The 57,236-nt window shown below is 60.9% G+C and carries 50 protein-coding genes and 1 pseudogene (1 of these 51 cut by a window edge); 26 read left to right on the top strand and 25 right to left on the bottom strand.

Annotated elements, in window-relative coordinates; all coding sequences use genetic code 11:
• A protein-coding gene (gene cobM / locus ACZ445_RS12870; protein WP_310864105.1) for a precorrin-4 C(11)-methyltransferase crosses the window boundary here: on the top strand, positions 1-553 show its 3' portion. Its footprint begins 194 nt before the window's first position; the window shows 553 of its 747 coding nt (coding positions 195-747); its start codon lies beyond the left edge, outside the window; the stop codon is at positions 551-553.
• 187 nt (positions 554-740) lie between these two features.
• On the opposite strand, the gene nfuA is transcribed toward cobM, so the two are convergent.
• Positions 741-1,325, bottom strand: coding sequence for a Fe-S biogenesis protein NfuA (nfuA, locus tag ACZ445_RS12865; protein ID WP_003173594.1), 585 nt, complete (start codon positions 1,323-1,325; stop codon positions 741-743).
• 181 nt (positions 1,326-1,506) lie between these two features.
• Positions 1,507-3,798 (bottom strand): fatty acid cis/trans isomerase, encoded by a 2,292-nt coding sequence (locus ACZ445_RS12860; RefSeq protein ID WP_310864106.1) that lies wholly within the window; start codon positions 3,796-3,798, stop codon positions 1,507-1,509.
• 166 nt (positions 3,799-3,964) lie between these two features.
• Here ACZ445_RS12860 and metH point away from each other — a divergent pair, with 166 nt between their 5' ends.
• Together metH and ACZ445_RS12850 are read left to right on the top strand one after the other, a co-directional pair.
• Positions 3,965-7,675: a methionine synthase gene (gene metH / locus ACZ445_RS12855; protein ID WP_310864107.1), complete on the top strand. Its 3,711-nt coding sequence runs from the start codon at positions 3,965-3,967 to the stop codon at positions 7,673-7,675.
• A gap of 52 nt (positions 7,676-7,727) precedes the next feature.
• On the top strand, positions 7,728-7,946 hold the full coding sequence (locus ACZ445_RS12850; RefSeq protein WP_058426282.1) for a DUF2970 domain-containing protein: 219 nt from the start codon (positions 7,728-7,730) through the stop codon (positions 7,944-7,946).
• Here ACZ445_RS12850 and ACZ445_RS12845 read toward each other — a convergent pair.
• The gene (locus tag ACZ445_RS12845) at positions 7,943-9,004 is read right to left on the bottom strand and encodes an ABC transporter substrate-binding protein (protein WP_058426283.1); all 1,062 of its coding nucleotides are present in this window, start codon (positions 9,002-9,004) and stop codon (positions 7,943-7,945) included. The two genes, ACZ445_RS12850 and ACZ445_RS12845, sit on opposite strands and share 4 nt — an antisense overlap.
• A 411-nt stretch (positions 9,005-9,415) precedes the next feature.
• Here ACZ445_RS12845 and ACZ445_RS12840 point away from each other — a divergent pair, with 411 nt between their 5' ends.
• Together ACZ445_RS12840 and ACZ445_RS12835 are read left to right on the top strand one after the other, a co-directional pair.
• On the top strand, positions 9,416-11,074 hold the full coding sequence (locus ACZ445_RS12840) for a nitrite/sulfite reductase (RefSeq protein ID WP_058426284.1): 1,659 nt from the start codon (positions 9,416-9,418) through the stop codon (positions 11,072-11,074).
• Positions 11,058-11,552 carry a DUF934 domain-containing protein gene (locus ACZ445_RS12835; RefSeq protein ID WP_058426285.1) on the top strand — a complete coding sequence of 165 codons (495 nt, stop codon included), beginning with the start codon at positions 11,058-11,060 and terminating at the stop codon, positions 11,550-11,552. The genes ACZ445_RS12840 and ACZ445_RS12835 overlap by 17 nt, the downstream gene beginning before the upstream one ends.
• 105 nt (positions 11,553-11,657) lie before the next feature.
• Here the strand turns inward: ACZ445_RS12835 and ACZ445_RS12830 are convergent, their stop codons facing one another.
• Entirely contained in the window at positions 11,658-12,071 is a 414-nt protein-coding gene (locus ACZ445_RS12830; protein ID WP_058426286.1) for a MerR family transcriptional regulator, read from the bottom strand.
• A 70-nt stretch (positions 12,072-12,141) separates the two neighbouring features.
• Here ACZ445_RS12830 and ACZ445_RS12825 point away from each other — a divergent pair, with 70 nt between their 5' ends.
• Positions 12,142-13,374 (top strand): NADH:flavin oxidoreductase/NADH oxidase family protein, encoded by a 1,233-nt coding sequence (locus ACZ445_RS12825; protein WP_058426287.1) that lies wholly within the window; start codon positions 12,142-12,144, stop codon positions 13,372-13,374.
• Between the two features lie 77 nt (positions 13,375-13,451).
• On the top strand, positions 13,452-15,176 hold the full coding sequence (gene poxB, locus ACZ445_RS12820) for a ubiquinone-dependent pyruvate dehydrogenase (protein WP_464705306.1): 1,725 nt from the start codon (positions 13,452-13,454) through the stop codon (positions 15,174-15,176).
• A 45-nt stretch (positions 15,177-15,221) separates the two neighbouring features.
• Here poxB and ACZ445_RS12815 read toward each other — a convergent pair whose 3' ends face one another.
• The gene (locus ACZ445_RS12815) at positions 15,222-15,779 is read right to left on the bottom strand and encodes an NADPH-dependent FMN reductase (protein WP_179029997.1); all 558 of its coding nucleotides are present in this window, start codon (positions 15,777-15,779) and stop codon (positions 15,222-15,224) included.
• 228 nt (positions 15,780-16,007) lie between these two features.
• Between ACZ445_RS12815 and ACZ445_RS12810 the strand changes: the two genes are divergently transcribed.
• Complete coding sequence (locus ACZ445_RS12810) at positions 16,008-16,244, top strand: hypothetical protein (RefSeq protein ID WP_058426290.1); 237 nt, start codon at positions 16,008-16,010, stop codon at positions 16,242-16,244.
• 61 nt (positions 16,245-16,305) lie between these two features.
• Here ACZ445_RS12810 and ACZ445_RS12805 read toward each other — a convergent pair whose 3' ends face one another.
• On the bottom strand, positions 16,306-16,650 hold the full coding sequence (locus ACZ445_RS12805; RefSeq protein WP_058426291.1) for a hypothetical protein: 345 nt from the start codon (positions 16,648-16,650) through the stop codon (positions 16,306-16,308).
• Positions 16,651-16,759: 109 nt separating this feature from the next.
• Between ACZ445_RS12805 and ACZ445_RS12800 the strand changes: the two genes are divergently transcribed.
• Positions 16,760-17,653 (top strand): LysR substrate-binding domain-containing protein, encoded by an 894-nt coding sequence (locus ACZ445_RS12800; RefSeq protein ID WP_058426292.1) that lies wholly within the window; start codon positions 16,760-16,762, stop codon positions 17,651-17,653.
• Here the strand turns inward: ACZ445_RS12800 and ACZ445_RS12795 are convergent.
• The 5 genes from ACZ445_RS12795 to ACZ445_RS12775 form a co-directional block, all read right to left on the bottom strand.
• The gene (locus ACZ445_RS12795; RefSeq protein ID WP_081049316.1) at positions 17,650-18,231 is read right to left on the bottom strand and encodes a GNAT family N-acetyltransferase; all 582 of its coding nucleotides are present in this window, start codon (positions 18,229-18,231) and stop codon (positions 17,650-17,652) included. The two genes, ACZ445_RS12800 and ACZ445_RS12795, sit on opposite strands and share 4 nt — an antisense overlap.
• A gap of 8 nt (positions 18,232-18,239) precedes the next feature.
• Entirely contained in the window at positions 18,240-20,495 is a 2,256-nt protein-coding gene (locus tag ACZ445_RS12790; RefSeq protein ID WP_058426294.1) for an Orn/Lys/Arg family decarboxylase, read from the bottom strand.
• Positions 20,496-20,699: 204 nt separating this feature from the next.
• Entirely contained in the window at positions 20,700-21,440 is a 741-nt protein-coding gene (gene dnaQ / locus ACZ445_RS12785; protein WP_176156633.1) for a DNA polymerase III subunit epsilon, read from the bottom strand.
• 70 nt (positions 21,441-21,510) lie between these two features.
• The gene (rnhA, locus tag ACZ445_RS12780) at positions 21,511-21,963 is read right to left on the bottom strand and encodes a ribonuclease HI (protein WP_003173571.1); all 453 of its coding nucleotides are present in this window, start codon (positions 21,961-21,963) and stop codon (positions 21,511-21,513) included.
• 30 nt (positions 21,964-21,993) lie between these two features.
• Positions 21,994-22,752, bottom strand: a complete 759-nt coding sequence (locus ACZ445_RS12775; protein ID WP_058426296.1) for a class I SAM-dependent methyltransferase — start codon at positions 22,750-22,752, stop codon at positions 21,994-21,996.
• A gap of 65 nt (positions 22,753-22,817) precedes the next feature.
• On the opposite strand from ACZ445_RS12775, the gene gloB reads away from it, so the two are divergent.
• From gloB to ACZ445_RS12730, 9 genes are all read left to right on the top strand, one after another.
• Positions 22,818-23,585 carry a hydroxyacylglutathione hydrolase gene (gene gloB, locus ACZ445_RS12770; protein ID WP_058426297.1) on the top strand — a complete coding sequence of 256 codons (768 nt, stop codon included), beginning with the start codon at positions 22,818-22,820 and terminating at the stop codon, positions 23,583-23,585.
• A gap of 98 nt (positions 23,586-23,683) precedes the next feature.
• Complete coding sequence (locus tag ACZ445_RS12765; RefSeq protein ID WP_058426298.1) at positions 23,684-25,099, top strand: lytic transglycosylase domain-containing protein; 1,416 nt, start codon at positions 23,684-23,686, stop codon at positions 25,097-25,099.
• A 209-nt stretch (positions 25,100-25,308) separates the two neighbouring features.
• On the top strand, positions 25,309-27,138 hold the full coding sequence (locus tag ACZ445_RS12760; protein ID WP_179029150.1) for an extracellular solute-binding protein: 1,830 nt from the start codon (positions 25,309-25,311) through the stop codon (positions 27,136-27,138).
• Entirely contained in the window at positions 27,135-28,973 is a 1,839-nt protein-coding gene (locus ACZ445_RS12755) for an extracellular solute-binding protein (RefSeq protein ID WP_179029149.1), read from the top strand. Before ACZ445_RS12760 ends, ACZ445_RS12755 begins: the two co-directional genes overlap by 4 nt.
• On the top strand, positions 28,974-30,050 hold the full coding sequence (locus ACZ445_RS12750; protein WP_464705282.1) for a microcin C ABC transporter permease YejB: 1,077 nt from the start codon (positions 28,974-28,976) through the stop codon (positions 30,048-30,050). It abuts the gene before it with no gap.
• Position 30,051: 1 nt separating this feature from the next.
• On the top strand, positions 30,052-31,071 hold the full coding sequence (locus ACZ445_RS12745; RefSeq protein WP_058426301.1) for an ABC transporter permease: 1,020 nt from the start codon (positions 30,052-30,054) through the stop codon (positions 31,069-31,071).
• 1 nt (position 31,072) lies between these two features.
• Positions 31,073-32,674, top strand: coding sequence for an ABC transporter ATP-binding protein (locus tag ACZ445_RS12740; RefSeq protein WP_464708408.1), 1,602 nt, complete (start codon positions 31,073-31,075; stop codon positions 32,672-32,674).
• 176 nt (positions 32,675-32,850) lie between these two features.
• On the top strand, positions 32,851-36,345 hold the full coding sequence (locus tag ACZ445_RS12735) for a hypothetical protein (protein ID WP_464708406.1): 3,495 nt from the start codon (positions 32,851-32,853) through the stop codon (positions 36,343-36,345).
• Positions 36,346-36,394: 49 nt separating this feature from the next.
• Positions 36,395-37,270 carry an AraC family transcriptional regulator gene (locus tag ACZ445_RS12730; protein WP_058426304.1) on the top strand — a complete coding sequence of 292 codons (876 nt, stop codon included), beginning with the start codon at positions 36,395-36,397 and terminating at the stop codon, positions 37,268-37,270.
• On the opposite strand, the gene ACZ445_RS12725 is transcribed toward ACZ445_RS12730, so the two are convergent.
• Positions 37,212-37,799: a LysE family translocator gene (locus ACZ445_RS12725; RefSeq protein ID WP_058426305.1), complete on the bottom strand. Its 588-nt coding sequence runs from the start codon at positions 37,797-37,799 to the stop codon at positions 37,212-37,214. The two genes, ACZ445_RS12730 and ACZ445_RS12725, sit on opposite strands and share 59 nt — an antisense overlap.
• 226 nt (positions 37,800-38,025) lie before the next feature.
• Between ACZ445_RS12725 and ACZ445_RS12720 the strand changes: the two genes are divergently transcribed.
• Positions 38,026-38,868 carry an alpha/beta fold hydrolase gene (locus ACZ445_RS12720; RefSeq protein ID WP_058426306.1) on the top strand — a complete coding sequence of 281 codons (843 nt, stop codon included), beginning with the start codon at positions 38,026-38,028 and terminating at the stop codon, positions 38,866-38,868.
• An 8-nt stretch (positions 38,869-38,876) separates the two neighbouring features.
• On the opposite strand, the gene ACZ445_RS12715 is transcribed toward ACZ445_RS12720, so the two are convergent.
• Positions 38,877-39,311 (bottom strand): winged helix-turn-helix transcriptional regulator, encoded by a 435-nt coding sequence (locus tag ACZ445_RS12715; protein ID WP_058426307.1) that lies wholly within the window; start codon positions 39,309-39,311, stop codon positions 38,877-38,879.
• 106 nt (positions 39,312-39,417) lie between these two features.
• Here ACZ445_RS12715 and ACZ445_RS12710 point away from each other — a divergent pair, with 106 nt between their 5' ends.
• Positions 39,418-40,116, top strand: a complete 699-nt coding sequence (locus ACZ445_RS12710; RefSeq protein WP_058426308.1) for an SDR family oxidoreductase — start codon at positions 39,418-39,420, stop codon at positions 40,114-40,116.
• A 26-nt stretch (positions 40,117-40,142) separates the two neighbouring features.
• On the opposite strand, the gene ACZ445_RS12705 is transcribed toward ACZ445_RS12710, so the two are convergent.
• Both ACZ445_RS12705 and ACZ445_RS12700 read right to left on the bottom strand, forming a co-directional pair.
• Positions 40,143-40,772: a ribonuclease T2 family protein gene (locus tag ACZ445_RS12705; protein WP_058426309.1), complete on the bottom strand. Its 630-nt coding sequence runs from the start codon at positions 40,770-40,772 to the stop codon at positions 40,143-40,145.
• 37 nt (positions 40,773-40,809) lie between these two features.
• Positions 40,810-41,790: a Gfo/Idh/MocA family protein gene (locus ACZ445_RS12700; RefSeq protein WP_464694041.1), complete on the bottom strand. Its 981-nt coding sequence runs from the start codon at positions 41,788-41,790 to the stop codon at positions 40,810-40,812.
• A gap of 127 nt (positions 41,791-41,917) precedes the next feature.
• Between ACZ445_RS12700 and ACZ445_RS12695 the strand changes: the two genes are divergently transcribed.
• Both ACZ445_RS12695 and ACZ445_RS12690 read left to right on the top strand, forming a co-directional pair.
• Positions 41,918-42,280, top strand: a complete 363-nt coding sequence (locus ACZ445_RS12695; protein ID WP_464708405.1) for an NUDIX hydrolase — start codon at positions 41,918-41,920, stop codon at positions 42,278-42,280.
• A 322-nt stretch (positions 42,281-42,602) separates the two neighbouring features.
• Complete coding sequence (locus tag ACZ445_RS12690; protein WP_464707263.1) at positions 42,603-43,703, top strand: IS5 family transposase; 1,101 nt, start codon at positions 42,603-42,605, stop codon at positions 43,701-43,703.
• Between the two features lie 417 nt (positions 43,704-44,120).
• Here the strand turns inward: ACZ445_RS12690 and ACZ445_RS12685 are convergent, their stop codons facing one another.
• The 4 genes from ACZ445_RS12685 to ACZ445_RS12670 are packed head-to-tail and all read right to left on the bottom strand — an operon-like array spanning position 44,121 to position 45,945.
• Positions 44,121-44,615 carry a periplasmic heavy metal sensor gene (locus tag ACZ445_RS12685; RefSeq protein WP_464708404.1) on the bottom strand — a complete coding sequence of 165 codons (495 nt, stop codon included), beginning with the start codon at positions 44,613-44,615 and terminating at the stop codon, positions 44,121-44,123.
• Complete coding sequence (locus ACZ445_RS12680; protein ID WP_464705273.1) at positions 44,612-45,043, bottom strand: hypothetical protein; 432 nt, start codon at positions 45,041-45,043, stop codon at positions 44,612-44,614. The genes ACZ445_RS12685 and ACZ445_RS12680 overlap by 4 nt, the downstream gene beginning before the upstream one ends.
• Positions 45,040-45,618 (bottom strand): RNA polymerase sigma factor, encoded by a 579-nt coding sequence (locus ACZ445_RS12675; RefSeq protein ID WP_058427591.1) that lies wholly within the window; start codon positions 45,616-45,618, stop codon positions 45,040-45,042. Before ACZ445_RS12675 ends, ACZ445_RS12680 begins: the two co-directional genes overlap by 4 nt.
• Before the next feature lie 15 nt (positions 45,619-45,633).
• Positions 45,634-45,945 carry a YXWGXW repeat-containing protein gene (locus ACZ445_RS12670; protein ID WP_058427592.1) on the bottom strand — a complete coding sequence of 104 codons (312 nt, stop codon included), beginning with the start codon at positions 45,943-45,945 and terminating at the stop codon, positions 45,634-45,636.
• Positions 45,946-46,144: 199 nt separating this feature from the next.
• Between ACZ445_RS12670 and ACZ445_RS12665 the strand changes: the two genes are divergently transcribed.
• On the top strand, positions 46,145-46,285 hold the full coding sequence (locus ACZ445_RS12665) for a hypothetical protein (RefSeq protein ID WP_464708403.1): 141 nt from the start codon (positions 46,145-46,147) through the stop codon (positions 46,283-46,285).
• On the opposite strand, the gene ACZ445_RS12660 is transcribed toward ACZ445_RS12665, so the two are convergent.
• On the bottom strand, positions 46,282-46,530 hold the full coding sequence (locus ACZ445_RS12660; RefSeq protein ID WP_058427593.1) for a DUF1652 domain-containing protein: 249 nt from the start codon (positions 46,528-46,530) through the stop codon (positions 46,282-46,284). The two genes, ACZ445_RS12665 and ACZ445_RS12660, sit on opposite strands and share 4 nt — an antisense overlap.
• A gap of 247 nt (positions 46,531-46,777) precedes the next feature.
• On the opposite strand from ACZ445_RS12660, the gene ACZ445_RS12655 reads away from it, so the two are divergent.
• Positions 46,778-47,722 carry a sensor domain-containing diguanylate cyclase gene (locus tag ACZ445_RS12655; RefSeq protein ID WP_464708402.1) on the top strand — a complete coding sequence of 315 codons (945 nt, stop codon included), beginning with the start codon at positions 46,778-46,780 and terminating at the stop codon, positions 47,720-47,722.
• A gap of 266 nt (positions 47,723-47,988) precedes the next feature.
• Here the strand turns inward: ACZ445_RS12655 and ACZ445_RS12650 are convergent, their stop codons facing one another.
• The 5 genes and pseudogenes from ACZ445_RS12650 to ACZ445_RS12630 all read right to left on the bottom strand — a co-directional run bounded on the left by ACZ445_RS12650 (position 47,989) and on the right by ACZ445_RS12630 (position 51,806).
• Positions 47,989-48,246 carry a hypothetical protein gene (locus tag ACZ445_RS12650; protein WP_464705268.1) on the bottom strand — a complete coding sequence of 86 codons (258 nt, stop codon included), beginning with the start codon at positions 48,244-48,246 and terminating at the stop codon, positions 47,989-47,991.
• A gap of 3 nt (positions 48,247-48,249) precedes the next feature.
• A complete protein-coding gene (locus ACZ445_RS12645) occupies positions 48,250-48,696 on the bottom strand; it encodes a GNAT family N-acetyltransferase (RefSeq protein ID WP_058427596.1) in 447 nt (148 codons plus the stop codon).
• Between the two features lie 76 nt (positions 48,697-48,772).
• Positions 48,773-48,901 (bottom strand): annotated as a pseudogene (locus ACZ445_RS12640) (helix-turn-helix domain-containing protein); the annotation flags it as partial.
• Complete coding sequence (locus tag ACZ445_RS12635; RefSeq protein WP_179030421.1) at positions 48,895-49,224, bottom strand: hypothetical protein; 330 nt, start codon at positions 49,222-49,224, stop codon at positions 48,895-48,897. The pseudogene ACZ445_RS12640 and the gene ACZ445_RS12635, both read right to left, overlap by 7 nt.
• Positions 49,225-49,304: 80 nt before the next feature.
• Positions 49,305-51,806: a TonB-dependent siderophore receptor gene (locus ACZ445_RS12630; protein WP_464708401.1), complete on the bottom strand. Its 2,502-nt coding sequence runs from the start codon at positions 51,804-51,806 to the stop codon at positions 49,305-49,307.
• Between the two features lie 253 nt (positions 51,807-52,059).
• On the opposite strand from ACZ445_RS12630, the gene ACZ445_RS12625 reads away from it, so the two are divergent.
• Together ACZ445_RS12625 and ACZ445_RS12620 are read left to right on the top strand one after the other, a co-directional pair.
• Positions 52,060-56,271: an RHS repeat-associated core domain-containing protein gene (locus ACZ445_RS12625; protein ID WP_464708400.1), complete on the top strand. Its 4,212-nt coding sequence runs from the start codon at positions 52,060-52,062 to the stop codon at positions 56,269-56,271.
• 57 nt (positions 56,272-56,328) lie between these two features.
• A protein-coding gene (locus tag ACZ445_RS12620) for an IS5 family transposase (RefSeq protein ID WP_464708399.1) occupies positions 56,329-57,182 on the top strand; the annotation gives its coding sequence in 2 pieces (ribosomal slippage) (positions 56,329-56,677 and positions 56,677-57,182; 855 coding nt in all).
• The last annotated feature ends 54 nt before the right edge of the window (positions 57,183-57,236 follow it).

Here is a 57,236-nt window from a genome sequence, read left to right as displayed (position 1 = left end):
CAAGGCCGCCCATGCCAAGGGCCAGGATGTGGCGCGCGTGCACTCCGGTGACCCCAGCCTGTATGGCGCGATTGGCGAACAGATCCGCTATTTGCGCGAGCTGGGCGTCCCCTTCCAGATCATCCCTGGCGTCACGGCGGTGGCCGCTTGCGCGGCCCTGTTGGAAACCGAGCTGACCCTGCCCGACATCGCCCAGAGCGTGATCCTGACCCGCTATGCGGATAAAACCAGCATGCCGGCCGGTGAGGATTTCGACAGCTTGGCACGACATGGCACCACCATGGCGATTCATCTGGGGGTCAACCACCTGGACAAGATCGTTGCCGAACTGGCGCCGCACTATGGGGCGGATTGTCCGATTGCCGTGGTGCACCGGGCGACGTGGCCGGATCAGGATTGGGCGGTCGGCACCCTCAGCGACATTGCCGAAAAAGTAGCGGCCAAGGGGTTTCGGCGCACGGCGTTGATTGTGGTGGGTCGGGTGTTGGCGAGTGACAGTTTCAGTGAGTCATCGTTGTACCGAGCGGGGCATGCGCACCTTTATCGACCTTGACAATCAACATCACAAAAAACACATAACCTTTTGATTTTAATAAATTAATACAAAACAAAAAATCTGACAGCTCGATTTTCTCGCTTAACATTCAACATTAGGTGGATGGCTCAACTCACTGAATTTTAAGCATAAAAAAACGGCGCTCACGGGGCGCCGTTTTTTATGTCCGCAGCGAACGCCTTACTCAGTAGTAGGCGTTTTCTTTCTGCGTGTGGTCGGTCACGTCACGTACGCCCTTGAGCTCCGGAATACGCTCGAGCAAGGTGCGCTCGATACCCTCACGCAAGGTCACGTCCGCCTGGCCACAACCCTGACAGCCGCCGCCGAACTTGAGCACGGCAATCCCGTCTTCAACCACGTCGATCAGGCTGACCTGGCCGCCATGGCTGGCCAGACCAGGGTTGATCTCGGTCTGCAGGTAGTAGTTGATACGCTCGTTGACCGGGCTGTCGGCGTTGACGTTAGGCACCTTGGCGTTAGGCGCCTTGATGGTCAATTGGCCGCCCATGCGATCGGTGGCGTAATCGACCACGGCATCGTCAAGGAACGCTTCGCTGAAGGCATCGATGTACGCGGTGAAGCTTTTCAGCCCCAGGGCGGTGTCTTCAGGCTTCTCTTCGCCGGGCTTGCAGTAGGCAATGCAAGTCTCGGCATACTGGGTGCCGGGCTGGGTGATAAAGACGCGGATACCGATACCCGGGGTGTTCTGCTTGGACAGCAGGTCGGCCAGGTAATCGTGGGCGGCGTCGGTAATGGTTATGGCAGTCATGGAAACTCCTCACAGGCTTGCCGGCAGTTTACGCCAAAATATTACGCAGGTACAAAGTCCTAGTGTTTTTGTCGGGATAGGTTTTTTTGGGGGGACGGTGTACATATCCGTTATTTGGGTAACGGCGGAACCATAGGTGGCCGTTAACGAAGAAACGGATATGCCCCCCCAACAAAAAACCTCACAAATTCTCATACCGATTCATGTCCAACACCCCTTCCTCCACCGGCGTAGTCTCACGAATGTACTGCGACAAATCATGGAAATACTGCCAGAACAGCGGATGGCTGCGCCGCACACCCCACCGATCCACAATCTTCTCGAAACCCTTGGCATCCTTGGCCTGCTCCATTTCAGCCACAAACTCCGGCACTTGCTGGGTCGGAATATTGAACATGAAGTTCGGGTAGCTGCTCAGCACACCCGGATAAATCGTCAGCGTATCCAGACCCGGCTGGTAGCGATAAGCCTCCCCCAGCAAAAACGCCACATTACTGTGGGCACGATTGCGCAGCAGGCTATAGACCACACGCTTGCCGCTGGCAGTTTCCACCCGCAGCATCGTCGCTTCAGGCAATTGATCAATCACCTTGAGCCCGGCAGCTGGGCGTGAGGTCAGGCGGCTCAGGGCCTGCTCCGCATCCTGCAAGGCCGGGTCGATCCCATCGCGAGAGCAATAGGCGCCGCTGCAGCGGTTGATCGGGTCCGGGCTGGCGTTCAAATCGCCGTAACGCGTGAGCAGCTGGTTGGCAAAGTCACGCTTCGGATCGTTTTCATTCAGGTGCAGGCCGGTGGGCTTGTCGTCATCAATGGCCTCGTAATCCAGCCACAGCTTGAGTTTGCCGCTGTTCTGGTACCAATCGTCGAGGAAATCATCGCGCGAATCGGCCGGCATCAGGCGCAAAAAGTTTTGCTCGGCGCCATTGCGTATCAGGTCGAAGTACAGCCGGGTCTGGGCCTGGTGCGACACATTGCCGAACACGTCGAAATTCACCGCCAGTTGGTAATAGGTGCGCTCCAGCAGTGGATAGTCGAACAGCCACATCGTCTGCGGCACTTCACCGATCAGGCCTTTGCTGACCGATGCACTGTCGAAGTGGCGGAAGATGCTCAGCAAGGCATTGTCATTACCGGCCCACAGGCTCGACCAGCTCGGCGGCGGCAGGTCAGCGTAGCTGTCGCGGCGCAGGGCTTCGTATTCGTTGCGCTTATCGCGGTAGGCCAACCACAGGCTGAGCACGCTGCCCACGTCATCGTTCTGGCCCGGCATGGCCAGCAGCGGCGTGGCCTGGCCGCGATAGCGTGCATCGGTGATGTACAGGTCGTGGTCCGGGTCCTGGAACAGGGTCCAGAAATTGTCGCGGATCACATCCGTGGCGATCTGCCCACGGCACACCGGCCCACGGATAAAGGTACGCACGAAGTACTCGGCGTTATCCAACATGAACTGGTAACGCGCCTTGGCCGGGATGGCTTCGAAGGTTTCAAAAGGGTTGGCACGGCGGCCCGGACCATAGCCCGGCAAGGCGTTGACCTGCCAGTTGCCGGCGTAGAACAGCTCTTTGATGCGGGCCATCTTCTCGGCGCTGAACGGGTACGTAATGTGGGTTTTATGCACAATCACACCCTGCACCGGCCACAGGCGGTAATACACGCGGGTGCCGGGGTCATCATTGGGACGGCGCGTAGCAATCAGGTCAATCGGTTGGCCACTCGGCGTGCGCGAACGCACCCACTGGAAGAAATGCCCCGGCTCGCCATTCTCGAAATAGATGTGGGCAAGGAACAAATGCTCGAACAACCAGCGCGCGACCAGGCTTTCGCGGGCGCCGGGCTGGTTGAACAGGTTTTCCCACTGCTGCACTTGCAGGGCTTCTTTCGCGCTGGGCGCCAGGCCTTGCTCATCAATCAGCGCGCCGGACGCCAGCCAGCGTTGCAGGGTCTGGTACTGCTGGTCTGTCAGGCCAGTGACCGCCAGAGGCATGCCTTCCCTTGGGTGGGCACCGGCGTAGGCATTGAACTCGCCGGGCATGGCGCACATGTTTTCGCGGTTCAGGCCCAGCACGATGCCCTCGGGCAGCTTGGCGTTGGGTTGCAATGGCGCGTTGTGGCCCAGTTCCAGCATGCGCGCCATCAGCGCGGCCTGGCTGCCTTGGGCGTCCAGCACCGAATAGAAGCCCTTCTGCTGCCAGGCCTGTTTGCCAAAGGCGTCATAGAACAAGCGGGTGGTCGGCGTGGCCTGGCTGCGTTCGCCATCGTAGACCGGCACTTTGCTCGCGCCGCGCGCCGCGCCCTCGGCACTGCCCAGGTTGAGCTGGCAGGCGGAGTCGTAGCAGGCGTGGCAGGCCACGCACTTCTCGGTGAAAATCGGTTGAATGTCGCGGGTGTACGAAATCGCCGGGGCGGCTCCGTCGGCCTGTGCGATGCAGGCGACCAGTGCCAGGGCGGCGCTGGTGATGAGGCGAAGTGACATGTATCCGGTCCCGATTCAATGCGTGCGCTGAAAAATTGCCGATGATTCTACCGGGCCATGCGCCCCTGAAACATGAGCGATATTCATGTAAAAACCGGGCATGCTGCAAAGCCGCACAGGTTTGTTATGATCCACGCCCTCCGTAATGCCTGACCAGAGTAGTCCCATGTCCGATCGTAGCGTTCGTCTGCAAGCCCTTCATCAAGCCCTCAAGGAACGTATCCTGATCCTCGACGGCGGTATGGGCACGATGATCCAGAGCTACAAACTCGAAGAGGAAGACTACCGTGGCAAACGCTTCGCCGACTGGCCGAGCGACGTCAAGGGTAACAACGACCTGCTGGTGATCACCCGCCCGGACGTGATCGGCGGCATTGAAAAAGCCTACCTGGATGCCGGTGCCGACATCCTCGAAACCAACACCTTCAATGCCACCCGCATCTCCATGGCCGACTACGGCATGGAAGAACTGGCCTACGAGCTGAACGTAGAAGGTGCACGCCTGGCGCGCAAGATCGCCGACGCCAAGACCCTGGAGAACCCGGCCAAGCCACGCTTCGTCGCCGGCGTGCTGGGCCCGACCAGCCGGACCTGCTCGTTGTCGCCGGACGTGAACAACCCCGGCTACCGCAACGTGACCTTCGATGAACTGGTGGAAAACTACACCGAGGCCACCAAAGGCCTGATCGAAGGCGGTGCCGACCTGATCCTGATCGAGACCATCTTCGACACCCTCAACGCCAAGGCCGCGATCTTCGCCGTGCAAGGCGTGTTCGAGGAGCTCAATACCGAACTGCCGATCATGATCTCCGGCACCATCACCGACGCCTCCGGTCGTACCCTGTCAGGCCAGACCACCGAAGCGTTCTGGAACTCGGTCGCCCACGCCAAGCCGATTTCCGTGGGCCTGAACTGCGCCCTGGGCGCCAGCGAACTGCGTCCGTACCTGGAAGAGTTGTCGAACAAGGCCAACACCCACGTGTCCGCGCACCCCAACGCCGGCCTGCCCAACGAATTCGGCGAGTACGACGAACTGCCGTCACAAACCGCCAAGGTCATCGAAGAGTTTGCCCAAAGCGGCTTCCTCAATATTGTCGGCGGCTGCTGCGGCACCACGCCAGGCCATATCGAGGCCATCGCCAAAGCCGTGGCCGGTTACGCGCCACGCGTGATCCCGGACATCCCCAAGGCGTGCCGCCTGTCGGGCCTGGAGCCGTTCACGATTGATCGCAGTTCGCTGTTCGTCAACGTCGGCGAACGTACCAATATCACCGGTTCGGCCAAGTTCGCCCGGCTGATCCGCGAAGACAACTACACCGAGGCCCTCGAAGTCGCCCTGCAGCAGGTGGAAGCCGGCGCCCAGGTGATCGACATCAACATGGACGAGGGCATGCTCGATTCGAAGAAGGCCATGGTGACCTTCCTTAACCTGATTGCCGGTGAGCCGGACATCTCCCGCGTGCCGATCATGATCGACTCCTCCAAGTGGGACGTGATCGAGGCGGGCCTGAAGTGCATCCAGGGCAAGGGCATCGTCAACTCCATCAGCATGAAGGAAGGCGTCGAGCAGTTCATCCACCACGCCAAGCTGTGCAAGCGCTACGGCGCTGCGGTGGTGGTGATGGCCTTCGACGAAGCCGGCCAGGCCGACACCGAAGCGCGCAAGAAAGAGATCTGCAAACGCTCCTACGACATCCTGGTGAATGAAGTGGGCTTCCCGCCGGAAGACATCATCTTCGACCCGAACATCTTCGCGGTCGCCACTGGCATCGAGGAGCACAACAACTACGCCGTCGACTTCATCAACGCCTGCGCCTACATCCGTGACGAGCTGCCGTATGCGCTGACCTCCGGCGGCGTGTCCAACGTGTCGTTCTCGTTCCGTGGCAACAACCCTGTGCGCGAGGCGATTCACTCGGTGTTCCTGCTGTATGCGATCCGCAACGGCCTGACCATGGGTATCGTCAACGCCGGCCAACTGGAGATCTACGACCAGATCCCGGCGGAGTTGCGCGACGCCGTGGAAGACGTGGTGCTCAACCGCACCCCGGACGGCACCGACGCCCTCCTGGCCATTGCCGACAAATACAAGGGCGACGGCAGCGTCAAGGAAGCCGAGACCGAGGAATGGCGCGGCTGGGACGTCAACAAGCGCCTGGAACACGCCCTGGTCAAGGGCATCACCACGCACATCGTTGAAGACACCGAAGAATCCCGGCTGTCGTTTGCGCGTCCGATTGAAGTGATCGAAGGCCCGCTGATGTCCGGCATGAACATCGTTGGCGACCTGTTCGGCGCCGGCAAAATGTTCCTGCCCCAGGTGGTGAAGTCCGCCCGGGTGATGAAGCAGGCCGTGGCCCATTTGATCCCGTTCATCGAGCTGGAAAAAGGCGACAAGCCGGAAGCCAAGGGCAAGATCCTGATGGCCACCGTGAAGGGCGACGTGCATGACATCGGCAAGAACATCGTCGGCGTGGTGCTGGGTTGCAACGGCTATGACATCGTCGACCTCGGCGTGATGGTGCCGGCGGAGAAGATCCTGCAGGTGGCCAAGGAGCAGAAGTGCGACATCATCGGGCTGTCCGGCCTGATCACCCCGTCCCTGGACGAGATGGTGCACGTGGCTCGCGAAATGCAGCGCCAGGACTTCCACCTGCCGCTGATGATCGGCGGCGCGACTACCTCCAAGGCGCACACGGCGGTGAAGATCGAGCCCAAGTACAGCAATGATGCGGTGGTGTACGTGACCGACGCCTCGCGTGCGGTGGGCGTGGCCACGCAGCTGCTGTCCAAGGAACTCAAGGCCGGCTTTGTCGAGCGTACCCGCGAGGAGTATGTCGAAGTGCGCGAACGCACGTCCAACCGCAGCGCCCGCACCGAACGCCTGAGCTACCCGGCCGCCATCGCCAAGAAGCCGCAGTTCGACTGGAGCAGCTACACGCCTGTGGTGCCGACCTTTACCGGCGCCAAGGTGCTGGACAATATCGACCTCAAGGTGCTGGCCGAGTACATCGACTGGACGCCGTTCTTTATCTCCTGGGACCTGGCCGGCAAGTTCCCGCGCATCCTCGACGATGAAGTGGTCGGTGAGGCCGCCACTGCGCTGTACGCCGATGCCCAGGAAATGCTCAAGAAACTGATCGACGAAAAGCTCATCAGCGCCCGTGCGGTGTTCGGCTTCTGGCCGACCAACCAGGTACAGGACGATGACCTGGAAGTCTATGGCGACGACGGCCAGCCGATTGCCCGGTTGCACCACCTGCGCCAGCAGATCATCAAGACCGACGGCAAGCCGAACTTCTCCCTGGCCGACTTCGTGGCGCCCAAGGACAGCGGCGTGACCGACTACATCGGTGGCTTCATCACCACCGCCGGCATCGGCGCCGAAGAAGTCGCCAAGGCGTATCAGGACGCGGGCGACGACTACAACTCGATCATGGTCAAGGCCCTGGCCGACCGCCTGGCCGAAGCCTGTGCCGAATGGCTGCACCAGCAGGTACGTAAAGAGCACTGGGGTTATGCCAAGGACGAGCAACTGGACAACGAGGCGCTGATCAAGGAGCAATACAGCGGTATCCGCCCTGCCCCCGGCTACCCGGCGTGCCCGGATCACACCGAAAAGGCCCAGCTGTTCCAACTGCTCGACCCCGAGGCCCGCGAGATGCAGGCCGGCCGCAGCGGTGTGTTCCTCACCGAGCACTACGCGATGTTCCCGGCGGCTGCGGTGAGCGGCTGGTACTTCGCCCACCCGCAGGCGCAGTACTTTGCCGTGGGCAAGGTCGACAAGGACCAGGTGACCAGCTACACGGCGCGTAAAGGCCAGGACCTGAGCGTGACCGAGCGTTGGTTGGCGCCGAACCTGGGTTACGACAACTAAGCCCGGCTGGATTGTCTATGCTCTCCCTCACACACCTTGTGTCGAGGGATGTATGGACGATCCAGTCAACAACAAGCCCCCTACCTTCTGGCAGATGCTGCACAGCGTGGTGGCGGCTGCGTTTGGCGTGCAGAGCGGCAAGAACCGTGCCCGCGACTTCACGCACGGCAAGCCCAGCCATTTTGTGGTGCTGGGCATTCTGTTCACGGCGGTGTTTGCCTTGACGCTGTTCGGCATCGTCAAGCTGGTGCTGCACCTGGCCGGCGTCTAGCGCAGCAGCAGTTGCAGGCTGAAGGGGTATCGATAGGACGCCGGCTTGCCGACGGCTGACAGTGCGCGGAAATCCACCGGCGCCATGGGGCCGAGCAAGCGTTGCGCCTGGGTCGCATCAATCAGCTGGAATAACGCCTCTTGGCGGTCACGCCCGCCATGGGCGTCGATATCCACACCCTGGGCATCATCGTTGATCAATACCATCGCCCAACCGCCCAGGGTGAAATGCCCCGCGACCAGCGTACTCAAGCGACCGTCAAGCCGCGCCCGCAGGATATCCGGCGAGCTGTTCGCCGCACCGAACAACACATCCCTGCCCGGCACACGCCCGCTGTCCTGCAATGCCTGCATGGCCCCCAGCGCCATCTCATCGTTGGCCGACCACACCAGCGCAGTCTGCGGGTAGCGTTTGAACAGCAGCGTGGCTTGTTCGTAGGCGCGCTGACGGCTCCATTCGCCATAGACCAACTGGCGCAGGCGCACCTCGGGGTGTTCGGCCAAGGCGCGGCGCAGGCCCTGTTCACGCAACTGCGCAGCCGGAGTGGTCTTGGCGCCGGAGAACGCCAGCAGTTCGATGGATTGGCCAGCAGCAACGGTACCGTGCTGGCGTAGAAGCTCGGTGAGCATCAGGTAGCCGGCCTGTTCGTCGTTGGCCACCAGGCTGCCGAGCCAGTCGATGCCACTGCCCAGCAATTGCACCTGGTCGGCGGTCAGCGCGTTGTTCACAATCAGCAGCTTCACGCCGCTGCCCTGGGCCATGCGCAGGATCTGCGGGGCGACGTATTGCTCATTCACCAGCACCAGGTAATCCGGCCGCTCGCTGCCGTGCAGGGCCTCGCGAGCCTGCATCAGCGTGTTACTGGCATCCCGCTCTGAATAGCGCACACGTAAATGCAGACCGAGGTCCTTGGCACCGGCCTGCATGAATTGCGCGTAGCTGACCCAGAAGGTTTCCGTCGACATGCCCGGGTTGAGAAACACCACCGACGTTGCATGGGCGAGTGCCCCATACGCCGATCCCAGCAACCACACACACGCAATCAGCACCTTCGACATGGTTGTTCGAGCCTGGAATATTGACCGCCATGATAGTGGCAACACGGCAGTCAATCGAGGCTCTTTACTGGTGGCTCACCCAAAATACGGCGGTTCCCACCACCAGGATAATCAAGAACAGAATGGCCCAGGCGTCCACGGTACTGTCGGGCTTACGGGCTTTTGTCGGATTGCTCATCGCATCGCCTCTTGTCGGTTTTATAGGAGATAACGCTTAAACACGCTCACAGTAAAGTTGACGATTGCCCGCATGACAAATGTGGGTATGGCGATAACGGTTCTCATTAGTCAATTTGGTTATTTGCATATACTCAAACATCACTTTTGCGCATAAACGCAAACTGGTATCGTGCGCCGGCTCCGTTGGGAGTGCGCGGCCGTGCGCGCAGATTTGCCGAGAACAGGACCTATATGTACGTATACGACGAATACGATCAGCGCATCATCGAGGACCGCGTCAAGCAGTTCCGTGATCAGACCCGACGCTATCTGGCAGGTGAACTGAGCGAAGAAGAGTTCCGCCCTCTGCGCCTGCAAAATGGCCTTTATGTTCAGCGCTTTGCGCCGATGCTGCGGGTGGCCGTGCCCTACGGCCAGCTGACATCGCGCCAGACGCGCATGATGGCCAAGATTGCCCGTGACTTCGACAAAGGCTACGCCCACATCAGTACCCGCCAGAACGTACAGTTCAACTGGCCGGCGCTGGAAGACGTGCCGGACATCCTGGCTGAACTGGCCACCGTGCAGATGCACGCCATTCAGACCAGCGGTAACTGCCTGCGCAACGTGACCACCGACCAATTCGCCGGCGTGGCCGCCGACGAGCTGATCGACCCACGCCCATGGTGTGAAATCGTCCGTCAGTGGACCACCTTCCACCCCGAATTTGCCTACCTGCCGCGCAAGTTCAAGATCGCCATCAATGGCTCGACCTCGGACCGTGCGGCCATCGAAGTGCACGATATCGGCCTGGAGCCGGTGCACAACGCGGCCGGCGAGCTGGGCTTCCGTGTCCTGGTGGGTGGCGGCCTGGGTCGTACCCCGGTGGTCGGCGCCTTTATCAATGAGTTCCTGCCGTGGCAGGACCTGTTGAGCTACCTCGACGCGATCCTGCGGGTCTACAACCGCTACGGCCGTCGTGACAACAAGTACAAGGCCCGGATCAAGATCCTGGTCAAGGCCCTGACCCCTGAAGTCTTCGCCCAGAAAGTCGACGCCGAGATGGAACACCTGCGCGGTGGCCAGACCACCCTGACCGAAGCCGAAGTGCACCGCGTCGCCAAGCACTTCGTCGACCCCGAGTACAAGACCCTGAGCAATCAGGACGCCGAGTTCGCAGCATTGGATAAAGAACATCCAGGCTTCGCCCGCTGGCGTGTCCGCAATACCCTGGCGCACAAGAAGCCGGGTTATGTGGCGGTGACCCTGTCGCTTAAACCTACCGGCGTCGCGCCGGGCGACATCACCGACAAGCAGCTGGACGCCGTCGCCGACCTGGCCGAGCGCTACAGCTTCGGTCAATTGCGCACCTCCCACGAGCAAAACATCATTCTCGCGGACGTTGAGCAGAGCCAACTGTTCACCCTGTGGGGCGAGTTGCGCGAAGGCGGCTTCGCCACGCCGAACATCGGCCTGCTGACCGACATCATTTGCTGCCCGGGCGGCGATTTCTGCTCCTTGGCCAACGCCAAGTCGATCCCGATAGCCGAGTCGATCCAGCGCCGTTTCGACGACCTGGACTACCTGTTTGACATCGGCGAGCTGGACCTGAACATTTCCGGTTGCATGAACGCCTGTGGTCACCACCACGTCGGCCACATCGGCATTCTGGGCGTGGACAAGAAAGGCGAAGAATTCTACCAAGTGTCCCTGGGTGGCAGCGCCAGCCGCGATGCGAGCCTGGGCAAGATCCTCGGCCCATCCTTCGCCCAGGAAGCCATGCCCGAGGTGATCGGCAAGCTGATCGACGTGTACATCGAACAGCGCACCGAAGATGAGCGTTTCATCGACACCTACCAGCGCATCGGCATCGACCTGTTCAAGGAGCGCGTCTATGCAGCGAATCATTAAGAACAACGAAGTCCTCGACGAAACCTGGCACCTGCTGCCCAAGGACGCGAGCTTCGACGGCATTTCCAACTGCGACGACCTGATCGTGCCCTTGGCCCTGTGGCGCGAACACGGCCACGCCCTCAAGGCCCGCGATGGCGGCCTGGGCGTGTGGCTGGACGCCGATGAAGAAGCCGAGGAAATCGGTGATGACGTGGAGCACTTCCAGGTCATCGCCCTGAACTTTCCGGCCTTCACCGACGGTCGCAACTACTCCAACGCGCGCCTGCTGCGTGACCGCTACGGTTACAAGGGTGAGTTGCGTGCGATTGGCGACGTGCTGCGCGACCAGCTGTTCTACCTGCGCCGCTGCGGCTTCGATGCCTTCGCCCTGCGCGCCGACAAAGACCCGTACGAAGCACTGGAAAGTCTCCAGGACTTCTCGGTGACGTACCAGGCGGCAACGGATGAGCCACTGCCGTTGTTCCGCCGGCGCTGAGCCTCAAATGTGGGAGGGGGCAAGCCCCCGATGGCGGTGGATCAGTCAATGAATCTGTTGACTGGCCCTCTGCTATCGGGGGCAAGCCCCCTCCCACATTGGCATCTACTTGCTCTGTAGATCGGTGTTGATCGACGCCAACACTTGCTTCTGCCCCATCGAACACGGCACCCCTTCCGGCTGCGCCCGCACCGCCTCGAGCACACCCAGTAGTTGCGCCTTGCTGTGGGCCAGTTGCGCCTGCATTTCTTCGATCTGCATCACCTTGCGCTCCAGCGCTTCGATCAACTCCTCACGCTTGTGCTCCCCCGGCGCGGGCATCAACGCCTTGAGCTCCTGCAAGGTGAACCCGGCCTGCTGCGCGCTCTGGATCAGTTGCAGGGTCTGCAATGCTTCGGGTGCATAGCGTCGATAGCCGTTGGCCTGCCGCCCGACTTGGCTGATCAGGCCTTCCGATTCATAGAACCGAATACGCGACGCCGCCAGCCCACTCTGTTTTGCCAGTTCGCCAATATTCATCGAATGCCTGCTTGACCTTAAAGTTACCTTTAAGCTTAGCCTGAGGCCTCCCCCGCTCAGGAGTCAACCCATGTCACCCTTTGAAGCCCTGCAACTGCCCAATGGCCAAGTCCTTTCCAACCGTATTGCCAAAGCGGCGATGGAAGAGAACATGGCGGATGCCCGCCAAGCGCCCTCCCCTGAGTTGAAACAGCTCTACGCGGCCTGGGCCGATGGCGAGCCGGGCCTGTTGATCAGCGGCAACGTGATGGTCGACCGCCGCGCCATGACCGGCCCCGGCGGCGTCGCCCTTGAAGACGAGCAACAACTGCAGCGCTTTCGCGAATGGGCCGACGTGGCGCGGCGCAAGAACGTGCACTTCTGGTTGCAACTCAGCCACCCAGGACGCCAGACACCCGCCAACCTGCGCCAGCAGGCCATTGCACCGTCCGCCGTGGCGCTCGACCTGGGCGGTTTCTCGAAGATGTTTGCCACGCCCAAGGCCATGACCGAGGCCGACATCCAGGACGTGATCCAGCGCTTCGCCACCAGCGCCCACCTGGCCGAAAAAGCTGGCTTCACCGGCGTGCAGATCCACGGCGCACACGGCTATTTGCTCAGCCAGTTCCTGTCGCCGTTGAGCAACCAACGTACGGATCGCTGGGGCGGTTCACTGGAGAACCGCGCACGCCTGCTGCTGGAGGTGATCCGTGCGGTGCGCGCCCGTGTCAGCCCGTCGTTCTGTGTGTCGGTCAAACTCAACTCCGCAGACTTCCAGCGCGGCGGGTTTGAAGAGGCGGATGCACGCGCCGTGGTCGAGATGCTCAACCCGCTGTCCATCGACTTGCTGGAGTTGTCCGGCGGCAGCTACGAAGCACCGGCCATGCAAGGCGAAGCCCGCGACGGCCGGACCCTGGCCCGTGAGGCGTATTTTCTTGAATTCGCCAGCGAAGTCGCGGCCATTGCCCAGATGCCAGTAATGGTCACCGGCGGCATCCGTCGCCTGCCCATCGTGCAACAAGTGCTCGACAGCGGCATCGCCATGGCCGGTATCGCCACCGCCCTGACGCTGGAGCCGCAACTGATCCAGCACTGGCGCGAAGGCCGCGACCCCAACCCGCAACTCAACCCCATCGACTGGAAGCGCAAACCCCTGGCATCCCTGGCCGTTCTCGCCGTGGTGCGCTACCAGATGCGCCGCCTCAGCCGCGGCCACTTGCCCAAGGCCAATGTCGCGCCCTGCATAGCGCTGGTACGTGACCAATGGTTTCTGGCCCGGCGTACCCGACAATACCGTGCGTCCATGACGCAATCTTCACATTAAAGGCGGAGCATTCGCCGTGATCGAACTGTCCCCTATTGATCAGCAGTTTTTAACCTCACTGACGATTGGAGTTCTTCATGGCGAAAATCAACCTGGCCCAGCAACTGGCGACCACCCTTGAACAGGCGGGCATCAAGCGCATCTGGGGCCTGACCGGCGACAGCCTCAACGGACTCACCGACGCGCTGCGCACCATGGACAGCATCGAATGGATGCACGTGCGTCACGAGGAAGTGGCGGCCTTTGCTGCCGGTGCCGAAGCGGCGGCTACTGGCGAACTGACGGTGTGCGCCGGCAGTTGCGGGCCAGGCAACCTGCATTTGATCAACGGGCTGTTCGATTGCCATCGCAACCATGTGCCGGTACTGGCGATTGCCGCACAGATTCCGTCCTCGGAGATTGGCCTGAACTACTTCCAGGAAACCCATCCCCAAGAACTGTTCAAGGAGTGCAGCCACTTTATCGAACTGGTCACCAACCCAGAACAGATGCCCCAGGTGCTGCACCGCGCCATGCGCTCGGCGATCCTCAATCGCGGTGTAGCGGTGGTGGTCATTCCAGGGGACGTGTCGCTACTGGAAGTAGAAGACAAACTCAAGCCGTGGCCAACCCTACACGCGCCGCGCACACTACCGGCGGAACAGGACCTGCAACGCCTTACCGATATCCTGGAAAGCAGCCGCAAGGTTACCCTGCTGTGCGGCAGCGGGTGCGCCGGTGCCCATGATCAAGTTGTCACCCTCGCCGACGCACTGGGCGCTCCCGTGGTGCACGCCCTGCGTGGCAAGGAGCATGTTGAGTGGGATAACCCGTTCGACGTAGGCATGACCGGCCTGATCGGTTTCAGCTCTGGCTACCACGCCATGCTCGACTGCGACACGCTGATCATGCTCGGCACCGACTTCCCCTACCGCCAGTTCTACCCCACTGACGCCAAGATCATCCAGGTCGACCGCAACCCGCAAGCGCTCGGTCGCCGTGCCACGCTGGATCTGGGCATTGCCGCCGACGTCAGTGAAACCATCAGTGCGCTGCTGCCGCGATTAACGCGCAAGACTGATCGCAGTTTTCTCGAGACGTCCCTGAAGCATTATGAAAAAGCCCGCCAAGGGCTGGATGACTTGGCTCAACCGTCGAAAGCCAATCGGCCGATTCACCCACAGTACGTGGCACGCCTGCTCAGTGAGTTGGCGGATGACGATGCGATCTTCACGGCTGACGTCGGCTCACCCACCGTGTGGGCTGCGCGCTATTTGAAGATGAACGGCAAGCGCCGCCTGATCGGTTCGTTCAACCATGGCTCGATGGCCAATGCCATGCCCCAGGCCATCGGCGCGCAGGCGGCGTTCCCAGGTCGCCAGGTGATCTCGATGTCGGGTGACGGTGGTTTCGCCATGCTGATGGGCGACTTCATCTCGCTGGCGCAGCTAAACCTGCCCGTCAAAGTCATCGTGTTCGATAACTCGTCCCTGGGCTTTGTCGCCATGGAAATGAAGGCGGCGGGCTACCTGGACGCCGGCACCGAGCTGAAAAACCCGGACTTTGCCGCCATGTCCAACGCCATGGGTATCCTCGGCATCCGCGTGGAGCAATCCGAAGACCTGGAACCGGCCCTGCGCCGCGCCCTGACCCATGACGGCCCGGTGCTGGTGGATGTGGTCACCGCCACTCAGGAATTGGTGATGCCACCGACCATCAAACTGGAACAAGCCAAGGGGTTCAGCCTGTACATGCTCAAGGCGGTGATGAGCGGCCGTGGCGATGAGGTGATCGAACTGGCACGCACCAACTGGCTGCGCTGAGCCCAACGTGGGAGCTTGCTCCCACTGCTGGACCTGATTGCCCAATCAAGCGAGCTGTTTTTCGACCCATTTACCGTAGGCATCGATGAAGGCCTGCAGGAACGGTCTGGTCTTTTCGGACACCTTGCCCGCCTCATCAAACACACTGCCCGCGCCGCCCAAGTAGGCCTCCGGCTGCTGCATGCACAGTACATCGAGGAACACCAGGGACTGGCGCAGATGATGGTTGGCGCCGAACCCGCCAATCGCACCCGGCGATACGCTGATGATCGCGCCCGGCTTGCCACTCCAGGCGCTCTGCCCGTACGGCCGTGAACCCACGTCAATGGCATTCTTCAACGGGGCGGGGACGGAGCGGTTGTATTCCGGGGTCACGAACAACACCGCGTCGGATGAGCTCACCTGTTTGCGGAAAGTACTGTAGGCTGCCGGCGGTGATGCTCCGTCAATGTCTTCGTTGTAGAGCGGCAAATCACCAATTTCCACAATGTTCAACTTCAGGTTGGCAGGGGCCAGTTCAGCCAATGCCAGGGCGACCTTGCGGTTGATCGAGTCTTTTCTCAAGCTGCCGACCACGACGGCGATGGTGTAGACCTTGCTCATTGGGGTTTCCCGACGTCTGACTAAAGGAGCTTGTAGTTATAAAGTCTTCGCGACAGGTTCACCAGAAGGTTTTTGATAATCCTGCGGGCACTTGCATTGCGCAGCATCATGTAGGAAGCATCTGAAAACATCGGCGAATAGTATTTTTATTCCGTAAGTAAACTACCCAGCTCCATGACGGTCTACAGAACCGCAAATCGAGTGTTTATCTCCAGAGGTTCTAAACAGATGGCAGCAGTATTAGTCGGACAGTTTCATGCCAGAGACGCAGAAGGACGCGTGTATTCGGTGCATGAGTTCCAGGAATCCAACCCGGCGCAAGGCGACCTGGCTGGCTCGGCACCTACCATTACCTACAAGCTGGCCATTGGCGACCGTGTAGAGAAACTGGAAGGCGATGAATTCAAGCTGATCCAATCGGGCACCATTCTCGTGCGCGAATCGCAAACCACCCTCGCGTCATAAGATCCCGCCTTATCCACCTGCTCAGTCCTGGCCATTGACGGCGTTGACTGGGCTGGGGTGATCACGGGCGACGGATCTCGCTGACTTCAATGCCCTGCTCGCCCTCGACCTTCTTCACGGTCACCACCAATCGCCCCCGCTCACCCTCCACCGCGAACATCGAACGCTGGTAGCCCGCCGTGTTGTAGCCTGGGTGCGCCACCACCTGCCTGACCAGTTCAATACCCAACACCGCCCCCACCTGTTCGATGACCTGTTCCTGGGAACGGATAAACGCTTCAAGTGCCAGGTTTTCCGGCGCGGTTTCGTTTTGACTGTTGAAGAGATAAGCAGCCACGCACCCTACGGTCACCAGGACCAGCAGTTGCTTGACCGTTACCCCGAGGAGTATCGAGGGTAGAGGCATGTGAGACCAGACCTGTTTTTGTTGTTAATGCCGGCAGCCGGCTTTGGTCGTTGATGATCAGCGCAGCCATTCTATTGAATACCCGGCTCGCTGCACATAGACTCCGGCGATGCGTTTACGTCATATCGAAGTGATTCAGGCCATCTTGCAGACCGGACACCTCGGCACGGCCGCCGAGTGGTTGCAACTTCCCGTGGGCGATGTGGACGCGGCGCTCAAGGACGCCGAGCAACAGCTCGGCTTCATGTTGTTCGCCAGTGTGCGCGGGCGTTTGCAGGCCACCCGGGAAACCCTGGAACTGCAGGCGGAAATTGCCCATGTGTATGAGGCCCTGGAGCCGGTGCAACGCCTGGCCAGCCGCTTGAAAAACCATCACGCCCCTGCCCTGCGCGCGCTCTGCACACCGCCCCTGGCCAATCAGCTGTTGCCGCAAAGCATTGCGGTGTTGCGCCGCCGCTTCCAGGACACGCCGTGCAACCTGTCGAGCCAACCCACCCGCGAGATCGTCAGAAGCCTGCTGCTGCACGAAGCCGATGTGGGCTTGAGCCTGCATGACCCGGAACACCCGCAGATCCACTGCACCGCACTCGCCCAGGGCAAGCTGCAACTGCTGGCGCCCCATGGCTGGCTGAAACCCAAGCAGAAGTACATTGCGCTGCAGGACCTCGCCGGGCAGTCGATGATCGGCCTGGAGGGCCAGGACCCGCTCAGCCGCCTGCTGGACGCCAAGCTGCAAGCCTTGCGCCCGCTGCCGGTGGTGCAGACGCGGGTGCAGACCTACCAGATGATGCGCAGCATGGTGGAAGCAGGCGAAGGCCTGGCGGTGGTCGACCCGTTCACCGCGTTCGGCGCCCGCGACGCCGGGCTGGATGCGTGCCCGGTGTCGCCGCCGATCATGGTCAGCCTGTATGCGCTGACGCTCAAGGATGGCCCGTCCTCCCCGGCGCTGAATGCGCTGCTGGAGATCGTGACGCAGAAGGCCGAGGGTTTGCTGGCAGGTTAAGCGTTGTCGGCTTCGCTCTTGAACAACCGATACCAGAATATCGCCACTTCGCGGGTCTGCGGGTCGATACCGCGATAGCGCAGATGGTCGATGCCGCCCATCACATAGCCGCAACGCTCGTACAAGCGGCAGGCACCGAGGTTGTTGTTCTGGGTTTCGAGCATCATGCCGGGCAGGTTTTTCTTGCGGCTCCAGAACTGCGCCACATCCAGCAACGCCTTGGCTACTCCGTGGCGTCGCGCAGGCAAAGCCACCGCCAACTCGTCGACATGGGCAAAGCCGTTCCAGTTGGTGCTGACCACGATGTGCCCCACCGCCCGGTCGTCCAGGTAGGCCATGAAGATCGCACTGTCGGGCGCGTCACGGAAACTGGCGAACTCCTCAGGGTCAATGCCGTAGCACTTGCGGTACGGCAGGATACGCTCCACGGGCCACTGGTCGACCCGCTTGCCCATCTGCGGCTCACCGTAGGCGCTGACCTCAAAGCTGAAGTCATTGCCCCACACGTAGGCATCAAAGCCCTCGTCGGCGACCCGTACGCTGAGCCCCGGATACTTCGGGTTCATTACAGCTTGCATAACCATCCTCAACCCTTGATGCAATCGACGGTGTAACAACGACCACTGCCGTCATCTTCGTGTTGCAACCCATGAACATCGGCGACAAAACCGGGGAAACTGCTATCGAACGTCCGGGCAAACGCCAGGTAGTCGATGATCGAGCGCGTCGACTCGGTAAAGCGCTCGCCCGGCATGATCAACGGAATGCCCGGCGGATAAGGCACCAGCATCACGGCTGCGATGCGTCCTGGCAAGGCGTCAATGGAAACCGCCTCCACTTCGCCCCTCACCAATTGGTCGTAGGCGTCGGCGGGCTTCATCGCGATTTCCGGCAACACGGTGTACATGCGCTTCAGATGTTTGGCCGTGGCGTTGCGGCGATAACAGCTGTGCAATTGGTCACACAGGTCGCGCAAGCCCATGCTTTGGTAGCGCGTCGGTCCTTGGGCAAACACCGATGGCAAACAACTGGCCAGGCTGATATTGGCGTCGTAGCTGCGCTTGAATTCCAGCAATTCGGTGAGCAAGGTACTCCATTTACCTTTGGTAATGCCCATGGAGAACAGCACGAGGAAAGAATACAGCCCGGTCTTTTCCACTACCAGGCCGCGCTCCCAGAGGAACTTGCTGACCACCGCCGCCGGGATCCCGCAATCGCTCAAGGCACCGCCGGCATTGAGACCGGGCATTACCAGGGTCACCTTGATCGGGTCCAGCAGCACATAGTCCTCGGCTACATCACCGAAGCCATGCCAGTCATCCTGGGGATGCAATAACCAATCGGCGGTGGCGACCTTGTCGATCCCCGCCACCGACGGTGGCTGCCAGATGGAAAACCACCAGTCCTCGGCGGCGATATGCTGGCGCAGGTTGGCCAGGGCGCGGCGGAAGCTCAGCGCCTCGTCAAACATCTCTTGCAACAGCGAGCGCCCGGCCGGGCCTTCCATCATCGCCGAAGCCACGTCCAGGGAGGCAATGATGCTGTATTGCGGCGACGTGGAGATATGCATCATGAACGCTTCATTGAAACGGTCACGGTCGAGTTGGCGGGCGCCGCCGTCCTGCACATGGATCATCGAAGCCTGGCTGAAAGCTGCCAGCAGTTTGTGGGTGGAGTGAGTGGTAAACACCAGCGGGCTGTCCGCCGTGCGCGAGGTGCCCATGCCGTAGCGCCCGGCGAAGAACTCATGAAACGCCGCGTAGGCGTACCAGGCCTCGTCAAAATGCAGCACCTCGACGCTGTTACCCAATTGCTGTTTGATCAGCTCGGCGTTGTAGCACAGGCCGTCGTAGGTGGAATTGGTGACCACCGCCATCTTCACTTTCGGCGGGCGACCACGGGTCAAGGGACTGGCGTCGATCTTGGCGCGGATCGACTCGGGGCTGAACTCGCTCAGGGGAATCGGACCGATGATCCCCAGTTCGTTGCGTTCCGGGCACAGGTACAGCGGGATGGCGCCGGTCATGATGATCGAGTGCAGCACCGACTTGTGGCAGTTGCGGTCCACCAGCACCAAGTCATCACGTCCGACCATGGAATGCCAGACGATCTTGTTGGCGGTGGAGGTGCCATTGATCACGAAGAAGGTATGGTCGGCGCCAAAGTTGCGCGCAGCACGGGCTTCGGCTTCGGCCAGCGGCCCGGTGTGATCCAGCAGCGAACCCAGCTCGGGCACCGAGACCGATAGATCCGAGCGTAGTGTGTTCTCCCCGAAGAACTGGTGGAACGCTTGCCCCACCGGGCTTTTGCGATAGGCCACACCGCCGCCATGGCCCGGTGTGTGCCAGGAATAGTTCGAATCAGCCGTGTGCTGCACCAACGCCTTGAAGAACGGCGGCAACAGGCCATCCAGGTACGTGCGCGCCGCGCGAGCGACTTGCCGGGCGAGAAACGGCACGGTGTCTTCGAACAGATACAAGATGCCGCGCAACTGGTTGAGTTCGCTCATGGCGTCGGCAGGCGCGTTTTCCAGGGTGACTTGCTCACCCAACGCAAAGATCGGCAGGTTGGGCGCCCGCAGCCGTGCCAGGCGGATCAGCTCGACCATATTCTGCAGCAGGTGGGTGTTTTCGCCTGCGCCTTCGGCGGCGATCAACATGCACGCCAGGCCATGATGGGTAGATGCCACCAGTCGTCCTTCGGCGTAGTCCACTGCAGAGAAAATACTGAAGCCCTCTTGTTCCAACTCCCGGGCGATGCCTCGGACCCGGTCACCGGCAACGGTGTCGGCCTTGATGTCGCGGTGCACGATCAGGATGGGGAACTTCAGGTCTTTGTACATGGGTGCTTGTCGTCCTGAGGGCTATGCACTCAAGGGTAGAAGCTGGGGGGCCATGACGCGAATGAAGATTGACAGGCAATTGAAATCAATTGTGGGAGGGGGCTTGCTCCCGATAACGGTACATCAGTCAACACAGGTTTCCACTGACCTGCCGCTATCGGGGGCAGGCCCCCTCCCACATTTTTAATCGAGTCCAGCCAGGGGTTATTGTTGGGTCAGTTGGGTCCACAACGCCGGCGCGCCCGCCGACTTGGCGATCGCCTCCAGTCGCGCCGCATGTTCAGCCATATCCTGCTCACTCGCACGGATGATGGTGGTGGGCTTGCGATCAGCCGGCAAACGGCGGATTTCCGAAGGACGGTTGCCCGAGCCTTCCGCCGAGCCGCTGCCATCGGAGGCGTTGCCCGCCAGGGACAGGCTGGTCTGCCCGCCGGTCATGGTCAGGTAGACGTCGGCGAGAATCTCGGAGTCGAGCAAGGCGCCGTGGAGTTCACGACCGGAGTTGTCGACGCCGTAGCGTTTGCACAAGGCGTCGAGGCTGTTGCGCTGACCCGGGTGGCGCTCACGGGCCATCATCAAGGTATCGAGGATCGAGCAGTGCCGGGAAATGTCCGCGCGATCGGTCTGCCCCATCAGGGCAAACTCGTTATTGATGAAACCAACGTCAAACGCTGCGTTATGGATGATCAACTGTGCGCCGTTGATGAATTCGAAGAACTCATCGGCGACTTCGGCAAAACGCGGCTTGCCCTTGAGGAATTCGTCAGTGATACCGTGGACGCCGATCGCGCCTTCGTCACTGTCACGATCCGGTTGCAGGTAGACGTGGAAGTGACGACCCGTCAGGCGACGCCCCATCAATTCGACACAGCCGATTTCAATGATCCGGTGGCCGTCGGTCACCGGCATGCCGGTGGTTTCGGTATCGAGTACAACAGATCGGATGGCCATCAGGGTTCAGCTCTCAACGGTGTGGTGTGAGTCAAAGGGCGCAATGTTAACACGTGAGTCAGCATCAGCTCTGCTTGTAGCCCCGCACTTCGTCCACGCCACGGTTGGCCAACTGGTCGGCACGTTCGTTGCCGGGGTGGCCGATGTGGCCGCGTACCCATTTCCAGGTGATGTCATGGCGATTGCATTGCTCATCGAGCAATTGCCACAGGTCGGCATTTTTCACCGGTTCCTTGGCGGCGGTTTTCCACCCGCGCTTCTTCCAGTTGACCATCCACTCGTTGATGCCCTTCATCACGTATTGCGAGTCGGTCACCAGCAGCACATTGCAGCGGCGCTTGAGTTCTTCCAGGCCACGAATGGCGCCCATCAGCTCCATGCGGTTGTTGGTGGTGTTGGCCTCACCGCCCCACAACTCCTTCTCCACGCCTTTGCACACCAGCAACGCGCCCCAGCCGCCGGGGCCCGGGTTGCCCTTGCAGGCGCCATCGGTGAAGAGTTCTACGCTATCGGTCATCGGTTGCTCGGTATCAATTCAAAAAGAGGATTACGCATCGCTTTGCTTGCGGTTGACCTTGGCCATCGGCATCGGCACCAACTTGCCCATCGGCTCACGCCGCACCTGTTGCACGGGGCGCAGCCCGACCACGATCTTGCGCGCCACCAGCAGATAAAAGCCGCCACCGGACAATTGCCAGGCGCCAGCCCGGCGCTCCCAGCCGGCCAGGCGGCCCTGCCACTTGGTCGACGCAAGCGGCGGACGATAGCACCCGAAGCGGCGTTTCTCCAGCGCGAAGCCCAGCAGGTTCAGCCAGTCGCCCACCCGTTGCGGCGAGATGCAGCGCGCCTGGCGCAGGCCGTCATGGGCGAACACATGGCGCAGGCCCCAACTGCTCCAGGGGTTGATCCCCACGATCAGCAAATGGCCACCGGGCCGTACGCTGCTCGCCGCCTCGCGCAGCAAGCCATGGGGCGACAGGCAGAAATCCAGCCCGTGCTGCAACACCACCACATCGGCAGCATGTTCGCTCAACGGCCAGGCCTGTTCCTCGCACACAATCTCCACGCCAGGCAACGGTGCCCCCAGGCGAACATTACGTTGCACCTGGGGCGCGCACGGCGGCGTTTCGGCCGAGGGGCCGTAGTGCACCAGATAGCCACCAAAGAACCGGCCCAGCTCGTCTTCGAGCATGCGCCGTTCTTCGTCCAGCAGAAATTGCCCGATGGGGCCGGACAGCCACTCGCGGGCTGCGCCGATCAGGGCCAGCCACTCAGGATCGGCCTGGGCGAACGCTTTATCAGTCATTGCATTCTCCAACTCGCCTAGACGTTCTAAGATGCACCAATGTGTTCAGCTTGGCGAATCGAAGAATGATACAGATCAGTGCCCTGCCCGCCTTCACCGATAACTACATCTGGTTGTTACAAGACCCTCGCACCCAACGCTGCGCCGTCGTCGACCCCGGCGATGCCGCGCCGGTGCTGGCCTGGCTCGAGCAGAACCCTGGCTGGAGCCTCAGCGACATCCTGATCACCCACCATCACCACGATCATGTCGGCGGTGTCGAACAACTCAAGCGTGAGACCGACGCCAAGGTCTACGGCCCGGCCAACGAGAAGATCCCGGCGCGGGACGTGGCGTTGCACGATAACGACCGCATCACGGTACTCGGCTGGGACTTCGACATTTATAGCGTGCCCGGCCACACCCTGGGCCATATCGCCTTTTATCACCCAGGCGTGCTGTTGTGTGGCGATACCCTTTTCGCCGCCGGTTGCGGGCGCCTGTTCGAAGGCACGCCGGAACAGATGCACACCTCGCTCGAGCGCCTGGCCGCCCTGCCTGCCGATACCCTGGTGTACTGCACCCACGAATACACACAAAGCAACCTCAAGTTCGCCCAGGCTGTGGAACCGGATAACACAGATATAGCCGAACGAGTGGAAAACGTACGCCAACTGCGGGCCCGGGGTGAGATCACGCTGCCTTCCAACCTTGCGCTGGAAAAGCTGACCAACCCCTTTTTGCGTACCTCTGAAACATCCGTTAAACAAAAAGCGGACGAACGGAATGGCCGTGACAACCGGTCTGGGGCCGAGGTGTTTGCTAGCTTGAGGGCTTGGAAAGATAAGTTCTAAAGGGAAGCAATCTGATACGCAATTTCTGAATGGTTGACCGGAACCCAACGGGTTTCTAGAATCGCCCGACATTTTTGCCCGGAACTTACTTCCAGCCAATGTCGTCATCTATTCGTAAATCCAACCATTCAGACGCATTGACCCGCCTGGCTCAAGCTGTGGCGGTGGCTGTGTCCGCCACGCTGGCGGGCTGCCAATCAAGCAATTTCACCGCACAATCCACCGTGCAACCCAAGCCAAACCTTACCGCCAAAATCAAACAGAAACCCGTCATCTGGCTTTCAGAAAAACCGACTCCCGATGTGCCCCAGGATGTTTGGGAACGCATGCGCCGGGGCTTTCAGCTGCAGGACGGGTTAGGCGTCAACCCGCGTATCGAGCAACAGCGCCTGTGGTTCGCCAGCAACCCGTCCTTCCTGGAGAACGCCGGAGAACGCGGCAGCCTCTACATTCACTACATCGTCGAACGCCTTGAAGAACGCAACATGCCTCTGGAGCTGGCGCTGCTGCCAGTGATTGAAAGTGCCTACAACCCGATGGCCTATTCGCGCAGCGATGCGGTCGGCCTGTGGCAGTTCATCCCCTCCACCGGGCGCTATTTCAACCTGCGCCAGACCCGCGCCTACGATGGCCGTCGCGACATCACCGCCTCCACCACCGCCGCCCTCGACTACCTGACCCGCCTGCATGACATGTTCAACGGTGACTGGCTGCTGGCCCTGGCCGCCTATAACGCCGGCGAGGGCACGGTGAGCCGGGCCATCGAGCGCAACGAGAAGCTCGGCCTGCCGACCGACTACTGGAACCTGCCGCTGCCCCAGGAAACCAAGGACTACGTGCCCAAGTTCCTGGCGCTGTCCCAGGTGGTGCTGGCACCCGAGGCCTATGGCGTCAACCTCAACCCGATTGCCAACCAGCCGTACTTCGAAGTAGTGGAAGTCAAGCAGAGCATGGACCTGTCCCGGGTTGCCGCGCTGGCCGAGATCGACGAAGACGAACTGTTCCAGCTCAACCCGGCGCTGAAACAACGCACCACCCTGGATGGGCCGCAACATTTACTGGTGCCCAGTTCCAAGGCGCAACTGCTGACCAGCACCCTTTCGACGATGAAGCCTGAAGAATTGCTGGCGATGCGCCCGAAAAAGCAGGTGTTCGACGAGGTTGAGACCGCACGGGTAGCCGGGCGTACCCGCAGCTACAAGGTGCGCAGTGGCGACAACCTGACGCTGATCGCCAAGGCCAACAAGGTCGACGTGCACGACCTGCAGCGCTGGAACAAGCTCAACGGCCAGGCCCTCAAGGTCGGCCAGACCCTGGTAATGCAGGACACGCGCAAGCTGGTGGCCAAGGCCGACAGCAAGAAGCCGGTGCAATACAAGGTCAAGAAAGGCGACTCGTTGTACATCGTCGCCAAGCGCTTCAATGTCGAGATGCAACACCTCAAGCGCTGGAACCCACGTACCGGCCAGGCCCTGAAGCCTGGGCAGATGCTGGTGGTATCAGGTCCACGCTAAGGTTCAAGAACACTGGGGGATCCATGTGGGAGGGGGCTTGCCCCCGATAGCAATGTACCAGCCAACAGATTCATCGGCAGGTATACCGCTATCGGGGGCAAGCCCCCTCCCACATTGTTTCTGCGTCAATCCAACGGCCTTTTTCCAACCGGAACAAGCTGTTACTGTACCGATCATAAAGCCCAAGCCGCCTGGATCGGATCTCTGACTTGAAGCGTCCCCTCCTTCTACTAATAAGTCTGGCCTTGAGCTTTGCAGCGAACGCGACGATTACCGAGAGCCACGGTTATGCGCAGTTCGGCAGCCTCAAGTACCCGGCCAAATTCACCCACTTCGATTGGGTAAACCCTGCAGCGCCGAAAGGCGGGACATTGCGGGTCATGGCCTTTGGCACCTTCGACACCCTCAACCCCTATACCTTCAAGGGTTCCAGCCCGGTTTCCACGCCGAACTTCCTGCAATATGGCGTCAATGAGCTGAATGAGCCATTGATGGTCGGCACTGGCCTGTACGCGCCCTCCGGCGATGAACCCACCTCCAGCTATGGGTTGATCGCCCAATCGGTGGAGTACAGCGAGGACCGCAGCTGGGTGGTGTTCAACCTGCGCCCGGAAGCGCGCTTCCACGATGGCAAGCCGATCACCGCGTATGACGTGGCGTTCTCCTATCGCACCCTGCTGACAGAAGGCCACCCGCAATACCGCACCAACCTGCAGGAAGTGGCGCGGGTGGATGTGCTCAACCGTCACCGTATCCGCTTTGTGTTCAAGCGCGCCGGCAACCCCTTGCTGATCCTGCGCCTGGGCGAATTGCCAGTATTGCCCCAGCACTACTGGAAAAACCGCGACTTCAAGGCCACCACCTTCGAACCGCCCCTGGGCAGCGGCCCCTACCGCATCAGCAAGGTCACGCCCGGGCGGCAACTGGTGTTCGAACGGGTCAAGGATTACTGGGGCAAGGACCTGCCGGTCAACCAGGGCTTCTATAACTACGACAAGGTCGAGGTAGAGTTCTACCGCGACAGCGATGTGGCCTTCGAAGCCTTCAAGGCCGGCGAGTTCGATATCTACATCGAGCACCAGGCCAAGAACTGGGCCAACGGCTACAACTTCCCGGCGGTGAACCGGGGTGACGTGATCAAGGCGCAGATCGCCCACCAGATCCCGACCCAGAGCCAGGGCCTGTTCATGAACACCCGGCGGCCCACCTTCAGCCAGACCAAAGTGCGTGAAGCCCTGGGGCTGATGTTCGACTTCGAGTGGACCAACCGCACCCTGTTCAGCAGCGCGTACAAGCGCACCTTGAGCTACTACCCCAACAGCGAGTTCGCCGCCACCGGCGTGCCCACCGGCCATGAATGGCTGATGCTTTCGCCGTACCGCGAGCAGTTGCCGGCCAACCTGTTCACGCAAGCCTTCAGCCTGCCCCAGACCGACGGGCGCGGCATCCCCCGCGAAACCATGCGCCGCGCGCTGGCCCTGCTTGGCGAGGCCGGCTGGAAGCTATCCGGGCAGCGCCTGGTCAACAAGGATGGCCAGCCGCTGCGCTTCGAGATCCTGCTGGTCAACCCGAACCTGGAGCGCATCCTGCAGCCCTATGTCGAGAACCTGATCAGCATCGGCATCGACGCGCGCCTGCGCACCGTCGACCGTGCCCAGTACAAGCAGCGCCTGGACCAATTCGACTTCGACATGATCCTGATCACCCTCAACCAGACCTTGAGTCCGGGCCTTGAGCAGTGGCAGTACTTCCACTCCAGCCAGGCCGCGATCAAGGGCAGCAAGAACTACGCAGGCATCAACAACCCGATTGTCGATCACCTGCTGGAACAATTGCTGGCCGCCAAGACCCGCGAAGAGCAACTGGCCGCCGGCCGTGCCCTCGACCGGGTGCTGCTGTGGCAGCACTACAGTATTCCCAACTGGTACCTCAACTATCATCGCCTGGCGTACCGCAACCGGTTCGCCTTTGTCACCACGCCGCCCTACAGCCTGGGCCTGAGCGCGTGGTGGCTGAAAGCTTCGGAGAAAGCCCAATGATATCTTTGCGTACAGTCCTGCTCGGCAGCCTGCTGCTGTGCACTGCGGCCCACGCCGCCCCGCAACATGCGTTGACGCTGTACAACGAACCGCCGAAATACCCCGCCGACTTCAAGCACTTCGACTACGTCAACCCGGACGCGCCCAAGGGCGGCACGTTCCGCGAGTCGGCCATGGGCGGCTTCGACAGCCTCAACCCCTATATCAGCAAGGGTGTACCGGCCGACAATCTGGGCCTGATCTACGACACCCTGGCCATGCAAAGCCTGGACGAGCCCATCACCGAATACGGCCTGGTCGCCGGCAAGATCGAAAAAGCCCCGGACAACAGCTGGGTGCGCTTCTACCTGCGCCCGGAAGCGCGCTTCCATGACGGCCACCCGATCCGCGCCGAGGACGTGGTGTTTACCTTCCAGGAACTGATCAAGGAAGGCTCGCCGATCTACCGCACCTATTACGCCGACGTCGACGAAGTGATCGCCGAAGACCCGCTGAAAGTACTGTTCAAGTTCAAGCGCACCAATAACCGTGAATTGCCGCTGATCCTGGGGCAACTGCCGGTATTGCCCAAGCACTGGTGGGCCACCCGCGACTTTGCCAAGGGCAATCTGGAAATACCGCTGGGCAGCGGGCCGTACAAGGTCGCCGAGGTCAAGGCCGGGCGCATGATCCGCTACGAGCGGGTCAAGGATTACTGGGCCAAGGACCTGCCCATCACTAAGGGTTTCTACAACTTCGACAACCGCATCACCGATTACTACCGCGACAGCACCGTGTCCCTGGAAGCCTTGAAGGCCGGGCAGTTCGACTACTGGCTGGAGTTCAGCGCGAAGAACTGGGCCAATGCCTACAACATTCCCGCCGTTGCCCAGGGCCGGCTGATCAAGGAAGAAATCCCCAACGGCAACCCCACCGGGATGCAGGGCTTTGTGTTCAATATGCGCAAGCCGATGTTCCAGGATGTGCGCGTGCGCAAGGCCATCAGCCTGTTGCTGGATTTCGAATGGAGCAACAAACAGCTGTTCAACGGTGCTTATACTCGTACGCGCAGTTATTTCGAAAACTCGGAAATGGCCGCCACCGGCCTGCCCGGCCCGGATGAACTGGCGATTCTCGAACCCCTGCGCGACAAGATCCCGCCCGAAGTCTTCACCCAGGCCTTCGAACCCTCCAGGACCGACGGCAGCGGCATGATCCGCGCCCAGCAGCGCGAGGCCTACCAACTGCTGCAGGAAGCCGGCTGGCGTATCGTCGATGACAAGATGGTCGACACCACCGGCAAACCGGTGACCATCGAATTCCTGCTGGCCCAGACCGAATTCGAACGCATCCTGCTGCCGTTCAAGCGCAACCTGGCCGACCTGGGCATCAACCTGGTGATCCGCCGGGTCGACGTGTCGCAGTTCATCAACCGTATCCGCTCGCGGGACTTCGACATGCTGGTAGGCAGCTTCCCGCAGTCCACGTCACCGGGTAACGAACAACGGGAATTCTGGAAGTCTTCCAGCGCCGACAAGCCCGGCAGCCGCAACTACATGGGCCTCAAGGATCCGGCCATCGACCAACTGGTGGAAGAGCTGATCGACGCCGATTCGCGCAAAAGCCTGGTGGCCCATGCCAAGGCCCTGGACCGCGTGTTGCAGTTCGGCTACTACGTGATCCCCAACTGGCACATCAAGACCTTCCGCGTGGCGTACTGGGATCACCTGGGCCACCCGAAAGTCCCACCGCGCTACGACGTTGGCACCGCCACCTGGTGGGCCAAGCCCGACGTGAAACCGGCCGTCATCCCAGAGACCAACACCAGCGCCGATCCGGCGAGCGGAGGCGATTAAATGCTGGCCTATATCTTTCGCCGCCTGTTGCTGATCATCCCCACGCTGTTCGGGATCCTGCTGATCAACTTCGTCATCATCCAGGCCGCCCCCGGTGGCCCGGTGGAGCAGATGATCGCCAAACTGGAGGGTTTTGAAGGCGCCACCAGCCGCATTGCTGGCGGCGGTGCCGAAGTGTCGGTGGCCGGTTCCAGCAGCTACCGCGGCGCCCAGGGCCTGGACCCGGCGCTGATCAAGGAAATCGAGAAAATGTACGGCTTCGACAAGTCGGCGCCGGAACGCCTGTGGATCATGGTCAAGAACTACGCCCAGCTGGATTTTGGCGACAGCTTCTTCCGCGACGCCAAGGTCATCGACCTGATCAAGGAAAAGATGCCGGTGTCCATCTCCCTCGGGTTATGGAGCACGCTGATCATGTACCTGGTGTCGATCCCCCTGGGGATTGCCAAGGCCACACGGCATGGCAGCCATTTCGACGTGTGGACCAGCTCGGCGATCATCGTCGGCTACGCGATCCCGGCGTTCCTGTTTGCGATCCTGCTGATCGTGGTGTTTGCCGGCGGCAGTTACCTGGACTGGTTCCCCTTGCGTGGGCTCACCTCCAACAACTTCGATGAGCTGAGCTGGGGCGGCAAGATCCTCGATTACTTCTGGCACCTCGCGCTGCCTATCACGGCCTTGGTGATCGGCAACTTCGCCACTATGACCCTGCTGACCAAGAACAGCTTCCTTGACGAGATCAACAAGCAGTATGTGATCACCGCCAAGGCCAAGGGCCTGACCAACCACCGCGTGCTCTACGGCCACGTGTTCCGCAACGCGATGCTGCTGGTGATCGCTGGTTTCCCCTCGGCCTTCATCGGGATCTTCTTCACCGGTTCGTTGCTGGTGGAGGTGATCTTCTCCCTCGACGGCCTGGGCCTGATGAGCTTTGAAGCGGCGATCAACCGCGACTACCCGCTAGTGTTCGGCACGCTGTTCATCTTCACCCTGCTGGGGCTGATCGTGAAACTGATCGGCGACCTCACCTACACCCTGGTCGATCCGCGCATCGACTTTGCCAGCCGGGAGCATTGAGATGAACCTGTCCCCCCTCAATCGCCGCCGGTTCGAACGCTTCAAGGCCAACAAGCGTGGCTGGTGGTCGCTGTGGCTGTTCCTGATCCTGTTCGCGCTGAGCCTGGGCGCCGAGCTGATCGCCAACGACAAACCGCTGGCCGTGCACTACGACGGCGGCTGGTACTTCCCGGCGCTCAAGCGCTACCCGGAGACCACTTTCGGCGGCGAATTCCCGCTGGAGGCCAACTACAAGAGCCCGTATATCCAGGAGCTGCTCAAGGCCAAGGACGCCTGGACCTTGTGGGCGCCTATCCCGTTCAGCTACCAGAGCATCAACTACGACCTCAAGGTGCCGGCCCCCGCACCGCCTTCCAGTGTCAACCTGCTGGGCACCGATGACCAGGGCCGCGACGTGCTGGCGCGGGTCATCTACGGCTTCCGCGTGTCGGTGCTGTTTGCGCTGACCCTCACCGTGCTCAGCTCGATCATCGGCGTGATCGCCGGGGCGTTGCAGGGCTTCTACGGTGGCTGGGTCGACCTGGCCGGGCAACGCTTCCTGGAGATCTGGTCCGGGTTGCCGGTGCTGTACCTGCTGATCATCCTCGCCAGTTTCGTGCAGCCCAACTTCTGGTGGCTACTGGGGATCATGCTGCTGTTCTCGTGGATGAGCCTGGTGGACGTGGTGCGCGCCGAGTTCCTGCGCGGGCGCAACCTGGAGTATGTGCGCGCCGCCAGGGCCTTGGGCATGCAGAACGGCGCGATCATGTTCCGGCACATTTTGCCCAATGCGATGGTGTCGACCATGACCTTCATGCCGTTCATCCTCACCGGCGCTATCGGTACGCTGACCGCCCTGGACTTCCTCGGCTTCGGTTTGCCCGCCGGTTCGCCGTCGCTGGGTGAACTGGTGGCCCAGGGCAAATCCAACCTGCAGGCGCCGTGGCTGGGCATGAGTGCCTTTGCCGTGCTGGCGATCATGTTGAGTTTGCTGGTGTTTATCGGCGAGTCCGCTCGCGATGCCTTCGACCCGAGGAAATGAGATGAATCAGGACAATCTGATCGAAATCCGCGACCTCTCCGTCGAGTTCGTCACGGGCGAACACCACCACCGGGTGGTGAACAATGTCAGCTTCGATATCAAGCGCGGTGAAACCATCGCACTGGTGGGTGAAAGCGGCTCGGGCAAATCGGTGACCGCCCACTCGATCCTGCGCCTGCTGCCCTACCCGCTGGCACGCCATCCCTCCGGCACCATTGAGTATGCCGGGCAGGACCTGCTGACCCTGAAAGAAAAAACCATCCGTCACATACGCGGCAACCGCATTGCGATGATCTTCCAGGAGCCGATGACCTCCCTGAACCCGCTGCATAACATCGAGAAGCAGATCAACGAAGTGCTCGGCCTGCACAAAGGGCTGCAAGGCAAGGTCGCCACCCAGCGTACCCTGGAGCTGCTGGAGCTGGTGGGTATTCCCGAGCCGCACAAGCGCCTCAAGGCCCTGCCCCATGAACTGTCCGGAGGTCAGCGTCAGCGGGTGATGATTGCCATGGCCCTGGCCAATGAGCCGGAGTTGCTGATCGCCGATGAGCCGACCACTGCACTCGACGTGACGGTGCAATTGAAGATCCTGGAATTGCTCAAGGAATTGCAGGCACGCCTGGGCATGGCGCTGTTGCTGATCAGCCATGACCTCAACCTGGTGCGCCGGATTGCCCACCGCGTATGCGTGATGCAAAAGGGCTGCATCGTCGAGCAGGCGGAGTGCGAGACGCTGTTCCAGTCGCCCCAGCACCCGTATACCCAGGAGTTGTTGGCGGCCGAACCCAGCGGCGGCCCGGCGACCAACGAGGTTGGTCCGCCGTTGCTGGAAGTCAATGACTTGAAAGTGTGGTTCCCGATCAAGAAAGGCTTTTTGCGCAACACCGTCGACTACGTCAAGGCGGTGGACGGCATCAACTTCAGCCTGCCCCAGGGACAGACCCTGGGCATTGTCGGCGAAAGCGGCTCGGGCAAGTCCACCCTGGGCCTGGCGATCCTGCGGTTGATCGCCAGCAAGGGCGGCATTTGTTTCGAAGGCCAGCAACTGGACACGCTCAGCCAGCAGCAGGTGCGCCCGTTGCGCCGGGAAATGCAGGTGGTGTTCCAGGACCCGTTCGGCAGCCTGAGCCCGCGCATGTGCGTCAGCGAGATCGTCGGTGAAGGCCTGCGCATCCACAAGATGGGCACGCCGGCCGAACAGGAAGCGGCGATTATCGCGGCGCTCAAGGAAGTGGGCCTGGACCCGGAATCCCGGCATCGCTACCCCCACGAGTTCTCCGGCGGCCAGCGCCAACGCATCGCCATCGCCCGCGCGCTGGTGCTCAAGCCACGCCTGATCCTGCTCGACGAGCCCACCTCGGCCCTCGACCGCACGGTGCAACGCCAGGTGGTGGAACTGCTGCGCAGCCTGCAGGCCAAGTACAACCTGACCTACCTGTTCATCAGCCATGACTTGGCGGTGGTAAAGGCGTTGAGTCACCAGTTGATGGTGGTCAAGCATGGGCAGGTGGTGGAACAAGGGGATGCGCAGGCGATCTTTGCCGATCCGCAGCATGCCTATACCCGCCAGTTGCTCGAAGCCGCTTTCTTGGTTCCCGCCTGACACAACTTTGTAAAAAATGTGGGAGCAGGCTTGCACCCCGATAGCGGCGGATCAGTTAAAGCGCGATGGCGCGCTGCCGTGGCTGACGCAAGCCACGGCTTTGCAGGAAACACCTGCTACAGATGCCCCCTCCTCGCGGCGGATCATCCGGGGTTTGATCAGCCGGAACCGCCCTCATGGATGACATTCACGCCCTCGCCCTGACCTGGGACAGCCTGCCCAGCGACACCCCCCTGCCACTCAGTATCAGCCCCTCCAGCGCCTACCTGAGCGAGCGCCAGACCCTACGCAACGAGGGCGACCCACCCTTGATCGCGCAACTGACCCGCCTGTTGGCCACTTCCTCGAACCAAGCGTTGCCGCTTCCCACGCACCCCCTACCAATGATCGAGCATTCACAGTTGGGTCAATGGTGCGAGGCCTTTTGCAAAGCCATCAACCAGAAAGACTTCATCGACTGGGCCAACGCCCAAGGGTTTGATCTCGCCACGCTGCGAGTGCATAACAGCCGGCTAAGCGTGACGGCTCACGGGCAACCCAGGGTCTATTGCCTGGCCGACTCGTCCGCCTGGTGGACACTGGCCAACCCGATCATCTACATCAGCCAACTCCTGGACCCGACCGAGCTGGGCATGCCGTATATCGCACCTGTACCTCCCGCCGGCGTGCGCAGCTTTCCCTTGAACCTGACCCTGGCGTTCCATGGCTTGCCAATGCCCGCCAACCGCCTCCAGGCGCAGACCATTGTCGAAGAACTCGAGGCCTTGCAGGGTTTTCCCGGGTTTGATGACAACGGGCGCAGCAAGTCGATGATCTACGCCGAACTGGGCCAGCAGGCGCGTGACTTTCAGCAGGTGGCTGACGCCCTGCAACAGTTGGTCAAAGACCAGAGCAGCTTTAACGCTTTGGACGTCTACAGCACCGCACTGTATCTGCAGTCCGACTCGCGACTGGCCAGAAACCTCAAAGAAGCGGCCGACCTGTTGCGGGCAATCATCGACAATCAAGACCTGGACACAACAGACGACGCACCGCAGCCCACTTACTACGATTACCAGCGGCAAGTGTTGTGCGTGCTGAGCCCCGACAGCGGACTGGAGATGAACACCCTGGCGCCCAATGCGCCCGATGCGCGGTGGCACAGGCTTGGAACGCTGGGCGAACAACTGGGCAGTCATCTCTATCCCGACCGGCGCATCAGTATTGTCGGGGTTTTACAGGCGTACGCCATCGAACGCCCGTTGAACAGGACAGAGGTCAGCTTCCTGAGCGAGCGCCTGCGCAACTGGCCTGCTCCCGCGGTGCCGGTGGTACTGAACAGCGCCCGCTCGTTCGGCGAACTCTACCGCTATCGGCAGTACATCGGCCTGCTCAACGATCGCCACGCGCTGCGCGCTGGGTTATCGACAGTGATCGATGGCGGCAACCTGAGCGATGCCGACACGCTCGATATCGGCAGCAACGTCGACCCGGACACCCTCCAGGCCACCGTTAAAAAAGCTTACACGGCGCTCAACACGCTGACCGATCACCCGGACTTCCTGGCCATCCGCACCCAGCAACGTATCGACCCCGACAGCCACGTGTTGCTCAGCGCCACCGGCAGCGTGGGCGCCAATGGCCTGGATGGCACCTGGAAAAGCCTGACCGACCCGGTGATGAGCAATATCGAGCTTGCCGCCCTGGTCCCTCCCCTCAAACAGCTCGCGGCTAAAACCGGTGGATACCTGCGCAGTCGCTTCAAGGTCACGCTTTCTCAGGCGCTGCGCCTGTACCACCTTGAGCGCCCCGAGACCCTGGATGAGGCACGCCTGACCTTGCAGCAATTGGCGGTCAGCCAACCGCTGCCGGCGCGCCAGGGGCACTACTGGCGAGCGCTCAAGCCACTGTCCGGTTCACAGCCCTCGGCCTGGAAACTGTCGGTACTTGAGCGTGCGCAGATTGTGCGTATCACCGAACGCTTCCTGACCCACCAGGACGTGCCCCTGTTCGAGTACCTCGGCCAGCCCTTCGTCGCCGGTAAGTCCATAGCCGATGTCCGGGCGGAGGCGGATTTCCTCATGGTCCGCCTGCTCGCAACGCCCTTGGCCCAGCAACTGGCAGACGCCTTGTCGAACACCCTGCACTGGTATGGCGGCCATGCGGGTGAGCGTACGGAACAAGGCAGCCGCACCGCGCTGATACTGGCCGCGCTGATCCTGAGCCTTGACCCCGAGCCCGATGCGTTCCCCACCCGTATCAACCTGATCGACTGGCACGCCGACTACTTCTGGGGTGAGGGCGTGTCGTTCGTGCGCCAATGCATCGACAACAGCCTGACCGGGCTCGGCGCAGCCACTGCGGCACTGGCCGCACACCTGTTGCTGAGCGAAAAAAGCCCGCACCTGCTCGTACGCGACATACCCGACGCAACGCCTTGCCTCAGCGCCCAGGCGTGGGTGCTGTACCGTCAGTACGTCATGTATATGGAAAGGGTCATGCCGGGGTCTTCCCGCCAATTGACCTACAGCCAGATCATGTTCCTGGCCGGACTACCGCCAAAGGGCAGCTGGAAGCGCTTCATAGAGAGCCGCGAAGCAGCGCCGCCAGTGGTGGAGTGGGCCGTGGTCAACGGCATACTGGGTCCTCAACCGCATTACGATGTGCTGGCGATCAACACGGCGCTGGACAGCCTCAACCAACAGCGAGCCAGCCTTGCCGCCGCGCTCGAGACGTTTGCGCAGCCCGTGGTGACCGTGCGCCAGACCGCCCTGGAAGATCTGCGCAGGGTTTACCCCAACACCCCTCTGTTGGATCAACCAGTATTGATGTACCTGCCGGAAAACTCGCCATTTTCCGAAGAAGGCCGTTTCGAGGGTGTGTACAGCGGCCCACGGTACTCGTTCGTCGATTTGCACAGTGCTGGCGCCCTCGATGTCACGTCGACACGCTGGCACTCCACAAACACAGCGGTCAAATACCGGGAAATGGCTCGGCAATTCCATGTGCTGGCCCCGATCAACCGGCTGTTTTTCGAGACCTTCGACCGCAAGCTCGGGCAACTGAAAGACGCTTATGGGACCGCCATCGGGTATTGGTTGTCGCACCTGACCTTGCCCAGTCGTGAAGCCCTGGAGTATGGCCTGGTGGGGTTTTTCGGTATTGCCCGGCGGCGGGCTGCCGACGTCGGCCGATTCGGCGTGCTGATGTATGTCTCGCACTACGGCGACCGCAAGTTCTATGAAATCTTTCCCAGGCACCTGCTGGTTCGTCCACGTCCGGACCTTGACTACGAGCAGGTCACGCAAGCCGCCGAGAGCGGCAACAGCGCTGCCTGGATGCGGTTCGACTGGCCGGCCTACGCGCAAGGAAACCGACCTGCCGAGGTGGCGCTGACCGCTGCGGACAAAGACCTGGTGATCCGTCAACTCGACAACCTGGCGCCCGCCGCAATACCCGCACCGGACCTCTTCGGACGCCGGGTCCCGCGCACCTTCGACTCACCACGCACCCGCGCATTGACCCGTGTCATCGTCGAGCGGTATCTGCTGCATGACGGCGAGGCGCTACGTGAAAAAGCCCGGCTGCCGATCACCCTGGCAGAGGCTGTGAGCGGTAACGACCCATGGGCCGACTACCTGCGCCGCTATGCACCACTGGTACGCCAGGGGTTGAACAATGGCGGGTTTTAGCTGACGCTGCTGCCCTGCCCGTTCAACTGCTGCGAGGAAGCGCCCGCCCATGACTGCTGCCACTGCTCCGTGTTTCTGGCGTGACCCCGCGTTGGCCTTCATCGAGGCACGCACCATCGCCGATGGGCGCAAGGTTACCTACAGCCGGCATGCCCATGAGCATTTTTCCATCGGCGCGATCACCAGCGGGCGCAGCTACTACCACTATGGAACCGACACGTTCCAGATCAGCGCCGGCACGGTAGTGTTGATGAATCCCGGCGATGTGCATGCCTGCAACCCCATCGATAATGAGCCGTGGTCCTATCAGATGCTGTACATCGACACGCCCTGGTTGACGGAGTTGCAGCATCAGTTGGGCTTCAGCACCGATCAGGGTTACCGGCCGTTCAATACGCCCCATACCCAGGACGCCGTGCTGTACCGAGGTTTGCTGGACTTGTACCGCATCCTCGTCGATGAACAGGCCGAGCACTTGCAGAAACAGGGTGCGCTGGTGAGTTACTTCAGCGACGTACAACAGCGCCTCAACCCTGCCGGCACCCCGCTGCGCGAGGTCAACCACAAGCTGGAACGGGCCGCCGAGTACATCCGCACGCACTGCACCGAAGGGTTGAAACTGGAAGACATCTGCCTGGCGGCCGAACTGTCGCCGTCTTACCTGATCCGCGCCTTCAAGCAGTATTACGGGCTGACACCCCATGCCTTCCTGGTCAACCAACGCATCCAGTTCGCTCGCGCGCAATTGCGCCAGGGTGCGTTGATCGCCGATGTGGCGCTGGCGGCGGGATTTGCCGACCAGGCGCACTTCCAGCGCGCGTTCAAACAGCATTTCGCCGCAACGCCGGGGCAATACCGCGACGTGCTCAAGCCATCAGCAAATAACCCACACTGGCCACCAGCAACGCGGCCATTGAACGGTTGAATACGCGCACGCCCTGGGGGTTGCCCAGGTAGCGCCGCAGAAACGTGCCGGCATAGGCCCAGCACGCCACCGACAGATAGCAGATCACCAGGTAGAGCCCGGCGAACAACCACACCTGCCGTGCATCGCCATCGGCCACGAACAACCCCATCCCCGCCACACACGCCAGCCAGGCCTTGGGGTTGAGCCACTGCATGATCGCGCCATACAGCATCGACGGCGCCGTGGCACTGCCATCGGCGTCGAGCCGACCATCGTCCACCGCCAGCTTCCAGGCCATGTATAGCAAAAAAGCCACCCCGCCCCACTGGATCAACTGGGTCAGTATCGGCCAACGTGTCAGCACCTCATGCAACCCCAGGCCAATCAACACCAACAGCAACGTGAAGCCCACGGCGGCGCCCAAGACGTGTTTCTGGCTGGCGACGAAACCGAAACGCGCACCCGAACTCAGTGCGACCACATTCACCGGGCCGGGGGTGATAGACGTGGCGAGCGCGAAGGCAGCCATGGAAATGATCAGACTCATTGCAGTTCCTTGTTATTCGAGCGAATGACGATGGGGCCACGGTAAGGGGGCCACTCGGTCGAGGTATTGAAGAAAATGCCCCTCGCTCGCTTAGACGCTTTTATTCCATTGATATAACTGCATTTTTTTCTTTCGCACAGGCGATTTTGATAGGCAAAAATGCGTATTTGCCCTGCGGGGGCCGATGCTAGAGTTCAATCCCTGCTGATCAAAAAAAGGAACCGCCATGTCACGTCGCCTGCTGGCAGCCGCCTGCCTGATGCTGTGTTTTTCCGCCGCCCAAGCCGCTGAGCGCTGGGAAACCCTGCCGCCAACGCCCGCCCCTGTGGCCGGTACCAAGAGCGGCTATGCCGCCGTCAACGGCATCAAGGTCTACTACACCCGTACCGGCCATGGCTCGCCGGTGGTGCTGCTGCACGGCGGCCTGTCCAACTCCGATTATTGGGGTAACCAGGTCAAGGCCTTGGCGGCCAGGCATACGGTGATCAGTATCGACAGCCGTGGCCACGGGCGCAGCTCGCGGGATGACAAACCCTATGGTTATGACCTGATGGCCGATGACGTGGTGGCCGTACTCGACCACCTGAAAATCCCCCGCGCCGATATCGTCGGCTGGAGCGACGGCGCCATCATCGGCATCGACCTGGCCCTGCGTCACCCGGACCGCCTCGGCAAAGTGTTCGCCTTCGCCGCCAACACCCAGACCGCCGGGGTGAAGGACGGCGTCGAGAAGAACCCGACCTTCGCCGCCTTCATCGAGCGCGCCGGCAAGGAGTACGCCAGGCTGTCGCCGACGCCGAAAGAGTACGACGCGTTTGTCGAGCAGATCAGCCATATGTGGGCCAGCCAACCGAACTGGACTGACGCACAATTGCAAAGCATCAAGACGCCGATCCTGATTGCCGACGGCGACCATGACGAAGCGATCAAGCGCGAACACACCGAGTACATGGCCGCGACCATCCCCGGCGCCGGCCTGCTGATCCTGCCGAACACCAGTCACTTTGCGTTCCTGCAAGACCCGGCGTTGTTCAATGCGGCACTGCTGGGCTTCCTCGACGGCAAATAGGCACCGCCTCAAGCCCCGGGCATTTGGGTAACGATGTCGCCGATGCCCAACACCCGGCCATCCTCGGCGAGGATCTCGACCTTGCGCAGGGGCTTGAGCAAGCGCGCATCCAGAACTTGCGCGCCGACATCCTCCGGCTCGGTATAGGCCTGGCCCCACTGCGCCAGCGTCACCAGCACCGGCATCAGCGCACGGCCCTTGTCGGTGAGCTGGTATTCGCTGCGCGCACCGACTTCGCTGGTCTGCAACAGGCCTTGCTCGACCATGTCCTTGAGCCGTGTGGCGAGGATGTTTTTCGCCACGCCCAGGTGTTTTTGAAAATCACCGAAACGCGTTACTCCGGCAAAGGCGTCACGGATGATCAACAACGTCCACCAGTCACCCACCACATCCAGGGCACGGGCCACCGGGCAGCCGTCGCCTTCCAGGCATTTGCGCTTCATCGTCGGCCCTCCGGGCATTTACAAAATAAGGTTGCATTATAGGACCAACAGGCTCAGGATAAAAACGGTTTCATTATTAAACCTAATTCCTTGTCTGGAGCGCATCATGGATATTCGTGGAAAAGTGGTACTGGTCACCGGCGCCAATCGCGGCCTGGGTAAAGCATTCGTCAACGCCTTGCTGGAAGGCGGTGCAGCCAAGGTCTACGCCGGCGCACGCGATCCAGGCAGCGTGGATATCCCCGGCAGTACGCCGATTGCCCTGGACATCACCGACCAGGCCAGCGTGCAGCGCGCCGCCGAGCAGTGCAGCGATGTAGACGTGGTGATCAACAACGCGGGGTTCCTGAAATACGGCTCGCTGCTGGCTGAAGACAGCGTCGAGAACCTGCAACAGCACTTTGACGTGAATACCTTCGGTACCCTGCGCGTCAGTCGTGCCTTTGCGCCGATCCTCGCCAGGCAAGGCGGCGGCGCGCTGATCAATGTGCTGTCGGTATTGAGCTGGCTCAGCCCGCCCGGCACTGGCGGCTACAGCGCCTCCAAGTCTGCCCAGTGGGGCCTGACCAATGGACTGCGCGGCGAACTGCGTGAGCAAAAGACCCTGGTGATCGGCGTGCATCCCGCCTACATCGACACCGACATGGTTGCCGAGGTGCAGGCGCCGAAGAGCACGCCCCAGGACGTGGTCGCCCTAACCCTCAAGGCCCTGAGCGAAGACCGCGAAGAAGTGCTGATCACCGACATGACCCTGGCCGTGAAGGCCTCGTTGTCCACTGACAGTCCGGTTTACCTCAACAACTGATCAACCCGATGCCCGCCAGCGGCCGATCACCGCTGCGCGGGAATCCGGATGTCGCCATCGCGGCACTGGGTTTTCACGCTGCGCGGGCAACCGGCAAAAGCCAGGTCCTTGGTCAGGCATACCCGCACCTCGGACAGCACTTTGCCTTTGCAGATGACTGCCAGCCCATGATTGCCCATGCGCGGGTTGCTTTCACGGAACAACGCCTCGATGTCACTGGCCTGCAACGACGGCGGCGTATTGAACGGCTGCAGTGGTTGCGGAATGGTCACCACCCCCAGCGCCTGGTCGGTTTTTTCCAGGTAGGCCAAGGGTTCCAGGCCACTGCAGGTGCCATGCTTGGACCATTCGTGCTTGAGCAATGAGCGGGTCGGGAACAGTGTCGCGCCCTTCTCGATTTCTTCACGACTCAACGGCGACTGCGGCGCACAGGATGCCGGCCAGCCACCACGCGCGTACTGCGGCCACAGGCCATGCAACACAAAACCGTAACCCTTGCCGGAACATTGCTCGTTGTCCGGGTGGGTCAGGCAAAAGGTCGGCGACCATGACAACGACAGCACATAAAAATCAAACTCCCCCGGTGTGCCTTGGCTGCGCGGCGCCGCCATCGCACTTGTAGCCAGTACCAGCCATACCGCCATCCAGTATTTCATCTGTCTGTTCCTTGGAAAAAAGACCACCCTATGCCGCCTACCCGGGACGATGGGGGTTACGTTGTAGCACCTTGTCCAGGATCCGGTCGGTCTTCAACGCGTCGATGCCCAGCGATGGGTGCTCGGCTTCGCCACGGATATGCGCATTCATCGCCAGCACGTGGTGCCACTGGATATGCGCGTGGCACGGCACTTCCAGCACTTCGCTGGTTTCACCCTCAAGGTGCAGCGGCTGGTCTTCGAAGACCGAGAATCGGATGCGCCCACGGCTGCCGATCAGTTCCACCTGGTCCTCGCGACGGTCCGCGACAAAATTCCAGCAGCCCATGCCGAGTGCGCCCGAACTGAACGTCCAGCACGCCGTCACTGCATCTTCGGCCGCATAACGCCCGGCTTGTCGCGCGGTAAAGCCTGTGACCTCAACGATATCCCCGGCCAGGTACTGGAACAGGTCAAAACCATGGCTGGCCAGGTCGGCAAAGTAACCACCGCCAGCGATGGCCGGGTCGGTGCGCCAGTTGGCGGCGCTGGCATCATTGGCGCCCGGTGGCTTGCACAGGGTCCAGGTCAGGTGGCGCAGTTCGCCGATGTGTCCATCCCGCAGCCAGTCGCGCACTTGCTGGAAACGCGGCAGTGAACGGCGGTAATAGGACACAAACAGATGCAACCCGGCGCGTTCGAAGGTGCGCTGCATCAACGCGCTCTGCTCGGCGTTGAGCGACATGGGCTTCTCGACACAGCAATGCTTGCCGGCCGCTGCGACCATCAGGCTGTATTCGAGGTGGCTGTCCGGCGGCGTGGCGATGTACACCGCGTCCACCTCGGGGTCGTTGATCAGCGCCTGGGCGTCGGTGTAGAAACGCGCAATGCCATGGCGTGCCGCATAATCACGCACCGCCACTTCGCGGCGCCCCATCACGGCCACCAGCGCAGAACCTGGCGCTTTGTAGAAAGCCGGTCCACTCTTCAACTCAGTGACACTGCCACAGCCGATCATGCCCCAGCGTACGCTGCCCATCTGCTCTCCTCGTGCGTTTTGATCAATCGGGCAGTATCCACATCCCCACACGTCAGCGCCATAAGCACTTAGCATGACAATTGCATTACACTTTTATGACAATCATCCCGCTGCGGGGGCACAGACGATGAAAATACGCGCAACGGTCATTTGCGAACAAGAGGGGCATATCCTCTTCGTGCGCAAGGCCAGATCCAAATGGGCATTGCCGGGAGGCAAGGTCGAACGCAATGAACGCCCGGTCGGCGCGGCCGAACGTGAGTTGGAAGAAGAAACCGGATTGAACGTGGACGGCTTGCTGTACCTGCAGGAGCTCAAAGCCCGCGACACCGTGCACCACGTGTTCGAAGCGTCAGTGGTGAACGTCGCCGATGCAAAACCTTGCAATGAAATAATCGATTGCCAGTGGCACCCCTATGACGCCATGGACGCGCTGGACACCACCGACGCCACCCGCCACATCGTCAAATCCTTCCTGCGTCGCCTGTAGTTCTGCACTCTGGCCGCTGGCCAACACACCTCGCTCAACCACGCCATTCTGTTACTGCCGTTCGACAAGGGATTTGACGAACGCGGCAGCGGTTGTATGCACGGTTAGAACAGCGGCTGGTGAGACAGAGCGGTCGATGCTGATGCCCGCCTCCCCCTTCACCTTCACCTTCACCTTCACCTTCACCTTCCACTGTGGCGAGCGGGCTTGCCCCGCGTTGGGCTGCGAAGCGGCCCTAACAGGCCGTTGAAAAAGGCCGGACTGAATTAGATTCTGGCAAACTCCCAGTCATGTTCCTCAATGTCAGCGGAAGACCGAGCCGATGCGTGGACCCGATCTCAAGCAAAACGACCTGTTCAGCTACACGACGCTGGAGCAGCGTATCCCCAAGGATCACCCGCTACGCCCGCTGCGCGAGCTGGTTGATGCGATCCTGGTGTCGATGGACTCTGATTTCGAGGTTTTGTATTCCTCGCTGGGACGCGCCTCGATTCCACCAGAGCGGCTACTGCGGGCTTCATTGCTGCAGGTGATCTACACCGTGCGTTCCGAGCGGCAATTGGTCGAGCAGATCGATTTTAATCTGCTTTTTCGCTGGTTCGTCGGCCTGTCGATGGACGAACGGGTGTGGGATCACTCGACCTTCAGTCAAAACCGTGACCGCCTGTTTAACCAGGATATTGCGCGCCTGTTCTTCCAGCGCATCAAGTCGCTGGCCCAATGGTCGCAGTACGCCAGCGATGAGCATTTCAGTGTGGATGGCACACTGATCGATGCCTGGGCTTCGCATAAGTCCTTCGTCAAAAAAGACGATGGCGAGAAGCCGGGCGATGAGCCTCCAGAGGACGGCCCTCGCAACAACTATCTCGATTTCAAGGGTGAGAAACGCGGCAACAAGACTCACCAATCGACTACCGATCCCCAAGCGCGGCTGGCCCGCAAGAGTCCGGCCGATGGCAGTCGCCTGGCCCATATGGCCCACACTCTGATGGAAAACCGTAACGGGTTGATCGTGGATGTGGAATGCACCGAGTTCAATGGACACGCCGAAGTGGGTGCAGCCTTGAAGATGCTTGAACGCACGGCCAAACCTGGCAGCACCGTGGGCGCGGACAAAAGCTACGACCAGAAATTTTTTGTCCAAATGGTGCGTGATTTGAAGGTGACGCCGCATGTCTCGAGGAAGGCCATCAAGAGCGCAATCGATGGCCGTACGACCCGTCATCCGGGTTACGGCATCAGCATGAAAATACGAAAAAGAATCGAGGAAGGATTTGGCTGGCTAAAGACCGTGGGTGGTCTGCGCAAGACCAAGCTGATCGGCCGCGAAAAGCTCAGCGCCCAGTTGCTGCTGGGCTTTTCGGTGTACAACTTGATCCGTTTGGGGAGCTTGTCGGGCTGGTGGCGTGGGTCGCATGTTTAGGCGAGGTACGCCCAGAAATCGTCCACAGGCAAATATTTGCGCTGGAATTGGCAAAACACCCGCTGATTGAGGCGGGATAAAGGTCGACGCCAGGCTTGAGAGGCTGAAAAATCTCAAGCTTGGCGGGTTGGGGGAGATAGGACTGAATTTTTCAACGGCCTGCTAATCCTGACACTTCTGTATTACTGTTAAAACGTGGTGACCTGACTGGGGCTGCTGCGCAGCCCAACGCGGGGCAAGCCCGCTCACCACAACAAGCCCGCTCACCACGACAAGCCCGCTCGCCACAACAAACCCGCTTACCACAACAGGCCGACTCGCCACATCACAGTTTGAGCACCTGGCTGGGCGTGGTACCGAAAAGTGAGCCGCCGCTACCCAAGTGCCCGTGTAGAGTTGTCATGCGGGCATAACAGCTCAGGATCGTGGCTTATTCCCCGTCGGTTCGATGAGTTTTTCTTTAGGTTTGCCCTGCCCGCGCAGGTACAACGCCTCCACCAGTTTCTGCCGTTCATCCTGGGGCAAGGTACTGGCGAACTGCGCCAACGTCGTGTCCACCAACGCACGCAGCGCCATGTCGGCCTGGCGCGCCTTGGCCAGTTCCGCCACCAGCACATCCCGATCCAGGCTCGGCGCTTCCAATTGCTTGATCACGCCCATGCGCGCTTCACGTCCGGCCATGATCAGCGGCTGGCTGTCGGCCCGGTTGTGCCGCAGCAGTTGGCGCAGTTCCCGGCGGCGTTCCGGCGGCAGCTTGATCATCGCCTGGCGCAAGCCGTGCTGGTTAACCACCGCTTCAGCGGGCTTGGCACTGGCCATCCAGTGATAGAGGCCGCCACCGACACCGCCGATCAGAAACACGTTGAGCAATATCGAGGCCAGCAGCCAGGGTTTGAGTGACTTCAGGCTCATTGCTCGGTGTCCTCGGCATTGACGGTAAAGATCACTTGCGCGTCGCCTTGATCGAAGACGCTGGGCAGCACCTCGGACGACAGCATCGGCAGCGGCACACTCAGGGATGCCACCAGCATCCCGGTAACGATGCCCGCGACGCCCACGCCCACCAGGCCGGCGGGCGACAACCAACGGGCATAGCGCGACCAGAATGAATGGCCACGCGGGGCCGACAGGCGAATCTGCCGCGCCAATGCAGGCTCGACGTACGCCAGTTGGTGACTGTCCAATTGGCCGTCGAGCCAGCGCGCCTGTTGCTGGGCTTCGCGCGCAAGCACATCGCCGCTGTCCAGCAATGCCTGGGCTGCGCCTTGTTCGGCGCCTGGCCAGCGGTGCAGGTCGGCGCCATAGGCGTCGGCCAGGTAAGCAAAACGTTCAGGTGTCATGGTTTTCCCCTTCCTGGGCGGGCAAGCCCGGGTGTATCGGCAAGTTGGCTGCGCAACTGGCGTCGGGCCCGCGACAGCAGGCTCTCCAGTGCCTCGACGCTGATATTCATCAGGGCCGCGGCGTCGATGTTCGACAGCTCCTGGTAGTACTGCAACACAATCGCCTCGCGCTGGCGCTCGGGCAACGCCGCCAACGCAGCGGCCATGCGAGCGCTACGGTCGGCGGCTTCCAGCTGTTCATCCGGCAGCGGTGCGCTGTCTGCCAGCGCCAGCGCCTCTTCTTCCTCCAATGGACGCTCCTTGCGCCGGCGCAAACGGTCGTGGCACAGGTTGAGCGCCACCCGGTGCAGCCAGGTATCGAAACGCGCCTCGCCACTGCGCCAACTGGCGGCATGACGCCAGATGCGCAGGAAGCTTTCCTGGGCCACGTCCTTGGCCTCGTCGGCATCCCCCAGGATCCGGCCGGCGAGCGCCAGCAGACGCGGCAGTTTGCGCGTCACCATTTCGTTGACAGCCGCCGGTTCGTTGTTACCGATGCGCGCCAGCAGTTCCACGTCCGGATCAGTGTCTTTCAATCGGGCAATTCTCGGTCAGCGGATCCAATGCCCTTCGCGCCAATACCAGTTGGGACCGTGGGCCTCCCAATGGCCCGGTTCCCAGCGCGCATTGCGCATCACCGGCTGCCAGTGGCCCGGCACCCAGCCATAACCGCGCCCTTCCCAGCGCCAGTGGCCGCGGTCCCAGGCGTAACCCGGGCGCTCCACGGGGATCACTTCCACACGTTGCGGCGGCGGTGCCTGGCGGATGATGATTTCGGTCTGGGCAAACACAGGGGTGCTGACAAACGCGGCGAGGGCCAGCGGAGCAAGCAAGGCATAGCGCAATTTGGCCAGGGGTCTCATGGCAACTCCTTCATGCAACACGCGAAAGTGCGGGGTGCTGATGGGTTGAACGGCGGGTGCCGAAAAATCCGTCGCAGGTTTTTCAGCAGTATTGCGCAGGGGGTGGCAGAGCTTGATGAAATGTTTGAAAGCTTCGCGACGGATTTATGCCGGTGGCCGCGTTGAAGGATTAACGCTGAACAACCCAAGAGGAAACACCATGTACCGCCGACTTTACATACTGGTTGCCGCACTGCTGATCGTCAGCCTCAGTGGCTGCGTGATCTTGCCGGAACATCGCCATTGCTGCTGGCGCTATTACGGCGCGCTCGACGCCCCCACCCACACCGTCAACGGCTAACCCACCGCAGCAAACCCGCGACGCCCGGCCTTGATCTCGGTACGCAACTCACCGATCAGGTTTGAAATGGAACGGATGCTGTCCAAACCGTCGGGGGAGACACCGGTCAGCAGCAGGTCGACCCGGCCGGACACCGGTTCGAAGACAGTGATGCGCAACGAGCCGTCGCTGTTCAAGGTGCAATCGCACGCCAGCGGCAGGAAACCCGAAGCCATGATGCGATTGAATTCAATGATTGAAATCATGACAAGTCCCCACCCCTGGGCCTCACTCGGTCGTTGTGATGGAACCAGAGTAGACGAGGTTTTACGGGGCATGAGGCGGTTCGTGCAAAAGTGTTAGCCATGCCTCATTTCGGCCTGGAAACGCCGGCCCGCTGGCGCCAGAAACCCGTTTGGCGACCTCTCGTCTGCTGCGCCGCCGAAGGCTTGACTCGGCGCCCCGATCGAAAGACGCTCTTGGCTTTTCGCCATCATCCAGAGCAGCCGCCCCATGAGCATCGACCCTCCGAGCGAGCCCGACAGCGATGTGTACAAAACCTTGCTGGAGTCGACCAAGGCCATCCCCTGGCGCATTGATTGGCAGAGCATGACCTTCAGCTATATCGGCCCGCAGATCGAGACGTTGCTCGGCTGGACCCCGCAAAGCTGGGTCAGCGTGGACGACTGGGTCGAGCGCATGCACCCGGACGACCGTGAATACGTGGTGAATTTCTGCGTATCCCAGTCCCGCGCCGGGGTCGACCACGAAGCGGATTACCGGGCGCTGACGGTGAATGGCGACTACGTATGGATCCGCGATGTGGTGCACGTGGTGCGCAAGGACGGCGAGGTCGAGGCGCTGATCGGTTTCATGTTCGATATCAGCGAGCGCAAGAAGACCGAAGAGCACCTGGTGCGCCTGCAGAAACAACTCGAGGAATATTCCTACCAGGATGGCCTGACCGGTATCGCCAACCGCCGCATGTTCGACACCGTGCTGGAACGGGAATGGGCCAGCGCCCAGCGCAGCCAGTTGCCGCTGTCGTTGATCATTCTGGATATCGATTTTTTCAAGCAGTACAACGACCACTACGGCCATATCAAGGGCGATGAGTGCCTGCGCCAAGTGGCGCATACCTTGTCCCAGGCGGCCAATCGGCCACGGGATTTCATTGCGCGCATCGGCGGCGAAGAGTTCGTATGGTTGCTGCCGGAAACCGATGCGCAATCGGCCAGGCAGGTGGCGCAACGCTGTCTGCACCTGATCCGCCAACAACAGATCGAGCATGGTTATTCGGCGGTATCGAACCTGCTGACCCTGAGCCTGGGCGTGGGTACACGTATCGTCAAACCTGAGACGCCGATGCTGGGGTTCGTCGAAGAGGTCGACAAGTTGCTGTACCAGGCCAAACGCAATGGACGGATGCGTGCGGAGTTCGCCGACGGTGAAGTTTGACGCGAAGGTCAAATTCCAGGCAAAAAAAATCCCAAGTAGCTGATGGAAACTTGGGATTTAAAAATGCATAAACCGTGGGAGGTGAACGCCCGGCTATAGTAACGATTGTAAAAAGCTGTAACAAGATTATTTTAATCCTTTCGTCGGATTAAAAGCGCTGTAAGTCATTCAATAACCACACGTTTTTTAAGGTAGCCAACCCTATAAGCGCCACTTTTTGGTGCAACTACTGGTGCTATTTCCACTGTAAAAAAAGGGTTATTGAGTTAAGGCGACGCCACACTTTTCGATATACGCTCGCTCAACTGTTCGCAGGCATCTTGTGTATCGAGGCTATTGGGCAACACCGAGCGCGCCACACTTTCCACCTGTCGGCACAGTGCCAAGCGCTCATTGGTCGCATCCCGCTCGCGGTCGACCTGGGCATTGAGCTGCACAAAATAGACCCCCAGCAACAGCGCCGCGCAAAGCACTCCGATCACGAAGTAGCGAAAGTTGTTGGACGGCGGCTCGGATGGACTCATGGCTCACTGCGCCCTGCTCTTCTCATAACGCACGTCGCCGTCCTCGACCTGCGCCGTTACGGTCCAACCCAGGCGTTGGTAAAACCCGTTGGCCCGGATTTCGTCGCGCCCATCGGTGATCAGAAACAACCTGTCATGGTGTTCAAACAGCGCGGCTTCGGCCACCGCCATCAACTGACGACCCAGCCCCAGGTTCTCGTGGGACGGCAAGACGAACATCGCGAACACCTCGCCGGTCGCCAGGTCGACCATGCTGAAGGCTACGGGCCGGCCATCCACTTCGGCGATCCATACGCAGGGGGCTTCGCGGATGCGGTCGGCCAGCACCTCTGGGGTGATGCCCAACTCGGCCATCTGCTCGACACTCAGATGGTTTTGCACCACCGAGGTGCGAAGGGTGAAGAGCGTGTCGACATCGTCCTGCGTCGCCGCGCGGATAAGCGTTTGCATACTGGCCTCCCCAATGAAGGACGCAATTGTATGCACATTGAAACACAGCGATTGTCGTGGATTTGTAAACCGCCGCCTAAGAGGACTCGCCATGCTGCTGGCGCCGGAATTGCCCTGGGGCCAGGCCATGGGCCTTGCGGAAGCAACGGGAAAAGTACGCTTCATCAGTAAACCCGCAGCGGTGCGCAATGGGGCCGATCATTTGCGCGCGACCTTGTAGCGCACGCAATCCTGATAGAAACCCTGGCGAATAGCCTCGGGCTTGAGCCGCGAACGGCTGTCGTAGGTCTGTTCGGTGATGCCCATGGCCATCATGCGCATCCAGGATTTGTTGAACTTCATGCTCTGGATCTTCTGTCGTGCCGCATACAGCGACACCCCCGACAGTTTCAACTCCTGAGCCCTGGCCGCGGTGCCCGCGCCCCAACTGCACATGTACTTGTCACCCTCGCGCAGCTCCCGTGCCTGCACGGCAGCCGCGCCGCCGGCCAGGGAGCAGGCGATCAGCATGATTCCCACATTGCGCATTTGCATCCTCACCTAACCACCTGAAAATAAAAGCGATTCTGGCGAGGATTTGTTTATAAAGGGGCCATTAAATTGCCTTATCACCACTGATAGGTTGCACTCGCCTGCACAGTGCGCTGCGAGCCATACCAGCACCACGAATAGGAGTAGCAGGACGCGACATACTCTTTATTCGCCAGGTTGGTGGCATTGAGCGCCAGGCGCAGGTTGTCCTTCAGGCTGGTGATATTGGGGATGTCGTAGTGCACGGCCGCATCGAACAAGGTGTAGCCCGGCACCTTGAGGGTGTTGGCCGTATCGCCCCAGGAAGACCCGACATAACGCGCGCCCGCACCCGCGCCGAAGCCCTTGAGGTGGCCGTCATGGAAGGTGTAGTCGGCCCACGCCGACGCGGTGTGGCGCGGCACGCCGTAGGTGGTGGTGCCTTCGGCCGCGATGGCCGGGCCTACGCCGATATCGCTGATGGGCGCATAGCGCACAGTGTTGTTGGATTTGCTGATGCGGTTGTCCAGATACGCGTAGGCCGCCGTGATGTCGAGGTTATCGTTGAGGCTGACCTTGCCTTCCAGCTCGAAGCCACGGGATTGCACTTCACCGTCCTGGCTCTGGCAGCGCCCGGTGCCGCACAGGTGGGTGGGGTCCGGGTCGGTGGTGAGCACGTTGGTCTGACGCAGGTCGAAGATAGCCGCGGTGATAAAGCTGTTGCTGCCCGGCGGCTGGTACTTGATGCCGATTTCGTACTGCTTGCCTTCGGTCGGCTTGAACACCGAACCGCCATAACCGGTGCCCGATTGCGGGTTGAACGACTCCGCATAGCTGGCATACGGCGCCAGGCCATTGTCGAAGAGGTAGACCAGGCCGATACGACCGGTAAACGCCTTGCTGTCCAGGGACGACTTGCTCTTGGCACCCGTGCTGATGGTCTGGGTGCTGTTATCGGTGCTGGCCCAGTCATAGCGACCGCCCAGCAGCAGCACCCACTTATCCCACTTCATCTGCTCTTGTAGGTACACCCCCGTCTGTTCGCTGCGCGAAGTGCCGTCGGTGGTGTAGGCCGGCACCGGGACGGCCGCGCCATAGACCGGGTTGAAAATGTCCAGTGTCGGGCCTGCGGTGTACACGCCGGAACCGGACTTGGTGTCGGTGCTGGTGTTCTGGTAGTCGAGCCCCATCAACAAAGTGTGCTGCAACGGGCCGGTGTCGAATTTGGCCTGCAGCTGGTTGTCGAGGGTATAGGCATCCAGGTCGACATCGCTGGCAATGGTCGAGCGGCGGATGGTGCGGTAATCCGCCATCAGGTAGTTGTTATAGAGGCTGCGGTACTGGCCTTCGCTGCGCAGGTAACGTGCATTCTGGCGCACGGTCCATACGTCATCGAAGTGATGCTCGAACGCCCAGCCGATGGAGTAGTACTCGCGGTCGCTTTTCTCGAAATTCTTTTCGCCATCGTAGAAATCCACATCGATGCTGCGCCCGGTTGGGCTGTGCAGTACCGAGCCCCAGGCCGGCACCGAGCCATAGGACGCACCCTTGGGGTCCTTCTGGAAATGCCCGAGCAGGGTCAGCGAAGTGGCGTCGTCCGGGCGCCAGGTAAAGGCGCTGGACAATGACTGACGGCGCGTCTCGGTGTGTTCCACCTGCCCATCGGCATCGTCGAAAAGCCCTGCCACGCGGTAGGAATACACACCCTGATCATCCAGCGGGCCGCTCAAGTCGAAGGTAGTGCGCTTCTTGTTGAAGGTGCCGTATTCCACGCCCACTTCATGAAACGGCGTGTCCAACGGGCGCTTGCTGACCATGTTGATCACTCCGCTCGGCGTCCCCTGGCCGTACAGCACCGACGCCGGACCGCGCAGTACTTCCACGCGTTCCAGGTCAAAGGCGTCTTTCTGCGGCAAGGCGTCACGGCTCGACGGCATGCGCAGACCATCGAGGTAGGTGGCCGGGGAGAAACCGCGGATGGTCAGTTGGTCAAGGCGCGACGCAGTGGCGCCACGGGTTTCCGGGATGACGGCGGCGCTGTAGCGCAGGATCTGGTTGAGGCTCTCGGCGTTCTGCGCACGCATCTGGTCTTTGGTGACGATGGAAATCGACTGCGGGGTTTCGATCAGCGCGGTGTCGGTCTTGGTCCCCGACAAACTGCGCGTGGCCACATAACCGGCCACCGGCCCGGTCGGGCTTTCGCTCTGGTACGCGCCGCTGATGGTGGTGGCCTGCAGCTCCATGGCGCCGCCGTTATCCGGGATGGCTTCGAGGCGGTAACGGTCGGCGGAGATCTTCAAGGCTTGCAGGCCGCTGCCGGCGAGCAATTGGTTCAGCGCCCCATCGGTGTCGTATTGCCCGCTCAACCCTTTGCTGCGCTTGCCCCGGGTCAGGCCCGCATCGAAGGCCAGCACCAGGCCCGCCTGCTCGGCGAGGTTGTTGAGTGCCTGGCTCAGGTCACCGGCAGGGATCGAGAAACGGCGCAACGCGCTGCTGCTCTCTTCGGCATAGGAGGACTGGACGGACAGCAACGGCACGGCGGCTAAAGCCATCGCCACTGACAAGGCCAGTGGGTGCAAGGGACGAGCAAGGCGCGACATGGGAAATCCTGCGTAAGGGAGGTTCTATTAACCATGACGGCCATGTCGGGAAATCGGGCAAGGATGCGAGCGATTTTTATTTGGCGGGCAATTCTACAATCAGGTTTATCGCTTTTCGATGTAGCACTTCGAGCTGATTTTTCGCGGTTTTTTCCCCTGCGTAGTGGGCTCTTTCTGAATTTTCCAACCGTTCATCCAGCCGCATTTTGCTGCGGCATGCTCCGACGCCTTGCCCTTTGCCGAGACGTCAAGGATGACCCACGCTGCCCACATTGCCCTGATCGAAATGGAGCTGGATGGCTTTCATCAGAGCCTGGTGATTTATCGCCAGCAGATGAACGCCTGGTATTCGCGCGCGCTGGATTCAGTGAGCCATGCTGCGGACATGCCGTCGTTGCTGGGGATGGATCGGGTGTTGCGGGTGGGGGATTCGCAACGGTCGGTGAGCCTTTCCGACACTGACTTTTCGACTGTGACCCGCTGCGCGATGGGCGGTGAGTTGAAGATCGAGAGCACGTTCGAGTCCGTGTATGACGTGCCGATCGGCAATATCCCGGTGGAAGTCATCGGGCTGGATGACGGCAGTTCCACGGTGGTCATGCTGGATGAACAGGGTAAGGGCTCGTACCACTGTGCGGCGGGCGGGCGCTATCAGGTGCGGGTGCAGGGTGGCGTGTCCGAGGAACAGGTTGACGCGTTATTTGCCTCTTACGCCGGGTTGACCAGGGATCTGGAGCAGTGGCTTCGGGAGCAGTGGTCTGGCTTTAAACCGCATTGGGAGCGCTCGACCGCCAGTGCGATTGGCAGTGGCTTATTGGCGGGCAGTTGGGCGGCGATTCGCGACGTGTGGGACAGCATCAAGCTGGTGCAGGCGATTCTTGAGGACCCGCTGAAATTCGCCGAGCAGTTGGGTGACCAGGCCGCCAGGTTGGCACAAATCGCCACCGATACGCCAAAGGTCATGGAGCAGGCGATGTTGCTGGCCAGTGACGAGGCGGCACTGTACCTGATGGTACGCACGGCGATGCTCTGGCTGGACGCATTACCGCCCAGTGAAATGGCCGAGGTAGCAGCAGGGTTTGTGGTGTCGCTGCTGATTGACCTGGTGATTGGCGCCGTGTTGACCATCGCCTTGCCTGCGGCGGGTGTGGCGTATTTGAGCTTGCGGTTGGTCAAGTATGGAGCGCGGATTCTTGAGGCGGCGGTGGGTTTTGTTAAGGGCCTGTTGGCGATTCTGACCAAATTCATGCAGGCGGTGGATCGCTACAAGGCGGTGGCGGTTCGCGGGGTGGTCGACGGGCTCAAGCAAGGAACGATGCAGATGCGCTGGAAGGCGCGGCAAAACGCGGTGCTGAAGCAGAAAGAGCCTGTGGATGATGTGCCGGTTTCTGCTCGAAATCCCAATGGGGATGCGGCGGCGCCTGCGGACAAGACAGCCACCAATGGCTGCCCGGTGTCGATGGTCACTGGCGAGGAGTTGCTGACGCTGACCGATGGGACGCTGGACGGGGTTTTGTCGTTCGAGTGGACCCGGCTGTACCGCACCAGTGCGGTGGCACTGGATGGTGGGTTGGGGTTTGGCTGGAGCCACTCGCTGGCGCATCGGCTGGTGGTTGAGGGTGATTCGGTTATTTGGACCGATCATGAAAACCGCTCCACCACCCTGCCCTTGCCTACGGCCTCTCGACCTGCGATCACCAACAGCCTGGCCGAAGCGGCGATCTATCTGGGTTCGCTGCCTGATGAACTGTTACTGGCCCAGGCATCACGTTTCTACCACTTCCGCGACGGTGTGCTGACAGCGATCAGCGATGCGTATGACAACCGTCTGCGCATTTCCCGAGATTTTCTGGGGCGTGTTGAGCGGGTGGATAACGGCGTCGGGCGTTCGCTGTGGTTGCGCTATGCGTCGGGCCGCATCGTGGCGGTGGATTACCAGATTCATCGAGTTGTGGATGACGGGCCGTTCGTTTGGGTGACGGAGCAGACGGTTGTTTCCTACGCCTATGACGACTTGGGACGACTGGTTTCGGCGACCAATGCGGTCGGCGAACGCGAGGTTTATCGGTACGACGAACAGCACGTCATTCTTGAGCGCGGTTTGGCCGGTGGGACGAGTTTCTACTGGGAGTGGGAAAGGTCTGGCAAGGCGGCGCGGTGTGTGCGGCATTGGGCCAGTTTCTCGCAGATGGACACGCGCTATGCCTGGGATGACAACGGCCAGGTCACGGTGTTTAACGCCGATGGCAGCCAGGAAGTCTACGTGCACGACCAGCGGGCGCGGCTGGTGCAGCGGGTTGATCCGGATGGTGCCGAGCATTTCAAATCCTACGATGAAAAAGGCCGGCTGACGGTTGAGCAGGACCCGCTCGGGGCGATCACCGCGTATCAGTACGACGAAGCTGGGCGTTTGGTGGCGGTGTTTCCGGGAGATGATGAGCCGACGACCTACGAGCATGACAACGGGTTCGTACGGGTGGTGCGGCGTGGTGAAGCCGTCTGGAAGTATGAGCGCAATGATCAGGGCGATGTAACGCGCAAGACCGATCCTGATGGCAACGCTACTGACTACAGCTACAACAAATACGGACAGCTGGTTGGGGTTTGGTATCCGGATCACAGCTGTCAGCGGCTGGTGTGGAACGAGCGTGGGCAGTTGCTTGAGGAGCAGTTGCCCAATGGTGGGATCAAGCGTTATCGCTATGACGATCTAGGGCGGCAGATTGCACGGGAAGATGAACACGGCGCACTGACCCAGTATCAGTGGGACAGCGTGGGTCGGTTGATTCGCGTTGTGCTGCCAGGCGGCGAGTTCAGGGAATACAGCTACAACCCCTACGGAAAAATCACCGCCGAGCGCGATGAACTCGGGCACATCACCCGCTACGAATACGCCGACGGCCTGCACCTGATCAGCCGTCGAATCAATGCCGATGGCAGCCAAGTCAAGTACCGCTACGACAACGCGCGTTTACTGCTGACCGAGATCGAAAACGAAGTTGGCGAGACCTACCGGCTCCAGTACCACAACAACGGCCTGATCCAGCAGGAAACCGGGTTTGATGGCCAGCGCACCGCTTACGTCTACGACCTCAACGGTAATCTTCAGGAAAAGACCGAGCACGGCGATGACGGCAGTCAACTGGTCACCCGCTACCAGCGCGACCATGCCGGGCGCCTGATCAGAAAAGTCCTGCCCGATGGCAATACCGTCGATTACACCTACGACCGCCAGGGCAATCTCCTCAGCGTCGAAGACGGCCACTGGTCCCTGGCCTACGAGTACGACAGCCAAAACCGCCTCACCGCCGAACACCAAGGCTGGGGCACCCTGCGCTACGCCTACGACGCCTGCGGCCACCTGCAAAACCTGCGCCTGCCGGACAACAACCGCCTCACCTTCAATCACGACAAAGGCAGCCACCTCGCCAACGTCGAACTGAATGGTGCGGTACTCACCTCACACCTGTTCAAGGCCGGCCGCGAACAGCAACGCGCTCAAGGAAACCTGCTCAGCCACTACCAACACGACCACCAAGGCCGCCTGTTCAACCAGAGCATCGTTGATGCCGAAGGCCCGCTATACCGACGCCACTACGACTACGACAAATCCGGCAACCTCACCCGCCTGCTCGACACCCGCAAGGGCGAACACCGCTACCACTACGACCCACTCAACCGCCTGACCCGCGCCGACCACACCCAAGACGAACAGGAACGCTTCGGCCACGACCCGGCCGGCAACCGCCTGATGATCCAGGGCGACCACCACTATGACTACGACGCCTTCGGCAACCTGATTCGCGAACGACGCGGCAAAGGCCACGCCCTCGTCACCGAATACCGCTACGACTGCCAGCACCGTCTGATCGGTATTAAAAAACCCAACGGCCAAACCGCCAGCTACCGCTACGACCCGTTTGGGCGGCGTATCAGCAAAACCGTCGACGGCATCACCACTGAGTTCTTCTGGCAAGGCGACAAGCTCATCGCCGAACACCACGCGGACCGTCACCGCAGCTACCTCTACGAACCGGACAGCTTTCGTCCGCTGGCCCTGTTGGAAGGTTTTGGTCCAAAGGAAACCAAGCCCTACCACTACCAACTCGACCACCTCGGCACTCCACAGGAACTCACTGCCCCGGATGGCGAAATCGTCTGGTCTGCGCATTACCGTGCCTACGGCGAAATAACCCGCCTCGACATCGAAAAAGTCGACAACCCGCTGCGCTTCCAGGGTCAGTATTTCGATCAGGAAAGCGGGCTGCACTACAACCGCCATCGCTACTACAATCCGGACGTTGGGCGTTACCTGACGCCGGACCCGGTGAAGCTGGCGGGTGGGATCAACGCCTACCAATACACCACCAACCCCACGGGCTGGGTAGACCCCATAGGATTTGCCTGCGAGCGCGGCAATTGTCCGGGCCTAGGCTCTGTACGAAATCCGCCGAAATCAATTTAAATTCCACAATCGTTGAGATTCAGTAAAGTCCGCGACCATCAAAGGCAGGAGCCCACGATGGCCAAACGGTACGAACTCCCCGACGCAGCCTGGGATTTGGTTGCAGATATCTTCAACGAGCCCCGGCGTAGCGGGCGCCCGCGAACAGATGATCGCTTGATGCTCAACGGCATCCTTTGGGTACTCTGTTCTGGCGCTGCATGGCGCGACATGCCCGAGCGCTTCGGCCCCTGGTCAACGGTGTATCAGCGTTTTCGTGATTGGCGCAATCGCGGATCGTTTGAGCAAATGCTCAAGCGGCTTCACATCAAGCTCAACGAGCAAGGGTTAATCGATCTGGAGACCTGGATGATTGACTCCACCGCAATACGAGCAACCCGGGCCTCTTCTGGTGCCGGGAAAAAAGGGGGCCTGAAGAACCGCGAGATCACGCGCTCGGGCGCAGCCGGGGCGGCCTGACCACAAAGATCCACATGCTCTGCGATGCCAACGGCGTCCCGCTGAAGTTTCTATTATCGGGCGGACAGGCCAGCGATATCGCTTACGCCCAGCCCTTGCTCGATAAAGCGTACATACCCAGCTTGCGCGGTCGCCCGCGCAAACGCTGCCGATGGTTGCTGGCGGATAAAGGCTATGACGCAGAAGCATTGCGCCGGTACTGCGACCGGTATCGGATGCAGCCGGTGATTCCTCTACGCAGCATGAAACGCAAACCGAAGCCGGGGTTGCCGAGGCTGTTTGACCGTCCCAAGTACCGGCAGCGCAATATCATCGAGCGTATGTTCGGCTGGCTGAAGGAGAACCGCCGCATCGTGACGCGCTTCGACAAACTCGCGAAAAGTTACGCGGCGATGGTTTCGCTGGCCTGTGCTATGCGGTGTTTACGACATTACTTTTCGTACAGAACCTAGGAAGCAAATCACAGAAACGGCATGAGGAAGCGCCCCCTGAAATAGGAGGCGCGG

The organism is Pseudomonas allii, assembly GCF_055380095.1.
The sequence above is the reverse complement of the archived record's forward strand: the minus strand, read 5'-3'. Positions and strand labels throughout refer to the sequence as shown.

Bases quoted from the DNA above. Each gene is read 5' to 3' on its own strand.
- nfuA (WP_003173594.1), bottom strand. From the start codon at position 1,325: ATGACTGCCATAACCATTACCGACGCCGCCCACGATTACCTGGCCGAC.
- ACZ445_RS12860 (WP_310864106.1), bottom strand. From the start codon at position 3,798: ATGTCACTTCGCCTCATCACCAGCGCCGCCCTGGCACTGGTCGCCTGC.
- metH (WP_310864107.1), top strand. From the start codon at position 3,965: ATGTCCGATCGTAGCGTTCGTCTGCAAGCCCTTCATCAAGCCCTCAAG.
- ACZ445_RS12850 (WP_058426282.1), top strand. From the start codon at position 7,728: ATGGACGATCCAGTCAACAACAAGCCCCCTACCTTCTGGCAGATGCTG.
- ACZ445_RS12845 (WP_058426283.1), bottom strand. From the start codon at position 9,004: ATGTCGAAGGTGCTGATTGCGTGTGTGTGGTTGCTGGGATCGGCGTAT.
- ACZ445_RS12840 (WP_058426284.1), top strand. From the start codon at position 9,416: ATGTACGTATACGACGAATACGATCAGCGCATCATCGAGGACCGCGTC.
- ACZ445_RS12835 (WP_058426285.1), top strand. From the start codon at position 11,058: ATGCAGCGAATCATTAAGAACAACGAAGTCCTCGACGAAACCTGGCAC.
- ACZ445_RS12830 (WP_058426286.1), bottom strand. From the start codon at position 12,071: ATGAATATTGGCGAACTGGCAAAACAGAGTGGGCTGGCGGCGTCGCGT.
- ACZ445_RS12825 (WP_058426287.1), top strand. From the start codon at position 12,142: ATGTCACCCTTTGAAGCCCTGCAACTGCCCAATGGCCAAGTCCTTTCC.
- poxB (WP_464705306.1), top strand. From the start codon at position 13,452: ATGGCGAAAATCAACCTGGCCCAGCAACTGGCGACCACCCTTGAACAG.
- ACZ445_RS12815 (WP_179029997.1), bottom strand. From the start codon at position 15,779: ATGAGCAAGGTCTACACCATCGCCGTCGTGGTCGGCAGCTTGAGAAAA.
- ACZ445_RS12810 (WP_058426290.1), top strand. From the start codon at position 16,008: ATGGCAGCAGTATTAGTCGGACAGTTTCATGCCAGAGACGCAGAAGGA.
- ACZ445_RS12805 (WP_058426291.1), bottom strand. From the start codon at position 16,650: ATGCCTCTACCCTCGATACTCCTCGGGGTAACGGTCAAGCAACTGCTG.
- ACZ445_RS12800 (WP_058426292.1), top strand. From the start codon at position 16,760: ATGCGTTTACGTCATATCGAAGTGATTCAGGCCATCTTGCAGACCGGA.
- ACZ445_RS12795 (WP_081049316.1), bottom strand. From the start codon at position 18,231: ATGCAAGCTGTAATGAACCCGAAGTATCCGGGGCTCAGCGTACGGGTC.
- ACZ445_RS12790 (WP_058426294.1), bottom strand. From the start codon at position 20,495: ATGTACAAAGACCTGAAGTTCCCCATCCTGATCGTGCACCGCGACATC.
- rnhA (WP_003173571.1), bottom strand. From the start codon at position 21,963: ATGACCGATAGCGTAGAACTCTTCACCGATGGCGCCTGCAAGGGCAAC.
- ACZ445_RS12775 (WP_058426296.1), bottom strand. From the start codon at position 22,752: ATGACTGATAAAGCGTTCGCCCAGGCCGATCCTGAGTGGCTGGCCCTG.
- gloB (WP_058426297.1), top strand. From the start codon at position 22,818: ATGATACAGATCAGTGCCCTGCCCGCCTTCACCGATAACTACATCTGG.
- ACZ445_RS12765 (WP_058426298.1), top strand. From the start codon at position 23,684: ATGTCGTCATCTATTCGTAAATCCAACCATTCAGACGCATTGACCCGC.
- ACZ445_RS12755 (WP_179029149.1), top strand. From the start codon at position 27,135: ATGATATCTTTGCGTACAGTCCTGCTCGGCAGCCTGCTGCTGTGCACT.
- ACZ445_RS12750 (WP_464705282.1), top strand. From the start codon at position 28,974: ATGCTGGCCTATATCTTTCGCCGCCTGTTGCTGATCATCCCCACGCTG.
- ACZ445_RS12745 (WP_058426301.1), top strand. From the start codon at position 30,052: ATGAACCTGTCCCCCCTCAATCGCCGCCGGTTCGAACGCTTCAAGGCC.
- ACZ445_RS12740 (WP_464708408.1), top strand. From the start codon at position 31,073: ATGAATCAGGACAATCTGATCGAAATCCGCGACCTCTCCGTCGAGTTC.
- ACZ445_RS12735 (WP_464708406.1), top strand. From the start codon at position 32,851: ATGGATGACATTCACGCCCTCGCCCTGACCTGGGACAGCCTGCCCAGC.
- ACZ445_RS12730 (WP_058426304.1), top strand. From the start codon at position 36,395: ATGACTGCTGCCACTGCTCCGTGTTTCTGGCGTGACCCCGCGTTGGCC.
- ACZ445_RS12725 (WP_058426305.1), bottom strand. From the start codon at position 37,799: ATGAGTCTGATCATTTCCATGGCTGCCTTCGCGCTCGCCACGTCTATC.
- ACZ445_RS12720 (WP_058426306.1), top strand. From the start codon at position 38,026: ATGTCACGTCGCCTGCTGGCAGCCGCCTGCCTGATGCTGTGTTTTTCC.
- ACZ445_RS12715 (WP_058426307.1), bottom strand. From the start codon at position 39,311: ATGAAGCGCAAATGCCTGGAAGGCGACGGCTGCCCGGTGGCCCGTGCC.
- ACZ445_RS12710 (WP_058426308.1), top strand. From the start codon at position 39,418: ATGGATATTCGTGGAAAAGTGGTACTGGTCACCGGCGCCAATCGCGGC.
- ACZ445_RS12705 (WP_058426309.1), bottom strand. From the start codon at position 40,772: ATGAAATACTGGATGGCGGTATGGCTGGTACTGGCTACAAGTGCGATG.
- ACZ445_RS12700 (WP_464694041.1), bottom strand. From the start codon at position 41,790: ATGGGCAGCGTACGCTGGGGCATGATCGGCTGTGGCAGTGTCACTGAG.
- ACZ445_RS12695 (WP_464708405.1), top strand. From the start codon at position 41,918: ATGAAAATACGCGCAACGGTCATTTGCGAACAAGAGGGGCATATCCTC.
- ACZ445_RS12690 (WP_464707263.1), top strand. From the start codon at position 42,603: ATGCGTGGACCCGATCTCAAGCAAAACGACCTGTTCAGCTACACGACG.
- ACZ445_RS12685 (WP_464708404.1), bottom strand. From the start codon at position 44,615: ATGAGCCTGAAGTCACTCAAACCCTGGCTGCTGGCCTCGATATTGCTC.
- ACZ445_RS12680 (WP_464705273.1), bottom strand. From the start codon at position 45,043: ATGACACCTGAACGTTTTGCTTACCTGGCCGACGCCTATGGCGCCGAC.
- ACZ445_RS12670 (WP_058427592.1), bottom strand. From the start codon at position 45,945: ATGAGACCCCTGGCCAAATTGCGCTATGCCTTGCTTGCTCCGCTGGCC.
- ACZ445_RS12665 (WP_464708403.1), top strand. From the start codon at position 46,145: ATGTACCGCCGACTTTACATACTGGTTGCCGCACTGCTGATCGTCAGC.
- ACZ445_RS12660 (WP_058427593.1), bottom strand. From the start codon at position 46,530: ATGATTTCAATCATTGAATTCAATCGCATCATGGCTTCGGGTTTCCTG.
- ACZ445_RS12655 (WP_464708402.1), top strand. From the start codon at position 46,778: ATGAGCATCGACCCTCCGAGCGAGCCCGACAGCGATGTGTACAAAACC.
- ACZ445_RS12650 (WP_464705268.1), bottom strand. From the start codon at position 48,246: ATGAGTCCATCCGAGCCGCCGTCCAACAACTTTCGCTACTTCGTGATC.
- ACZ445_RS12645 (WP_058427596.1), bottom strand. From the start codon at position 48,696: ATGCAAACGCTTATCCGCGCGGCGACGCAGGACGATGTCGACACGCTC.
- ACZ445_RS12635 (WP_179030421.1), bottom strand. From the start codon at position 49,224: ATGCGCAATGTGGGAATCATGCTGATCGCCTGCTCCCTGGCCGGCGGC.
- ACZ445_RS12630 (WP_464708401.1), bottom strand. From the start codon at position 51,806: ATGTCGCGCCTTGCTCGTCCCTTGCACCCACTGGCCTTGTCAGTGGCG.
- ACZ445_RS12625 (WP_464708400.1), top strand. From the start codon at position 52,060: ATGACCCACGCTGCCCACATTGCCCTGATCGAAATGGAGCTGGATGGC.